The organism is Actinoplanes sp. NPDC026670, from assembly GCF_040638175.1.
GTDB lineage: Bacteria > Actinomycetota > Actinomycetes > Mycobacteriales > Micromonosporaceae > Actinoplanes.
Window position 1 is genome coordinate 56159 of record NZ_JBEZXU010000005.1, and the last position, 56857, is coordinate 113015.

Annotated in this window: 49 protein-coding genes and 1 tRNA gene (2 of these 50 cut by a window edge); 24 read left to right on the forward strand and 26 right to left on the reverse strand. The window is 69.5% G+C overall.

Annotated features, from left to right (window positions below):
* Window positions 1-953, forward strand: partial view of a DedA family protein gene (locus AB0E94_RS06790; protein ID WP_360323367.1) — the 3' portion only. The gene continues 10 nt to the left of window position 1, outside the view; 953 of the gene's 963 nt are visible here — the last part of the coding sequence; its start codon lies off the left edge, out of view; it ends in the stop codon at window positions 951-953.
* A 49-nt stretch (window positions 954-1002) separates the two neighbouring features.
* Here AB0E94_RS06790 and AB0E94_RS06795 read toward each other — a convergent pair whose 3' ends face one another.
* The 6 genes from AB0E94_RS06795 to clpB form a co-directional block, all read right to left on the reverse strand.
* Window positions 1003-1677, reverse strand: a complete 675-nt coding sequence (locus AB0E94_RS06795) for a class II aldolase/adducin family protein (RefSeq protein WP_360323369.1) — start codon at window positions 1675-1677, stop codon at window positions 1003-1005.
* 112 nt (window positions 1678-1789) lie between these two features.
* Window positions 1790-2167, reverse strand: a complete 378-nt coding sequence (locus AB0E94_RS06800; protein WP_317789256.1) for a metalloregulator ArsR/SmtB family transcription factor — start codon at window positions 2165-2167, stop codon at window positions 1790-1792.
* Window positions 2168-2224: 57 nt separating this feature from the next.
* Window positions 2225-2593 (reverse strand): hypothetical protein, encoded by a 369-nt coding sequence (locus AB0E94_RS06805; RefSeq protein ID WP_360323372.1) that lies wholly within the window; start codon window positions 2591-2593, stop codon window positions 2225-2227.
* 371 nt (window positions 2594-2964) lie between these two features.
* On the reverse strand, window positions 2965-3654 hold the full coding sequence (locus AB0E94_RS06810) for a hypothetical protein (RefSeq protein WP_360323374.1): 690 nt from the start codon (window positions 3652-3654) through the stop codon (window positions 2965-2967).
* 101 nt (window positions 3655-3755) lie between these two features.
* Window positions 3756-4643, reverse strand: a complete 888-nt coding sequence (locus AB0E94_RS06815) for a hypothetical protein (protein WP_360323376.1) — start codon at window positions 4641-4643, stop codon at window positions 3756-3758.
* A 732-nt stretch (window positions 4644-5375) separates the two neighbouring features.
* Entirely contained in the window at window positions 5376-7955 is a 2580-nt protein-coding gene (clpB, locus tag AB0E94_RS06820; RefSeq protein WP_360323378.1) for an ATP-dependent chaperone ClpB, read from the reverse strand.
* Between the two features lie 126 nt (window positions 7956-8081).
* Here clpB and AB0E94_RS06825 point away from each other — a divergent pair, with 126 nt between their 5' ends.
* The 4 genes from AB0E94_RS06825 to AB0E94_RS06840 all read left to right on the forward strand — a co-directional run bounded on the left by AB0E94_RS06825 (window position 8082) and on the right by AB0E94_RS06840 (window position 11730).
* Entirely contained in the window at window positions 8082-9287 is a 1206-nt protein-coding gene (locus AB0E94_RS06825; RefSeq protein WP_360323380.1) for a sugar efflux transporter, read from the forward strand.
* A 97-nt stretch (window positions 9288-9384) separates the two neighbouring features.
* Entirely contained in the window at window positions 9385-9882 is a 498-nt protein-coding gene (locus tag AB0E94_RS06830) for a cation:proton antiporter regulatory subunit (protein ID WP_093620717.1), read from the forward strand.
* Between the two features lie 5 nt (window positions 9883-9887).
* The gene (locus AB0E94_RS06835) at window positions 9888-11099 is read left to right on the forward strand and encodes a cation:proton antiporter (protein ID WP_360323382.1); all 1212 of its coding nucleotides are present in this window, start codon (window positions 9888-9890) and stop codon (window positions 11097-11099) included.
* A 184-nt stretch (window positions 11100-11283) separates the two neighbouring features.
* Complete coding sequence (locus AB0E94_RS06840; protein ID WP_360323384.1) at window positions 11284-11730, forward strand: hypothetical protein; 447 nt, start codon at window positions 11284-11286, stop codon at window positions 11728-11730.
* A 74-nt stretch (window positions 11731-11804) separates the two neighbouring features.
* Here the strand turns inward: AB0E94_RS06840 and AB0E94_RS06845 are convergent, their stop codons facing one another.
* From AB0E94_RS06845 to dnaK, 4 genes are all read right to left on the reverse strand, one after another.
* Window positions 11805-12248 carry a MerR family transcriptional regulator gene (locus tag AB0E94_RS06845; protein ID WP_360323386.1) on the reverse strand — a complete coding sequence of 148 codons (444 nt, stop codon included), beginning with the start codon at window positions 12246-12248 and terminating at the stop codon, window positions 11805-11807.
* A 21-nt stretch (window positions 12249-12269) separates the two neighbouring features.
* Window positions 12270-13469 (reverse strand): molecular chaperone DnaJ, encoded by a 1200-nt coding sequence (dnaJ, locus tag AB0E94_RS06850; RefSeq protein WP_360323388.1) that lies wholly within the window; start codon window positions 13467-13469, stop codon window positions 12270-12272.
* A 73-nt stretch (window positions 13470-13542) separates the two neighbouring features.
* On the reverse strand, window positions 13543-14175 hold the full coding sequence (grpE, locus tag AB0E94_RS06855; RefSeq protein ID WP_360323390.1) for a nucleotide exchange factor GrpE: 633 nt from the start codon (window positions 14173-14175) through the stop codon (window positions 13543-13545).
* Window positions 14172-16022, reverse strand: coding sequence for a molecular chaperone DnaK (gene dnaK / locus AB0E94_RS06860; RefSeq protein ID WP_360323392.1), 1851 nt, complete (start codon window positions 16020-16022; stop codon window positions 14172-14174). Before dnaK ends, grpE begins: the two co-directional genes overlap by 4 nt.
* Before the next feature lie 375 nt (window positions 16023-16397).
* Here dnaK and AB0E94_RS06865 point away from each other — a divergent pair, with 375 nt between their 5' ends.
* The 3 genes from AB0E94_RS06865 to AB0E94_RS06875 are packed head-to-tail and all read left to right on the forward strand — an operon-like array spanning window position 16398 to window position 20997.
* Window positions 16398-18107, forward strand: coding sequence for an ABC transporter (locus tag AB0E94_RS06865; protein WP_360323394.1), 1710 nt, complete (start codon window positions 16398-16400; stop codon window positions 18105-18107).
* The gene (locus AB0E94_RS06870; RefSeq protein WP_360323396.1) at window positions 18104-19768 is read left to right on the forward strand and encodes a GTPase; all 1665 of its coding nucleotides are present in this window, start codon (window positions 18104-18106) and stop codon (window positions 19766-19768) included. The genes AB0E94_RS06865 and AB0E94_RS06870 overlap by 4 nt, the downstream gene beginning before the upstream one ends.
* A gap of 32 nt (window positions 19769-19800) precedes the next feature.
* A complete protein-coding gene (locus AB0E94_RS06875) occupies window positions 19801-20997 on the forward strand; it encodes a hypothetical protein (protein WP_360323398.1) in 1197 nt (398 codons plus the stop codon).
* Window positions 20998-21066: 69 nt separating this feature from the next.
* On the opposite strand, the gene AB0E94_RS06880 is transcribed toward AB0E94_RS06875, so the two are convergent.
* A complete protein-coding gene (locus tag AB0E94_RS06880; RefSeq protein ID WP_360323400.1) occupies window positions 21067-21324 on the reverse strand; it encodes a hypothetical protein in 258 nt (85 codons plus the stop codon).
* Window positions 21325-22801: 1477 nt separating this feature from the next.
* On the opposite strand from AB0E94_RS06880, the gene pdhA reads away from it, so the two are divergent.
* From pdhA to AB0E94_RS06920, 8 genes are all read left to right on the forward strand, one after another.
* The gene (gene pdhA / locus AB0E94_RS06885) at window positions 22802-23941 is read left to right on the forward strand and encodes a pyruvate dehydrogenase (acetyl-transferring) E1 component subunit alpha (RefSeq protein WP_360323402.1); all 1140 of its coding nucleotides are present in this window, start codon (window positions 22802-22804) and stop codon (window positions 23939-23941) included.
* Window positions 23941-24918 (forward strand): alpha-ketoacid dehydrogenase subunit beta, encoded by a 978-nt coding sequence (locus tag AB0E94_RS06890; RefSeq protein ID WP_360323404.1) that lies wholly within the window; start codon window positions 23941-23943, stop codon window positions 24916-24918. The genes pdhA and AB0E94_RS06890 overlap by 1 nt, the downstream gene beginning before the upstream one ends.
* A 5-nt stretch (window positions 24919-24923) precedes the next feature.
* Window positions 24924-26429 carry a dihydrolipoamide acetyltransferase family protein gene (locus tag AB0E94_RS06895; RefSeq protein WP_360323720.1) on the forward strand — a complete coding sequence of 502 codons (1506 nt, stop codon included), beginning with the start codon at window positions 24924-24926 and terminating at the stop codon, window positions 26427-26429.
* 199 nt (window positions 26430-26628) lie between these two features.
* Window positions 26629-26769, forward strand: a complete 141-nt coding sequence (locus AB0E94_RS06900; protein WP_317789281.1) for a hypothetical protein — start codon at window positions 26629-26631, stop codon at window positions 26767-26769.
* Window positions 26770-27167: 398 nt separating this feature from the next.
* Window positions 27168-31127 (forward strand): hypothetical protein, encoded by a 3960-nt coding sequence (locus AB0E94_RS06905; protein ID WP_360323406.1) that lies wholly within the window; start codon window positions 27168-27170, stop codon window positions 31125-31127.
* Window positions 31128-31204: 77 nt separating this feature from the next.
* Window positions 31205-32998: an NHL domain-containing thioredoxin family protein gene (locus AB0E94_RS06910; protein ID WP_360323408.1), complete on the forward strand. Its 1794-nt coding sequence runs from the start codon at window positions 31205-31207 to the stop codon at window positions 32996-32998.
* A 32-nt stretch (window positions 32999-33030) separates the two neighbouring features.
* A complete protein-coding gene (locus AB0E94_RS06915; protein ID WP_360323410.1) occupies window positions 33031-33606 on the forward strand; it encodes an RNA polymerase sigma factor in 576 nt (191 codons plus the stop codon).
* Window positions 33599-34453 (forward strand): CU044_5270 family protein, encoded by an 855-nt coding sequence (locus tag AB0E94_RS06920; RefSeq protein ID WP_360323412.1) that lies wholly within the window; start codon window positions 33599-33601, stop codon window positions 34451-34453. Before AB0E94_RS06915 ends, AB0E94_RS06920 begins: the two co-directional genes overlap by 8 nt.
* A 24-nt stretch (window positions 34454-34477) precedes the next feature.
* Here AB0E94_RS06920 and AB0E94_RS06925 read toward each other — a convergent pair whose 3' ends face one another.
* Genes AB0E94_RS06925 through AB0E94_RS06935 form a run of 3 tightly spaced genes read right to left on the reverse strand, consistent with a single transcriptional unit; the run spans window position 34478 to window position 36658 of the window.
* On the reverse strand, window positions 34478-35221 hold the full coding sequence (locus tag AB0E94_RS06925) for a 5-oxoprolinase subunit PxpA (protein ID WP_360323722.1): 744 nt from the start codon (window positions 35219-35221) through the stop codon (window positions 34478-34480).
* Complete coding sequence (locus AB0E94_RS06930; RefSeq protein WP_360323414.1) at window positions 35217-36056, reverse strand: biotin-dependent carboxyltransferase family protein; 840 nt, start codon at window positions 36054-36056, stop codon at window positions 35217-35219. The genes AB0E94_RS06925 and AB0E94_RS06930 overlap by 5 nt, the downstream gene beginning before the upstream one ends.
* A complete protein-coding gene (locus AB0E94_RS06935) occupies window positions 36053-36658 on the reverse strand; it encodes an allophanate hydrolase subunit 1 (RefSeq protein WP_360323416.1) in 606 nt (201 codons plus the stop codon). The genes AB0E94_RS06930 and AB0E94_RS06935 overlap by 4 nt, the downstream gene beginning before the upstream one ends.
* Window positions 36659-36736: 78 nt before the next feature.
* Between AB0E94_RS06935 and AB0E94_RS06940 the strand changes: the two genes are divergently transcribed.
* Window positions 36737-37414 carry a hemolysin III family protein gene (locus AB0E94_RS06940; RefSeq protein ID WP_360323418.1) on the forward strand — a complete coding sequence of 226 codons (678 nt, stop codon included), beginning with the start codon at window positions 36737-36739 and terminating at the stop codon, window positions 37412-37414.
* 61 nt (window positions 37415-37475) lie between these two features.
* Here the strand turns inward: AB0E94_RS06940 and AB0E94_RS06945 are convergent, their stop codons facing one another.
* Window positions 37476-37754, reverse strand: a complete 279-nt coding sequence (locus tag AB0E94_RS06945; RefSeq protein ID WP_317789289.1) for a DUF6458 family protein — start codon at window positions 37752-37754, stop codon at window positions 37476-37478.
* Between the two features lie 111 nt (window positions 37755-37865).
* On the opposite strand from AB0E94_RS06945, the gene AB0E94_RS06950 reads away from it, so the two are divergent.
* Window positions 37866-38384, forward strand: coding sequence for a histidine phosphatase family protein (locus tag AB0E94_RS06950; protein ID WP_360323420.1), 519 nt, complete (start codon window positions 37866-37868; stop codon window positions 38382-38384).
* 3 nt (window positions 38385-38387) lie between these two features.
* Here AB0E94_RS06950 and AB0E94_RS06955 read toward each other — a convergent pair whose 3' ends face one another.
* Together AB0E94_RS06955 and AB0E94_RS06960 are read right to left on the reverse strand one after the other, a co-directional pair.
* Window positions 38388-40862, reverse strand: a complete 2475-nt coding sequence (locus AB0E94_RS06955) for a S8 family serine peptidase (protein ID WP_360323422.1) — start codon at window positions 40860-40862, stop codon at window positions 38388-38390.
* Between the two features lie 153 nt (window positions 40863-41015).
* Window positions 41016-42872: an acyl-CoA dehydrogenase gene (locus AB0E94_RS06960; protein ID WP_360323424.1), complete on the reverse strand. Its 1857-nt coding sequence runs from the start codon at window positions 42870-42872 to the stop codon at window positions 41016-41018.
* Between the two features lie 246 nt (window positions 42873-43118).
* Here AB0E94_RS06960 and AB0E94_RS06965 point away from each other — a divergent pair, with 246 nt between their 5' ends.
* Entirely contained in the window at window positions 43119-43274 is a 156-nt protein-coding gene (locus AB0E94_RS06965) for a hypothetical protein (protein WP_360323426.1), read from the forward strand.
* 2 nt (window positions 43275-43276) lie between these two features.
* Here the strand turns inward: AB0E94_RS06965 and AB0E94_RS06970 are convergent, their stop codons facing one another.
* On the reverse strand, window positions 43277-44404 hold the full coding sequence (locus AB0E94_RS06970; protein ID WP_360323428.1) for a PP2C family protein-serine/threonine phosphatase: 1128 nt from the start codon (window positions 44402-44404) through the stop codon (window positions 43277-43279).
* Window positions 44405-44527: 123 nt separating this feature from the next.
* Between AB0E94_RS06970 and AB0E94_RS06975 the strand changes: the two genes are divergently transcribed.
* Window positions 44528-45070, forward strand: a complete 543-nt coding sequence (locus AB0E94_RS06975; RefSeq protein ID WP_360323430.1) for a phosphoribosyltransferase — start codon at window positions 44528-44530, stop codon at window positions 45068-45070.
* A 10-nt stretch (window positions 45071-45080) separates the two neighbouring features.
* Here AB0E94_RS06975 and AB0E94_RS06980 read toward each other — a convergent pair whose 3' ends face one another.
* The gene (locus tag AB0E94_RS06980; RefSeq protein WP_360323724.1) at window positions 45081-45359 is read right to left on the reverse strand and encodes a YciI family protein; all 279 of its coding nucleotides are present in this window, start codon (window positions 45357-45359) and stop codon (window positions 45081-45083) included.
* Window positions 45360-45442: 83 nt separating this feature from the next.
* Between AB0E94_RS06980 and AB0E94_RS06985 the strand changes: the two genes are divergently transcribed.
* On the forward strand, window positions 45443-45922 hold the full coding sequence (locus AB0E94_RS06985) for a YcxB family protein (RefSeq protein ID WP_360323432.1): 480 nt from the start codon (window positions 45443-45445) through the stop codon (window positions 45920-45922).
* Between the two features lie 122 nt (window positions 45923-46044).
* Here AB0E94_RS06985 and dcd read toward each other — a convergent pair whose 3' ends face one another.
* Window positions 46045-46623 carry a dCTP deaminase gene (dcd, locus tag AB0E94_RS06990; RefSeq protein ID WP_360323434.1) on the reverse strand — a complete coding sequence of 193 codons (579 nt, stop codon included), beginning with the start codon at window positions 46621-46623 and terminating at the stop codon, window positions 46045-46047.
* Window positions 46624-46709: 86 nt separating this feature from the next.
* Here dcd and AB0E94_RS06995 point away from each other — a divergent pair, with 86 nt between their 5' ends.
* Both AB0E94_RS06995 and AB0E94_RS07000 read left to right on the forward strand, forming a co-directional pair.
* Window positions 46710-47216: a pyridoxamine 5'-phosphate oxidase family protein gene (locus tag AB0E94_RS06995; RefSeq protein WP_360323436.1), complete on the forward strand. Its 507-nt coding sequence runs from the start codon at window positions 46710-46712 to the stop codon at window positions 47214-47216.
* A 133-nt stretch (window positions 47217-47349) separates the two neighbouring features.
* Window positions 47350-47423: transfer RNA gene (locus tag AB0E94_RS07000), tRNA-Gly, on the forward strand.
* Between the two features lie 144 nt (window positions 47424-47567).
* On the opposite strand, the gene AB0E94_RS07005 is transcribed toward AB0E94_RS07000, so the two are convergent.
* The 6 genes from AB0E94_RS07005 to AB0E94_RS07030 all read right to left on the reverse strand — a co-directional run bounded on the left by AB0E94_RS07005 (window position 47568) and on the right by AB0E94_RS07030 (window position 55985).
* On the reverse strand, window positions 47568-48530 hold the full coding sequence (locus AB0E94_RS07005; protein WP_360323438.1) for a hypothetical protein: 963 nt from the start codon (window positions 48528-48530) through the stop codon (window positions 47568-47570).
* 1354 nt (window positions 48531-49884) lie between these two features.
* A complete protein-coding gene (locus AB0E94_RS07010) occupies window positions 49885-50799 on the reverse strand; it encodes a LamG-like jellyroll fold domain-containing protein (RefSeq protein WP_360323440.1) in 915 nt (304 codons plus the stop codon).
* A gap of 111 nt (window positions 50800-50910) precedes the next feature.
* On the reverse strand, window positions 50911-51951 hold the full coding sequence (locus AB0E94_RS07015; RefSeq protein WP_360323442.1) for a hemolysin family protein: 1041 nt from the start codon (window positions 51949-51951) through the stop codon (window positions 50911-50913).
* Entirely contained in the window at window positions 51944-53278 is a 1335-nt protein-coding gene (locus AB0E94_RS07020) for a hemolysin family protein (protein ID WP_360323444.1), read from the reverse strand. The genes AB0E94_RS07015 and AB0E94_RS07020 overlap by 8 nt, the downstream gene beginning before the upstream one ends.
* 124 nt (window positions 53279-53402) lie before the next feature.
* Window positions 53403-55544: a (Fe-S)-binding protein gene (locus tag AB0E94_RS07025; RefSeq protein WP_360323446.1), complete on the reverse strand. Its 2142-nt coding sequence runs from the start codon at window positions 55542-55544 to the stop codon at window positions 53403-53405.
* Window positions 55545-55721: 177 nt separating this feature from the next.
* A complete protein-coding gene (locus AB0E94_RS07030) occupies window positions 55722-55985 on the reverse strand; it encodes a cell division protein CrgA (RefSeq protein WP_317789305.1) in 264 nt (87 codons plus the stop codon).
* A gap of 234 nt (window positions 55986-56219) precedes the next feature.
* Between AB0E94_RS07030 and AB0E94_RS07035 the strand changes: the two genes are divergently transcribed.
* Window positions 56220-56857, forward strand: partial view of a DUF881 domain-containing protein gene (locus AB0E94_RS07035; RefSeq protein WP_360323448.1) — the 5' portion only. It continues 124 nt past the right edge of the window; only the first 638 of its 762 coding nucleotides appear in the window; the start codon lies at window positions 56220-56222; the stop codon falls past the right edge of the window.

The following is a 56857-nucleotide window of genomic DNA, read 5'->3' on the forward strand; positions in this document are numbered from 1 at the left end:
AAGCGCTCACCGAGCCGCTCGCCCTGAACCCGCTGGACCCGAAGGACCTGCTCAGCGCCTTCGGGCTCCCGGGTGTGCTCGCCATCCTCTTCGCGGAGACCGGCCTGCTGGTCGGCTTCTTCTTCCCGGGTGACTCTCTGCTGTTCCTGGCAGGTGTGGCCGCCTCCGAGGTGGCCAACTCGATCTTCGGGGATGGCGCGCAGCTGTCCATCGTCGGCCTGCTGATCGGCGCGCCCATCTGTGCCATCGTCGGCGCGCAACTGGGCCATTGGCTCGGCGCGAGATACGGGCGGCGGATGTTCGACAAGCCCGACTCGAAGCTCTTCAAGAAGGAGTACGTCGAGAAGGCGGAGTACTACTTCGAGAAGTTCGGCCCGGCCAAGGCGGTGGTGCTGGCCCGGTTCATCCCGATCGTCCGGACGTTCCTCAACCCGGTCGCCGGCACCCTGGGCATGCCGGCGAAGCAGTTCTTCGTGTGGAACGTGGTCGGCGCGATCCTCTGGACCGACGGCATCATCCTGATCGGCTACCTGCTGGCCGAGCAGATCTACGCCGCCATCGGCGACAAGATCGACCGCTACATCCTGCCGGTGGTCGTGCTGATCGTGCTGATCTCGGTGCTGCCGATCCTGATCGAGATCCTCCGCGAGCGGAAGGCCAAGAAGCACGGCCTGAAGACGGCGGACCCGGCCACCGCGATCGGCGTCGTGGCCGCCGCCAGCGTCGCCGGCCTGGCCGACGCCGCCCGCGAGGAGTACCACGAGCACTTCGATCACGAGCAGAACCAGCAGGGCCAGAGCTACGGCCACCAGCAGGGGTACGGGCAGCAGCCGCCCCAGTATCAGGACCCGCAGCAGCCCGCCTACCCGCAGCAGGGGCACTACCCGACCCCGCAGAGCTACCCGCCACAGCAGCAGTACCCGCCGCAGGACTACCCGCCGCGGAACTACTGACCCGACACGAAAGGCCGGCCCGATGGGCCGGCCTTTTTCGTGTTGCGGACTACACCCGAACGGTGGTCGACCCGGACAGCTTCTCCAGGAACTCCTCCGGGCACTCCCGCAGGTTCTCCAGCCGCCCGGCCGTCAGCGCCCGATAGGTGAGCGACGCGGCCTCCTCCAGGTTTCGGGCCCGCTTGTGCGCGAGCTCGACGGAGTCGCCCATCACCACGCACCCGTGCTGGCTGAGCACCAGGCAGTCGGTGCCGTCGGCGGCCATCGCGGCGGTCAGGGCGGCGAGTTCGGTGCCGCCCGGCAGCCGGAACGGCACGGTCGAAACCCGCCGCAGGTAGTACGCGTGATCGGTGGTCACGATCCGGATGTGCTCCCCGAGCGCGTCGAGCAGCAGCGCCGTCTGCGGGTGCAGGTGCACCACGGCGTTGACGTCCGGCCGGGCCCGGTAGAGGGCCAGGTGCAGTGCCAACTCGCTGGTCGGCTCGGTCCGTGACGGCGGGGCGGCGCCGACGGTGGCGGGGGCCCCGTCGGAGATCCGCACCGCGGTGAAGTCCTTGCGGCTGAGCCGTTCCAGCCACGTTCCGCTCGCGGTCACCCAGATGGCGTCCTCGTCGGGAATGCGGGCGGACAGATTGCCGCCCGATCCACACACGAGGCCCGCCTGCACCACGTCGTAACCCACGTGCGCGAGCTGATCACGCAGGTCACCGGGGACGTAGTTCACCCGTTCCTCCTCAGGTCCGCCGGCCCGTCCGTGGGCCGGGGTCCTCCGCCTGGCGTCACGCCCCCATAGTCAATGACGCCAGGCATTACCGCGTTTCCGAAGCCGTCAGACTTCAGCGGGCCTTCTTGGTGGCCCGCTTCCGCGGCGGGGTCAGCAGGTCGGCGATGGTGGCGATGGCCGTCGGCACCAGCCGGTAGTACGCCCACACACCCCGCTTCTCCCGCTCCAGCAGACCCGCCTCGGTCAGGATCCGCAGGTGGTGACTCACGGTCGGCTGCGAGAGGCCCAGAGGAGCCGTCAGGTCGCAGACACAGGCCTCACCGTCCGTCGCGGACTGAATGAGGCTCAACAGGCGTAGCCGGGCCGGGTCGGCGAGCGCCTTGAGCACTCCCGCCAGGCGCTCGGCGTCAGCGCGTTCAATAGGCTCACCGGCAAGCGGCGAGATTTGCGGCATGGACATTTCCGCCAACGCAGTTCCCACGATCTCCATCCTTCCACCAACTGCATCGATTCTCCTGCATGTGAGCAGGAACGAACCGGCTAACTTTCAGGCCGTAAGGCCGACATCGATCGCCGAGTCGGTCGACCGGACACCCTCATCCGGGTCGACCGTTCGCGCGACTACGACTTCGGTCTCTGCCTCCTGCAACGCCTCAGCCGCCATCTGGTCGCTACCCATCCGTGTCGAGGTCTCGATCCCCGCCGTCGGAGTGAGGCCGGCCACATTGTCAATTCGTCGATTTGTTCGCCACACAGATCCTCGACGATGACTCGGCACTGAACGCGTCGAGACCATCACGCCACACTGCGCGATCACCAGTTCGTCCACACCCCCACGACCCGATGAAAGCACGGCGCCACGCTGCGCGACGGACAATTCAGTGATGAATTTACCCAGGTCGTGCCGTGCTCTCATGACATCGAGCGTACTGGCTGTACGGAAACCGGAATCTTTCGCCCCGGCAGGGCGGAACGGAACTATTGACGCGGGACTTTGGACGCTTCTGTAAACAAGGTTTACCGATCGGCCATCCGATCTCGCTCCTTCCTCGGAGCATAGATGCTGCTCAAAGCAGTTACCGCCGGTACGCTACCCGCGTCACCCTCAGGATCACCTGGTGGTCGCGCTGTGAAGAGACTGTGAAGACGCCAAATCACGTTTGTCCGTACGGGCGAAAACACCCACCGTCCGGCCGATCTCGATCTATCCGGACAGCCGATCGAGTGACAGTGCCAGAAACCGACCGTACCCGTTCGAGTGACCCACAGTCGTCGATACGGAACCGCTCACTCGTGCGGTCGTGACCAGAACTCGTCTTCTGGGTTCGACGTGGACTTCGGCGACAAGGCCGGATCTGAGAACTGATCGGGTTCGGACCCGCCGGTAACAAAAGGGTTCGTTTGTGGTTTGGCCCACTCGGGTGACACAGAATGGCCGAAGAACTCACTCGGCGCCGTCAGCACCAGGATCCCGACCGTCAGGTAGGCCAACACCTGCGCGGCGGCCATGATGACGTTGAGAACGATCCACCCGTTGGGGTACGCCGAGTTGAGCGCGTCACTCAGCGTCCCCGGGGCCGCCTCACCGGCCCGCTGGGCGGCCAGGATCGCCAGCGTCCCGCATCCGGTGACCATGCCGAGCACACACGCCCCGAGAGTGACCCAGCGGCCGAGACGGCTACCCCGCCGCAGCGCGACACCCAGAACCACGAACAGAGCGGTCATCAGCAGGCTCAGCACCAGGGCCAGAGCGGCGACCAGCCACATCACGGCGACGAAGTTGTCCACCGCCTCGGAGGCGGGCGCGGCGTCACGGAGCCGGCCGGCCACACCTGGAGTCACCGCGATCATGCCGATCGCATAGGTCAGGCCGGCCGCCGCCATGGCCCAGAGCAGGGCGACCGCTGCGGCGACGGAGATCGGCCGGCGTGCGGCCGGCGGCACGGCGACGATCGGCGGCTGGACGGCGTAGGACATCGATGCTCCCGCTGGTTCGGCTGGCAAGAACCTATCGCGTGCGGGGCCCCGGAAGTGGCCGGACCGGTCCACCCCGTACGGGCGGACCGGTCCGAAAGCGATCAGGAGGGGTCAGTGGGCGGCCGGGGTGGCGGCGTGTCCCCGCCCGGCGCGGGCGGCACCGGTGGGGTGCCCCACGGGTCGGAGGACGGCGGAGGCGCCCACGGGTCGGGCTGAGCGGCCGGCGGGGCCGGCGGTGAACTGGGCGGCGGGGTGGGCGGCTCGCTCGCGCCCGGATACGGCGGCAGGCCCGGCGCCGGCTCACCCGGCTGGCCGTACTGCTGCGGCGATCCGAAGTGGCTGGGCGGTGGCGGGTACCCCGGCTGGCCGTAGGGCGCCTGCGGATAACCGGGCTGGGCCGGGTAACCAGGCTGGGCCGGATAGCCGGGCTGAGCCGGGTAACCGGGCTGAGCCGGATAGCCGGGCTGGCCCGGGTAGCCCGGGAAGGGCATCGCCGCGTTCCACGCCGGCGGCTTGCGGAACCACGCGTTCGAAGACGGCACCGCCAGCAGGATGATCGCCCCGAGCAGGCCGAGCACGGTCAGCACGGTGGAGATCATCAGCACCGGCTCGTACCAGCCCGGCATCGCCTCCGCGACCCGCAGGTCGATCTGGGTGGAGTCGATCCCGGTCTCGCCGGAGCCACCAGCCGCGATGCCACCGGCCGCGTTGCCGCCCAGGCTGAGCACGTTGCAACACAGACCCAGGCCGGCGAAGACCCAGGTGACGATCCGGGACGCGTTCTTGCCGTGGTTGTTGAGGATCGCCAGGACGGTGACACCACCCGCGAGCAGGAGGTAGATCACCGCCATGAAGATCAGCACGACGCGCATGACCGCCCCCAGGTCGGCGGTGGCCTGCCCCTGCCCGAGGGTGGCGGCGGCGTCCTGGGCGGCCTCGACGGCGGTGTTCATCGTCGACAGCAGCACGAGCGCGTTCAGGACCTGCATGGCTACGACTAGGTAGAGAAGACTCGATGAGACGGTCACCGATACCGGGCGACTCGGCGCCGCCGGGTTCGGAACCGGATATGCCGGTACGGTCACGCTGCCCTCCAATAGATCAATTCACGGTACTTGTCGGGGACCACATCGCGCGACCGGGCCTCACCGTTCGCGACGATGTGGCAACATCAGGCAACGATGACCCCAAATGACCGCAAACCGTCGCTCGTTCGGGGGGCGACACACCTGGACGAGGCCGCCTAGACTTCGATGTCGTGGCGTCCTCCTGGAAGCACAAGGCTCCAGCGGCACGCCGTGCCCGCACGAGTCGCCCGCCCCGCGCAAACCATCCCGGGGCCGAGGCAGACCGGCAGACGGCGCCACTCCGATTGCGCCGGCCGCGTGACCACACCGCGGCCGCCCCAGACCTGACAAGGACCGGTGAGTCCCATGCCCCACGCCGACACCCTGGACGTCGTTCACCATGACGACACTCGGACCCGATTCCGAGACGTCCGATATCAGCTCCATCGCAACGGCATACGGATCTGGTCCGCGGACGGCGAGCACGCCTTCACGGACGTACTGATGACACAGGCCTACCGGAGGCGGTCGGCCGACAGATGACGAAAGGGCCCCGGGGAGACCCGGGGCCCTTTCAGTGTCCGCTACCTGACGGCGTTCCGATATCTGAGCAAACTGCGGAGGCGTCACGGGAGAAACCCACTCCCGCGATGCCTACCTAATTGTCAGGCCGTCCTTCGCGTCGGCCAGGTCGATCAGGACCGTGGAGCCGTCCCGGACCCGGCCGGCCAACAGCGCCTTCGCCAACAGGTCGCCGATCGAGGACTGGATCAGCCGGCGCAGCGGGCGGGCGCCGTAGATCGGGTCGTAACCGTGCTCACCCAGCCAGTCGACCGCGGACTGGGTCACCTGGAGCGTGAGACGCCGCTCGGCGAGCCGGTCCCGCAGCCGGGCCAGCTGGATGTCGACGATCCTGGTCAGGTTCTCCTTGGTGAGCGCGTGGAAGACCACGATGTCGTCGAGCCGGTTCAGGAACTCCGGCTTGAAATGCCCCCGGACCGCGGCCAGCACCTCGTCGTGGCGCTCCTCGTCGCTCATCGTGAAGTCCGAGTTCGCCGAGCCCAGGTTCGACGTCAGGACCAGGATGGCGTTGCGGAAGTCGACCGTACGCCCCTGGCCGTCGGTGAGACGCCCGTCGTCGAGGACCTGGAGCAGCAGGTCGAAGACGTCCGGGTGGGCCTTCTCCACCTCGTCCAGCAACACCACGCTGTACGGCCGGCGCCGCACCGCCTCGGTGAGCTGGCCGCCCTCCTCGTAGCCGACGTAACCGGGCGGCGCACCGACCAGCCGGGCCACCGAGTGCTTCTCCGCATACTCACTCATGTCGATGCGGACCATCGCGCGCTCATCGTCGAAGAGGAACCCGGCAAGCGCCTTGACCAGCTCGGTCTTGCCGACGCCGGTGGGGCCGAGGAAGAGGAAGCTGCCGGTCGGCCGATCCGGGTCGGCGATCCCGGCCCGGGCCCGGCGCACCGCACCGGCGACCGCCTCGATCGCCTCACGCTGGCCGATCACCTTGTCGGCCAGTGAGTCCTCGATGCGCAGCAGCTTGGCGGTCTCGCCCTCCATCATCCGGCCGGCCGGGATGCCGGTCCACGAGGAGACCACCTCGGCGATGTCGTCGGCGCCGACGTCCTCCTTGACCATGGGCGGCTCGGTGTTCTCCTCCTCGGACTCGACGGCGCTCCGGATCTCCCGCTCCAGGGTCGGGATCACCTCGTAGAGCAGGCGGGAAGCCTCCAGCAGCTCACCGTCGCGCTGCGCCCGCTCCTGGGCCGCCCGCGCCTCGTCGAGCTGCTTCTTCAGCTCGCCGACCAGGTTGAGGCCGCCGCGCTCGCGCTCCCAGCGGGCGGTCAGCGCGGTCAGCTCCTCCTCCCGGTCGGCCAGGTCGGCGATCAGTTTCTCCAGGCGGGCCATCGACGCCGGGTCGGTCTCCTTCTCCAGCGCCAGGCGCTCCACCCGCATCCGGTCGACCTGGCGGTGCAGCTGGTCCAGCGCGACCGGGCGGGAGTCGATCTCCATCCGCAGCCGGGAGGCGGCCTCGTCGATCAGGTCGATCGCCTTGTCCGGCAGGAACCGGTCGCTGATGTAGCGGTCGGAGAGGCTGGCCGCCGCCACGAGCGCCGCATCGGTGATCTGGACCCGGTGGTGCGCCTCGTAACGGCCCTTGAGCCCGCGCAGGATGCCGATGGTGTCCTCGACCGTCGGCTCGCCGACCACGACCGGCTGGAACCGGCGCTCCAGAGCCGGGTCCTTCTCGATGTGCTCCCGGTACTCGTCGAGGGTGGTGGCGCCGACCATCCGCAGCTCGCCGCGGGCCAGCATCGGCTTGAGCATGTTGCCGGCGTCCATCGAGCCCTCGCCCTTGCCGGCGCCGACGACCGTGTGCAGCTCGTCGAGGAACGTGACGACCTGCCCGTTGGACCCGCGGATCTCCTCCAGGACGCTCTTCAGGCGCTCCTCGAACTGGCCCCGGTACTGTGCGCCGGCGACCATCGCCCCGAGGTCGAGGGAGACCAGTTTCTTGTCGCGCAGAGACTCGGGCACGTCACCGGCGACGATGCGCTGGGCCAGGCCCTCGACGATGGCGGTCTTGCCGACACCCGGCTCGCCGATCAGGACCGGATTGTTCTTGGTGCGCCGGGAGAGCACCTGCACGACCCGGCGGATCTCGGCGTCCCGGCCGATCACCGGGTCGATCCTGCCGTCCCGGGCCAGGGCGGTGAGGTCCACCCCGTACTTCTCCAGCGATTTGTAGGTCTGCTCCGGATCGGCCGTGGTGACCCGCCGCTCCCCGCCCCGGACCTGCGGGAACGCGCCGACCAGCGCCTCCTCGGTGGCGCCGGCGTCCTTGAGGACCGCCGAGACCGCGCCGCCGACCCGGGCCAGGCCGGCCAGCAGGTGCTCGGTCGACACATACTCGTCGCCGAGCGGTTTCGCGATCAGGTCGGCCGAGCCGATCGCGTTGACGAACTCGCGGGACAGGCTGGGCTCGACGGTGCTGGCCCCGCGCGCGGACGGCAGCTGCTCGATCGCGCGGACCGCGGCCCGGCGGATGTCGGCCGGATTGGCCCCGACCGCACGCAGCAGAGCGGTGGCCGTGGAACCGCCGGTATCGAGCAGCGACTGAAGCATGTGCCACGGCTCGACGGTGGCGTGGCCGCGGCGCCCGGCGTCGGCGACCGCGGCGGTGATCACTTCGCGGCTCTTGGTGGTCAAGCGTTCGGTGTTCATGAGCTCCCCTGAAGCCAACCCAGCAGACTTGAGCGTAGCGCGCTCAACTCTAGCGCGTCGAAACCACGGTGACAGTCACCACCGAACATGGTCGCTAATCGGAAAGAACCCGTAACGTCGGCAGTCGTGCCACTGTTCCGCCGGCTCCTCCCTCTCGGTCTCGTCTTCCTCACTGTCGGCATCGCCACCGCGGTGGTCGGCCCGTTCCTAGGCCTCTTCCTCAGCACCTCCGTCGGGGCCAGTCCGATCAAAGTCACGTTCTTCCTGGTCACCGCGTCGCTCTCGGGCGTGGCCATGTCGTGGGCGATCGGCCGCATCTCGGACCGCCGGCCGATGCGGCGCACGATCCTGATCGTCGCCGCCGTCGCCGGCTGCGCCGGCACCGGCATCACCGCGGTGGTCCGCGACTACTGGGTGCTCCTCGCCCTCACCGCGACGGCCACCGCGATTGCCGGGTCACTCTTCCCCCAATCCTTCGCGTACGCCCGTCAGGTGCTCCAACAGCAGGATCCGAGCCGGGCCGCGATGGGCATCAGCACCCTGCGCACCGTCTTCTCGATCGCCTGGGTCGGCGGCCCGTCACTCGCCGCGCTCCTCCTGGAGGTGGGCGACTTCCAGTACGTCTACGGCACCGCCTCCGTGATGTACCTGGTGGCGGCCCTGCTCGCGGCACGCTGGCTGCCCGAGGTGGAGGCGCCGGCGGCACCCCGGGAGGGCGAGACCGTCTCGGCCCGGGCCCCCTGGCAGGTCTACCCCATCCTGGGCGGGTTCATCCTGATCCAGACCTCCATGGTGCTCAACGTCCAGGCGATGCCGCTGTTCATCAGCACCGAACTGGACGGCACGGTCGGCGACGCCGGCATGATCCTCGGCATCTGCGCCGCCCTGGAGATCCCGCTGATGCTCGCCTTCGGCAAGCTCTCCACCCGGATGCCGCTGCGCCGGATCATCCTGTTCGGCGCGGTCTGCGGGGTCGCGTACCAGGCACTGGCGGCATCGGCCACGTCGGTCTGGATGCTGGCCGGCGCCCAGCTTCTGAACGCGATCCTCATCGCCGCCGCCTCCGGCCTGGGCATCTCCTTCTTCCAGGACCTGATGCCGCGCTTCCCGGGTCGCGCGTCCACGATGTTCTCCAACACCTTCCCGGTCGGCCAGATCCTGTCGGCCCCGCTCTTCGGGGTGGCCCAGGAGTTCGGCTTCCGCTGGGCCTACGGCCTGAACCTGGGCCTCAGCACCCTCGGCCTGCTCATCCTGCTGGCCGTCCGGCCACCGGCACACGAGAACGAGACAGCCCGGATGGCGACGGACGCGACCGCCGCCGACCCGGGCTGACCGAACGCAGAGACGAACCCGTAGCGTCGTGACGAGCAGCGCGTCCTTTGCGCCGTAGTGCCGGGCGAAGGATCAATCACCCAACTACTGTGAGATCGTGCGCGTACGGGTGGAACAGACTCCGCTGCCGGGAATCGGCGTCCGCCATGACCTGGTGACCTCATCAGGCCGGACGGTCGGGGTGGTGTCGCATCGCAACGGGCGGCGCGACCTCGTCCTGTACGACGTGGACGATCCGGATTCCAGCCTGGCGTCGATCCCGCTCACCGACGACGAGGCGGAGGCCCTGGCCGACGTGCTGGGCGCCTCGCTGATGCTGGGGCAGCTCGCCGGCCTGCGACAGCAGGCAGCCGGTCTGCTGACCGAGCAGATCGCGCTCCCGGCCGGCTCCCCGTTCGTGGGCCGGCGGCTGGGTGACACCCAGGCCCGTAGCCGTACCACCTCGTCCATCGTGGCCGTGCTCCGCGACCGTGAGGTGATCGCCTCGCCGGGCCCGGAGTTCCGCTTCGAGGCCAACGATGTGGTGGTCGCGGTCGGCACCCGGCACGGCCTGGACGGCGTCACCGCCATCCTGGCCGGCGACGACGACGGCTGAGCGCGGTGGAGCACCACACGACGATCCTGCTCATCGAGATCGGCGCGCTCCTGTTCGGCCTCGGGATGCTCGGTCGCCTGGGTCGTCGCTTCGGTCTCTCCCCGATTCCGCTCTATCTCCTGGCCGGCCTGGCGTTCGGTCAGGGCGGTCTGGTCTCGCTCCGGGCCAGCACCGAGTTCACCGCGGTCGGCGCCCAGATCGGCGTGGTCCTGCTGCTGGTGATGCTGGGCCTGGAGTATTCAGCCGACGAGTTGGTCGGCAACCTCCGCTCGGCGGCCCCGGCCGGCCTGATCGACATGCTGCTCAACGCCCTGCCGGGGGCGGCGTTCGCGCTGCTGCTCGGCTGGGACTGGAAGGCCGCGCTGGTGCTGGCCGGCATCACCTGGGTGTCGTCGTCGGGCGTGATCGCCAAGGTGCTCGGCGACCTGGGCCGGGTCGGTAACCGGGAGACCCCGGTGATCCTCTCGGTGCTGGTCATCGAGGACCTGGCGATGGCCTTCTACCTGCCGGTGGTCACCGCGGTGCTGGCCGGTCTCGGTCTGGCGAGCGGCCTGAGCACGTTGAGCGTCGCGGTGGTCACGGTGGTCGCGGTCCTCGTCGTCGCCATTCGGTACGGCGGGGAGATCAGCCGATTCATGTCGGTGAAGGATCCCGAGGCCCTGCTGCTGAGCGTGCTCGGGTTGACGCTGTTCATCGCCGGGGTGGCCGGGGAGTTGAAGGTCTCCGAGGCGGTGGGGGCGTTCCTGGTCGGTATCGCCATCTCCGGTCCGGTCGCGCACCACGCCACCCAGATGCTCACGCCGCTGAGGGATCTGTTCGCCGCGGTGTTCTTCGTCTTCTTCGGGCTCTCCACGAACCCGTCGGACATCCCGCCGGTGCTGCTGCCGGCTCTCGGACTGGCCGTGCTGACCATGCTGACGAAGGTCCTGACCGGATATCTGGCGGCCCGCCGGGTGGGGATTGCGCTGCCCGGCCGGATTCGGGCCGGTCTGGCCCTGATGCCCCGCGGCGAGTTCTCCGTCGTGATCGCCGGACTCGCGGTGGTGTACGGCGGAAACGCCAAGCTTGCCGCGCTCGCCACGGCATATGTGCTGATCACCGTGGTGACCGGTCCGCTGCTGGCGCGGCTGCCCGACTACCCCTGGTTCAAGGAGATCATCCGGAAGCGGATGGCGGCCCAGCGAGCGGCCCAGAAGCCCCTGCCATCCATGGAGTGACCTGCGTCTCCATTCAGGAAGCCCAAAGTTACTGTCCAGTATCTGAATGTGAAGCCTTGACACTTCCGTCTGCGGACTTCGCACGCTACCGTTGCGCGGCGACGACTCTGTGTATTGGGACGTTCGCCACTATGGCCAGCGCGTGACGCTTGCCGTAATGCGAACGGTTGAGTGAGGCGGCGACGTGAGCGTGCGTGAAGCTACATTCCTCGGTTTCGGCAACCCGGTCGACCCCCGACCTGACGAGTTGCAGACCTGGGCATACAACCCCGAGTCGGTACCCCTGAGCACCATGCCGAAGGACTGGGATCTCCTGATCTCCGGCGACGTGCTCGGCCCGACATTGTTCGAACTGGCCATGGACCGGCAGTGCCCGGCCCGGCGGTTCGCGCAGCACTGCATGTACATCTACGCGGCGGACGGGCTGCGGCAGAACGCGAGCGGGCAGCGCAAGCGCCGGCTCAAGAAGTTCGTGGAGCGCGCGGAGGAGGTCGGCGACGAGCCGATGCAGATCTGGGCGCACAACTGCCGGGTCCTGATGACCCGGCCCGAGCTCTTCGACCACCACGACTGGATGGAGGGCGGCCTGGTCCGCTACCCCCGCCGGCTGGGCCTGTTCAACAGGCGATGAGCACGGAAAGTAGCTAGGCGGTTACTACACGCAGTAACGGCGGCCCTTCTGGGCCGCCGTTACTCGTTTGTCGCTCATTTGTCCGGGGACCGCCGCGGCCGCCAGACCACCAGCGCCGTCGAATGCCGCTCCTGACGAACCAGGTCACGGCTCCCGTACGGATTGGTCATCGCTTCCATCTGGGCCATCCGGTTGTACGCCGACTCGAGCTCCTGCTCCAGCTCGGCCACCCGGTGCTGGAGGTCGGTGACCAACTGCTCCAGCCCGATGATCCGCTTGATGCCGGCCAGGTTGACGCCGTCCTCCTGGCTCAGCCGCTGCACCTCGCGGAGCAGTGCCACATCCCGCTCGCTGTAACGCCGGCCGCCACCACCGGCCCGGCCCGGCTGCACCAGACCGAGCCTGTCGTACTGCCGGAGAGTCTGCGGGTGCATCCCGGCCAGCCGCGCCGCCACCGAGATGATCAAAACCTTCGCGTCGGAGGCCTGTTCAATCGAGATGCTGATCTCTTCATACATGTGCCACCTCCCGAGAGGGTCCTAACCGGCAGCCCGACGTAGGCGGGCCTCGATCCGATCCCGCGCCGGCGGCGGGGTCAACTTGCCGAACTTCTCCAGAAGATCCCGGGCCTCGCCGGTCACCCCCGCCGGAATCTGCACGTCCACAGTGACGATCAGGTCGCCGGCCTGGCCCTCCTTGCGGACCACGCCCTTGCCCCGAGCCCGCAGTTTCCGGCCGCCCGGGGTGCCGGGTGGCACCCGCAGCGTGACCGGGCCGTCCAGGGTGGGCACCTTCAGGTCGGCGCCGAGCACGGCCTCCGCGATGCTGATCGGAACGGTCAGCGTCAGGTCGTCGCCACTGCGCCCGAACAGGTCGTCGGGCCGCACCTTGACCTGCACGTACAGGTCGCCGGCCGGACCGCCGCGGTCACCCGGCTCGCCCCGGCCGCTGAGCCGGATCCGCTGGCCGTCGGCCACACCCGCCGGGAACCGGACGTTGATCGTGCGGGTCTTGGTGACCCCGCCGCTGCCCCGGCACTCCGGGCACTTCTCGTCCACGATGCTGCCCGAGCCCTGACAGTCACGGCACGGCTCGGAGAAGCTGAACGAACCCTGGTTGCTGGAGATCAGACCGGTGCCGTGGCATTTCGGGCAGGACCGGGGAGTGGTGCCCGGCTTGGCGCCGCTGCCATGGCAGGTGTCGCAGGCCCCCGGCGTACGCAAGGTCAGCGGCAGAGTCGTGCCGCGAACCGCCTGGGCGAAGTCGAGGGTGACCTCGGTCTCCACGTCACGCCCACGCTGCGGGCCACGCCGGGCCGTCGCCGGGCCACCCGCCGCCTGCCCGCCGGAGAAGATCGAGCTGAAGATGTCGGAGAAGCCGCTCCCACCGAACCGGCGATCGGCGCCCGGCGCACCACCGGCGCCGGAGAAGCCGCCGAACAGGTCGGACGGATCGAACTGGGTGCCACCGCCGCCCCGCGCCCCACGCCGGAACGCGCCCGAGCCGAACAGCGAGCGCATCTCGTCATACTCTTTGCGCTTCTTGTCGTCGGCCAGTACGTCGTACGCCTCGGAAGCGGCCTTGAACTTCTCCTCCGCCTCCTTGTTGTCCGGATTACGGTCGGGGTGAAGATCGCGGGCGAGCTTTCGGTACGCCTTCTTGATCTCGTCGGGGGAGGCGGACCGGTTCACGCCGAGCACGGCGTAGAAGTCCTTCTCGAGCCAGTCCTTCGAGCTCATTCAGTCCACCTCCTCGACGTTGCGGCGACGTCCCGCCCACCGGAGACCGGCGGGCGGGACACAGTCACTGATTTCACTCCGGATCGGCGACGGCGACCAGAGCCGGGCGCAGCAGTCGCTCGCCCAGTGTGTAACCCCGGCGCATCACCTCGACGCAGGTCGGCTCGTCGACGTCCGCGGACGTCTGGTGCGCGACCGCCTCGTGCCGGTTCGGGTCGAAGGGGTCACCCTTCTCACCGAAAGCCACCAGCCCGAGTTTCCCGGTCACCGCGGTGAGCTGCTCCGCCACCGAGGCGAACGGACCGACCAGGTCACCGTGCTCACGGGCCCGGTCGATGTCGTCCAGGACCGGGAGGAGGTCGGTGAGGACCTTTCCGGTGGTCTGCTCGGCCGCGGCGCCCCGGTCGCGGTCGACCCGCTTGCGGTAGTTGGCGTACTCCGCCGACACGCGCTGGAGGTCGTGGGTCCGCTCCTCCAGCTCGCCCCGCAGGGCCTCCAGTTCGGCGCCGAGCGCGGGCTTGGCGGCCTCCTCGGCCACCGGAGCCGCGTCCTCCTCCTCGCGGGCGCGGTGCGCGCCGACCGGCTTCTGCGACTTCTTCTTCGCCGGTTCCTCAGCGGAGGTCTCCTCGGGCGCCGAGTCGACCTCGTCCTGGATGACGTCCCGCTCGGCCGCCGGACCGTCGATCTCGTCGTCCTTGGCACTCACTTCTTGTCGTCCTCCACGATCTCGGCGTCGACCACGTCGTCACCGCCGGCCGCCGGGCCGGTCGAACCCGGACCCGCGCCCGGCGCGCCACCGGCGGCGGCCTGCGGGGCCTCGCCCTGCGAGTAGAGCAGCGAGCCGGCCTCCTGGGAGACCTGCGACAGCCGCTCGTGGGCCGACTTGATCTTCTCGATGTCGGTGCCGCCGAGCGCGCCACGCAGCTCGCCGAGCGCCTCGCCGATCTTGTTCTTGCTGTCCTCGGGGAGCTTGTCGCCGCTCTCCGCCAGGAACTTCTCGGTCTGCCACTGGAGCTGCTCGGCCAGGTTGCGGGTCTCCGCGTCCTCGCGGCGCTTCTTGTCGTCGTCCGCGTGGTCCTGGGCGTCGCGCATCATGCGCTCGATGTCGTCCTTCGGCAGCGCGGAGCCACCGGTGATCGTCATCTTCTGCTCCTTGCCCGTGCCCAGGTCCTTGGCGGACACGTGCACGATGCCGTTCGCGTCGATGTCGAAGGAGACCTCGATCTGCGGAACGCCGCGGGGCGCCGGGGCGATGCCGCTGAGCTCGAAGGTGCCGAGCTTCTTGTTGTTCGCGGCCATCTCGCGCTCACCCTGGTAGACCTGGATCAGCACGGAGGGCTGGTTGTCGTCAGCCGTGGTGTAGACCTCGGAGCGGTGCGCCGGGATGGTGGTGTTGCGCTCCACCAGCTTGTGCATGATGCCGCCCTTGGTCTCGATGCCCAGGGACAGCGGGGTGACGTCGAGGAGCAGAACGTCCTTGACCTCGCCCTTGAGCACACCGGCCTGGAGCGCGGCGCCGACGGCGACGACCTCGTCCGGGTTCACGCCCTTGTTCGGCTCGCGGCCGATCAGGCTCTGCACCAGCTCGGTCACGGCCGGCATCCGGGTCGAGCCGCCGACCAGGATCACGTGGTCGATGGCGGCGAGCTTGACGTCGGCGTCCTTGATGGCCGCCTCGAACGGGCCCTTGCAACGGTCCAGCAGGTCCTGCGTCATCCGCTGGAACTCGGCGCGGCTCAGCGACGTGTCCAGGTGCAGCGGGCCGTTCGCCCCCGCGGTGATGTAGGGCAGGTTGATGCTGGTCGTGGTCGCGGCGGACAGCTCGATCTTGGCCTTCTCGGCCGCCTCACGCAGACGCTGGAGCGCCATCTTGTCCTGGGAGAGGTCGATGCCGTGCTCACCACGGAAGCTCTTCACCAGGTGGTCGATGATCCGCTGGTCCCAGTCGTCGCCGCCCAGGTGGTTGTCACCGGAGGTCGACTTGACCTCGATGACACCGTCACCCAGCTCCAGCAGCGAGACGTCGAAGGTGCCGCCGCCGAGGTCGAAGACCAGAACGGTCTGCTCCTTGGAGCCCTTGTCCAGACCGTACGCCAGAGCGGCGGCGGTCGGCTCGTTCACGATCCGCAGGACGTTGAGGCCCGCGATCTCGCCCGCCTCCTTGGTGGCGGTGCGCTGCGCGTCGTTGAAGTACGCCGGGACGGTGATCACCGCGTCGGTGATCTGCTCGCCCAGGTACGCCTCGGCGTCGCGCTTCAGTTTCATCAGCACCCGCGCCGAGATCTCCTGCGGGGTGTACTGCTTACCGTCGATGTCCATCGACCAGTTGGTGCCGATCTCCCGCTTGACCGAGCGGATGGTCCGGTCGGGGTTCGTCACCGCCTGACGCTTGGCGACCTCGCCGACGAGCACCTCGCCGTTGCGGGCGAAGGCGACGATCGACGGAGTCGTCCGGGAGCCCTCCGCGTTGGCGATGACGGTGGGCTCGCCTCCTTCCAGAACGCTGACGCAGGAGTTCGTGGTGCCGAGGTCGATGCCGACCGCACGTGCCATGGTGTTCCTCGCTTTAGGGTTCGCGTACGAAGGTTGAGTGGAACCGACTCAATGATGCCACGGCCCCGCACATCGTCAAATCGAAGTTGAGCCCCTCGGGCGCAAGCCGGTCGTCACAGGGAAGCACCGGCACATACCTGTCAGGTCACGGCATACCGGGACCCTGTTGTCCTGGATGCATAGATCGTGCACGCTTTACCCGTGACGACGCACGGAGACGCGGTCGGTCCGTCGGCCCTATCCGCCGTCCCCGCCCAATCGGATGAAAAGAACCAGGTCAGCGTGGCCACAGGTGGCCCACCAGAGCGTACGGGGGCGAGCCCGATCCGTCCGGAAAACCACGGAAACCGCCCGGAACCGGTCGAAGCACCTCCGGTGGTCGGCCGGCTGGCGACGGCCCTGAGCCGGTTACGGGCGGCGCTCGGCGCGGTCTCGTACCCCCTGGTTCTCCCGTCCGCGGACGAGGCCAGGCGAGTCGGCTCGGCTCTCGCCGCACAGCTCGACGACTACCTGCTCCCACGCCTGGCCCGCCTGGACGCGCCGCTGCTGGTGGTCGTCGGCGGGTCCACCGGGGCCGGCAAGTCGACCCTGGTGAACAGTCTGGTCCAGGCGCCGGTCAGCAACGCCGGTGTGCTCCGGCCCACCACCAAGTCGCCGGTGCTGGTGACCCACCCGGACGACGTGCAGTGGTTCGGGCGCGGCGGGCTGCTGCCCGGTCTGACCCGTACCGGTCAGGCCAGCACCGCGCCGGACGCGCTCCAGGTGGTGGCCGCCCCGACGATCGGTCCCGGACTGGCCCTGCTGGACGCGCCGGACGTCGACTCGGTGGTCGACGAGAACCGCAAACTCGCCGCCCAACTGCTGGCCGCGGCCGACCTGTGGCTCTTCGTCACCACCGCGGCTCGGTACGCCGACGCCGTCCCCTGGGAGCTGCTCAACACCGCCCGGCTGCGCGGCACCGTGATCGCCCTGGTCCTGGACCGGGTGCCGGTCGACGCCGCCGCCGAGATCGCGGCACACCTGGGCGAGATGCTGACCGCCAACGAGCTCGGCTCGGCGCCCCTGTTCGTGCTCCCCGAGACCGAACTGGATCAGCGCGGGCTGCTCCCGGACGCGGCCATCGGGCCGATGCGGATCTGGTTCGCGCAACTGGCCGGGGACGCCGGCGCCCGCGGCACGGTGGTCCGGCAGACCCTGGACGGCGCGCTCGGCGCACTGGCCCCGGCCCTCAACGGGCTGGCCGAGGCGGCCGACGACCAGGTCCGTACCGCGCAGGCACTGGACGAGCGGGTCGAGGCCGCCTACCGCAACGCCCACCACGTGACCGAAGAGGGTCTGCGCGACGGCCAGCTGCTCCGCGGCGAGGTGCTGGCCCGCTGGCAGGAGTACGTGGGCACCGGCGACCTGGTCCGCAACCTGGAGTCCCGGGTCGGCCACCTGCGTGATCGTCTGGTGGCCGCCCTCAGCGGCCGGACCACCCCGGCACAGAACCTGCGGGTGGCACTCGAATCCCAGCTGGTCACCCTGCTGCGCGGGGTGGCGACGGATGCGGCCGAGCAGGCGTACGCCGCCTGGCACGCCCACCCTGCCGGGGCCGCCCTGCTCGCCCCGGAACTCCAGCACGCCTCGGCCGATCTGGCGGAACGCGCCGACCGCCTGGTCCGTGACTGGCAACACTGGGTGCTCGACCTGGTCCGTACCGAAGCCTCGGACAAACGCGCGGTGGCCCGCGGCGCGGCCTTCGCGGTGAACGGCGCCGGACTGGCCGTCATGATCGCGGTCTTCACCGCGACCGCCTTCATCCCCACCGGTCTGGAGGTCGCCGCCGGCGCGGGCAGCGCGGTCGCCGCGCAGAAGGTGCTCGAAGCCGTCTTCGGCGACCAGGCCATCCGCACCCTCGCCGGCCGGGCCCGCACCGAACTGCTCGACCAGGTCGAGAAACTGCTCGCCGCCGAGGCCGCCCGATTCACCGAGCGCACCTCGACGGCACGCCTCGAAACGACACATGGCACGCTTCTGCGCCAGACCGCCACCGAGGTGGAGAACGCCAGGAAGGAACTCGCTTTGACCGGGTCCGGGTCATGAACTTGGTGCAGAAGACGCGCGACGAATCAGTCGACGCGGAGTCCCTGGCACGACGGCTGGAAGCACTCGCCCGATTCCTGCGGGTGGCCGACCCGTACCTGCCGGACGGTGAGCTCGTAGCCGCGCACACCCTGGTCGAACGGGCCAGCGGGCGGCTCACGCTCTCCCTCGACCACACCGTGGTCGCGCTCGCCGGCAGCACCGGCAGCGGCAAGTCCAGCCTGTTCAACGCGCTGGCCCGGTTCAAGCTGTCGCCGGTCGGAGTCCGCCGGCCGACCACCGGCACCGCGCACGCCGTGGTCTGGGGCCCGCTGGAACCGGCCAACCGGCTGCTCGACTGGGTCGGCGTGCTGCCCCGGCAGCGGTTCGTCCGGGAGAGCGCTCTGGACGGCGACGACGAGGCCACCCTGCGCGGGCTGATCCTGCTCGACCTGCCCGACTTCGACTCGATCGAGCGCGCCCACCAGCTCGAGGTGGACCGCCTGCTCGGCCTGGTCGACCAGATCGTCTGGGTGGTCGACCCGCAGAAGTACGGCGACCGCGTCCTGCACCAGGCCTACCTGTCCCAGTTCAGCACGCACGCCGGCGTCACCATCGTGGTCCTCAACCAGGCCGACCGGCTCACCCCGGCCGACACCGAACTGGTCCGCAGCGACCTGGCGCGGCTCCTCGAAGAGGACGGGCTCACCGGCGCCCCGGTCATCGCCACCTCGGCGAAACAGCCGGGCATGCTGAGCGACCTGCGGTCGGCGCTGGAGTCCACGGTCGCCAACCGGAAGGCCGCGCTGCGCCGGCTCGCCGCCGACCTGGACGCGGTCGGTGAGGAGCTGGGCGCCATGATCGGGCCGCCGGCCGCCGAGGACGAGGTGGACCGGACGACCGTACGGCAGCTGTGCGACGCGCTGGCGGAGTCGGCCGGGGTGCCCGGGGTGGCCGACTCCACCGCTGCGGCATACCGGCACCGGGCCGCCGCCGCCACCGGCTGGCCGCTCGTCCGCGGGCTGCGCAAGCTCCGGCCGGACCCACTGCGCAAGCTGCACCTCGCGGAACCGGTCAAGACCGACTCGGTGTCCACGGATGTCGTGCCGCGTACCTCCGTGCCGGAGGCCGACGCCGCGCAGAAGTCGGCGGTCGGCCTGACCGTCCGCGCGGTCGCGGCCCGCGCCGCGGCGCCGCTGCCCGAGGTGTGGTCGCCGTCGCTGAACAGCGCCGCCCGTTCGAAAGCGGCCGACCTGCCGGACGCGCTGGACCGGGCGGTGGCACAGACCGACCTCGGCCTGGAGCAACCACCCGCCTGGTGGCGGGCCGTCGGCGTGCTCCAGTGGGTGCTGCTGGCGACCGCGGCGGCCGGCCTCGGCTGGCTGATCCTGGGGTACGCGCTGACCGCTCTCGGCCTTCCGGAGATCGACGGGCCGGAGGTCGGTGTCGTCCCGCTGCCGACGCTGCTGCTGCTCAGCGGCCTGGCCGGCGGGTTGCTCCTGTGGCTGGTGTTGCGGCCGATCATCGAGGCCGGCGCCCGCCGCGCCCGGCGCCGCGCCGAGTTGCGCCTACGCGCGGCGATCACCGAGGTGGGCCGTAGCTACGTGGTCGCGCCGGTCCGTGAGGTCCTGAACGCCTACGCCCAGGCGAGAGAAGCCCTCAGCGTCGTACGAGCGGAGTAGTTCCGGGGCATGTCGCGGCGTAGGCTCGCGGCATGCCCGCACCCCGGACGGTCTACGACGCCGTGCTGCAAGCAGCCCGTGACGTCACGAAACTGGGCTGCGCGCTCGATGCCGAAATGCTCGGCACCGCCCTGCTCGGCAGCGTCTACACGGTCGCCACCGACGATCGGGCCGCAGCCGTCCGTGACTTCGTGGGCCGGTTCCTGACCGCCACCACCGATCCGGACACCCCGGCCACCGCGACGATCCGCGAGGTCTTCGCCACCCTGGTGCCCGACGCCGACGGCGCGACCGAGGTCGGCCACGCCGCCGAGGCACCGCCGTGGGCCACGCAGCTCGGGCGGGTCCGGCCCACCGGCTGCTGGGCGTATGGGGATGTGTACGGCGATCAGACCTCCTACCTGGTCACGTTCGCCTACGAGGACAGCTCCGACGGCGGGCCGGAGCACGCCGTGGTGGCCCTCGTCGACCACAACATCGGCATCACCAAGGACGTCTTCGTCGCCACGTCGGCCGCGCCGCTGCTCGACCAGGTGCGGGAGATCTGCGACGCCGACGAGCTGACCTGGTTCCGCAGCGAGGATCCGGGCCGCCTGCGTGACGAGGTGGGCCGGCACCTGCGGGTCACCGACGAACTGGGCGACCTGCCGTCGGACGGTTCGCTCTCCACCGACCGGGCGCTCGCCGCGGCCCGGCTCGCCCTGCTCCCGGCAGTGACCACACCGCCGCTCACCGAGCCGGCCGGCCCGACCGGGCAGAAACTGATCCGTGACTTCCTGGCCTCACCGGAGGCAGCCCGGTATGACCTGACCGGCGGCGCCGCGGCCGATGTGGCGTCCATGGACTTCTGCCTCAGCTTGGTGCTCGACCACGCGGCGAGCCTGCCCGGCGCCGACCCGCTGCGTTGGAGCCCGGCCGTCGCGGGGCTGTTCCTGCTCGACTGGGTCCACCGGCGGGCCGTCCTCGACCTGGACGACGCCGCCATGATGCCGCGCGTGGTGCGGGCCTGGTCGGCGTATTCGACCGGGCGGCGCAACCTGCCGGCGGCGGCGGTCCAGGAGACCGAGGACGCGTTGGAGGAGCTGATCCCGGAGTTCGCCCGGCTCTACACGACGGGCGAGCGGCGCAGCCCGGCGACCGCGGCGGTGGCGCAGCTCATCTCCGAGGGCGTGGACCCCAACGACTCCGCAGCCATCGACGCCTGGCTGGAAGCCAACCGGGACGAGTGACCGCCCGGCTGGACGCCACCGCTGCCGAAAGGCGTGCGAGACAGCGGTGGGGCCGGCTGCAGGGTTGGGTCAGCGGCGGTTCATGTAGTGGGCGTCCGGGTCGGCGTGGTGGCGGCCCACACGGGTGCTGCGGTCGTAGGAGGCGCTGCGCTCCTCCGGGTAGTTGGTGTGTTCGGCGCGGTGCATTCCGCGGTAGGGGCGGTTTGCGCGCCGGTTCTCCTCGGAGTTCGAGTCGGTCAACAGACGGCGGACCACGTTCAGATTTCCGTCGGAGGGGTTCTGTTCGAGGATCCGGGACGGACGGATGTTGTACGGACGTTCGGCCACCGCTGACCTCCGGCTGTGTCGGAGCCGATCCGTGGACCGGCGATCGTGAACTGTGGAACGGTCGTCACGCCGGGGCGGGTCGCCGGCCGGGCGCTGGGTCGTGGCAGCACGGTCGGAGATCCGCCGGCTGGAGCGTTCGGGCGCGAAACAGGGAGAATTCCCCGGAGCGTCCGGTTCATGCGAGTTTCCGGGATCGTAGTGATCGTCGTCCGCTGATCGCACCGGTTCGTCGTGGATGTCCGGTAGGTCGGGGACCTCCGGGAAGTCGTCGGGCAGCGCCGGCTCCGGAAGCCCGTCCTCCACCGGAACCGTCGGCAGGTCAGGCACCGCCGGAATCGCACTCCGGGCGAACGGCATCCCGGCCCGCGACAGGGACCCGCCCTTCCGAGGCGAGCGCCCGTCCGACGCCGAAGACGGCCTCCCGGCACCATCACGCGACGGACCCGGGTCACTGCTCCCAGGCGAGTGCTGCGCCTTCCCGCCGGGAGCCGGCACGGAGCCGGTCGAATCACGAGACGACCTCCCAGTCTTCTGCCCGCCAGACGCCGCCGGCCCGGCGGAAGGAGAGCGGTCGCCAGGCACGGACGAGCCGGACGAGGAAGAACCGGACGCAGAAGAGGCAGGCGGCGAAGTAGCGGAAGGGGACGGGGCGGGAGTGGGTGAACCGCCCCGCGACCCGGCCGGTTGCGGCTCCAGGGGCGGGCCGGAGGTTGCGGGGGCGGACGGTTGCGGGCTTTCGCCGTACCCCTGCGTGGTCTGTGCAGGAACCGCGCCGGAAGGCATGCCGGGAGCCGGCGGCAACGGCGCCGGACGAACCGGCCCGGTCCCGGCCGGCGGCAGGAACGGCACGTCGATGGCGCCGGTTCGGCCGTCTCCGGTGATCTCGCTGGATCCGGTGGTGAGGATGGCGAGGGTGGGCAGCGACGCGAGCCCGACGAGCATCACCACCATGAGCACATAACGCCTGGTCGTGCCGGAGAAGCCATGGTCTTCGCGGTACACGCCGTCGATCCGCTTGCGCAGCACCTTGAAGGGCCGCGCGAAGTCGTCGTCATCGGGCACGTGCGGCACGCGAGGTCCTCCCAACGAGGTTCAAGACCGAAGCCAAAGATCAACTTGAATCCGTCCCGGTCATTGGGGATGAACGACCGCGCGCACGGGAAGCATCGGCATGAACGGGCTATTAGTACCGAAGTGACTAGACAAAATGGAATAAAAGCGACAAATGGTGGAGCAAGAATTCTGGATTCGTGATCCACGCAGCCTGTAACGGCGGTCACTCTCTCTGTCAGGATGGGGACGACGGCATCGCCGCTGTCGCCATCCGCCGACCAGCGGGGCCACGGCGTCCGTCCCGGCTATCAGCCGGTGTTCGCCGCGCGGCAACCCACACCCGGGCCAGGCGCGGCACCTGAAAGGTCCGCCGCGTGGCCGGGAGACACCCGCCGCGGGCGCAACGAGGAAACAGGAGACACGGATGGCGAAAGGCGAGAGCGTGGCCGGGACCGACATCCCGCCCGGCGGCTTCGTCCAACTGCTGACCCCCGACGGCGAGCGCATCGACAGCGTGACGGCCGCCGACGGGACGACGTATTCCGTCGACTTCACCGACGAGGAGTACCGCGAGCTCTACCGGGACCTGGTCACCGTCCGTCGCCTCGACACCGAGGCGGTCGCCCTGCAACGGCAGGGTGAGCTGGGCATCTGGGCCAGCCTGCTGGGCCAGGAAGCGGCGCAGGTCGGCTCCGGCCGGGCGCTGCGGCCGCAGGACATGGCCTTCCCGACCTACCGGGAGCACGGCGTCCTCTACTGCCGGGGGATCGACCCGATCATGCCGTTCGGCCTGTTCCGGGGAGTCGACCAGGGCGGCTGGGACGCCAACGAGTTCAAGTTCAACCAGTACACGATCGTCATCGGCTCGCAGACGCTGCACGCGACCGGCTACGCCATGGGCGTCACCATGGACGGCAAGACCGGTTCCTCCGACGGTGAGGCCGTGATCGCCTACTTCGGCGACGGCGCGACCAGCCAGGGCGAGGTCAACGAGGCGTTCGTGTGGTCCGGGGTGTTCAACTCCCCGATCGTCTTCTTCTGCCAGAACAACCAGTACGCGATCTCCGAGCCCCTGGAGCGCCAGACCCGGGTCCCGCTCTACCAGCGGGCCGGCGGTTACGGCTTCCCCGGCATCCGGGTGGACGGCAACGACGTGCTGGCCACCTACGCGGTGACCCGGGCGGCGCTGGACAACGCGCGCAACGGCCAGGGCCCGACGCTGATCGAGGCGTACACGTACCGGATGGGCGCGCACACCAGCTCGGACGACCCGACCCGCTACCGCATCTCGAGCGAGGTCGAGTCGTGGAAGGCGAAGGACCCGATCAGCCGGCTGCGGGCCTTCCTCACCAAGCAGAAGGTCGCCAAGAAGGACTTCTTCGCCCAGGTCGACGCGGACGCCAACAAGAAGGCACTGGACCTGCGGGAGCGGGTGCTGGCGATGCCCGACCCGGAACCCGTGGCGCTTTTCGATCACGTCTATCCCAACGGCTCGCCCGAGATCGACGCGCAGCGTGACGCGTTCACCCGGTACCAGGCGTCGTTCGAGGGGAGTGGGCACTGATGATCACACTGGGCAAAGCTCTCAACCACGGCCTGCGCCGCGCACTGGAGGACGACCCCAAGGTCGTGATCATGGGAGAGGACGTCGGCAAGCTCGGCGGCGTCTTCCGGATCACCGACGCCCTGCAGAAGGACTTCGGCGAGAACCGGGTCATTGACACCCCGCTGGCCGAGGCCGGCATCGTCGGGACCGCGGTCGGCCTGGCCATCCGCGGGTTCCGGCCGGTCTGCGAGATCCAGTTCGACGGGTTCGTCTTCCCGGCGTACAACCAGATCGTCGCCCAGGTGGCGAAGATGCACTACCGGTCCAAGGGCAAGCTGCGCCTGCCGATCACCATCCGGATCCCCTACGGCGGTGGCATCGGCGCGGTCGAGCACCACTCCGAGTCGCCCGAGGCGTACTTCGCGCACACCCCCGGCCTCAAGGTCGTGACCTGCTCGAACCCGGCCGACGCGTACACGATGATCCAGCAGGCGATCGCCTCCGACGACCCGGTGGTCTTCTTCGAGCCGAAGCGGCGGTACTGGGAGAAGGGCGAGGTCGACCTCGACGCCGCCCTGCACACCGCGTTCCCGCTGCACTCGGCACAGGTGGCCCGGCCGGGTAGCGACGCGACGCTGCTCGCGTACGGCCCGATGGTCCGGGTGGCGCTCGACGCCGCCTCCGCCGCGGCCGAGGACGGCCGCGAGCTCGAAGTGATCGACCTGCGCTCGCTCTCCCCGATCGACTACCCGGTGATCTTCGAGTCGGTCCGCCGGACCGGCCGCGCCGTCGTCGTCCACGAGGCGCCAGGCAACGTGGGCCTCGGCGCCGAGATCGCCGCCCGGATCACCGAGGAGTGCTTCTACTCACTCGAGGCGCCGGTGCTGCGGGTGACCGGATACGACATCCCCTACCCGGCCGCGCGGATCGAGGAGGAATACCTCCCCGACCTCGACCGGGTGCTGGACGCCGTCGACCGTTCGTTCGGCTGGTGACCGCGATGTCCCGGATCAAGGAGTTCAACCTGCCCGACCTCGGTGAAGGCCTCACCGAGGGCGAGATCCTGTCCTGGCTGGTCAAGGTGGGCGACACCATCGAGCTCAACCAGCCGATCGTCGAGGTCGAGACCGCGAAGGCAGCGGTCGAGATCCCGGCGAAGTGGGGCGGCGTCGTCACCCGGATCTTCCACGAGGCCGGGGTGGTGGTCGAGGTCGGCAAGCCGATCATCGCCATCGACACCGACCCGACCGCCGGTCCGGCCACACCCTCGCCGGACGAGGGCGAGACCGAAGCCGGCCTCATCGGTGGTCCGGCGCCCGGCGGCCGCACCGCGGTGCTCGTCGGTTACGGCCCGAAAACGACAACTGCCAAACGACGGCCCCGCAGCGGTACGGCCACCGCTCCGGCAACCGCAACCACACCTCCCCCGCCTCCGGCGGCTACCGCTGCGGTCGTGGCCGCACCGGAGATGCCGGCTCCCGTGGCTCCGGCTCCCGTGGTCCAGCCCGCCGCTCCGGCGGCCGTCCCCCCGGCGGCCGTCCCCCCGGCGGCCGTCTCTCCAGCGGCCGGCTCCCCGGCTGCCGGCTCCCCGACTGCCGGACGGACCGGGCCGGTGCTGGCCAAGCCGCCGGTTCGGAAGCTCGCCCGTGATCTCGGCGTCGACCTCGCCGGAGTCAACGGGACCGGCCCGCTGGGTTCGGTGACGCGGGACGACGTACAGCTGGCGGCGTCTCGCCCGGAACCGCAGACCGAGACCGCCCCGGCCACCGTGCCGGCCGCACCGGCCGCGGTCTTCGACGCCTCTCGCGAGCAGCGCATCCCGATCAAGGGGGTGCGGAAGCTGACCGCGGAGAACATGGTCGCGTCGGCGTTCTCAGCGCCGCACGTCACCGAGTTCCTCACCGTCGACGTGACGCGCTCGATGAAGGCGCTGGAGAAGCTGAAGTCCCGGCCCGAGTTCGCCGAGACCCGGGTGTCGCCGCTGCTGCTGGTGGCGAAGGCGGTGCTGCTCGCGGCGAAACGGCATCCGATGGTCAACTCGACCTGGTCCGGGGCGACCGGGGAGATCATCGTCAAGGACTACGTGAACCTCGGCATCGCCGCGGCGACCGAACGTGGCCTGATCGTCCCGAACGTCAAGGACGCCGGCCGGCTCACCCTCGGCGAACTGGCCGAGGCCTTGAACACGCTGGTACGGGTGGCCAAGTCGGGTAGGACTCCGCCGTCCGACATGACCGGCGGCACACTCTCGATCACCAACGTGGGTGTGTTCGGCATCGACACCGGTACGCCGATCCTGCCTCCGGGCGAGTCGGCGATCCTGGCGTTCGGCGCGATCCGGCCGATGCCCTGGGTGCACAAGGACAAGATCAAGGTGCGCCAGGTCACCACGCTCGGGCTCTCCTTCGACCACCGGATCATCGACGGCGAACTGGGCTCGAAGTTCCTGCGGGACGTGGGCGCCTTCCTGACCGACCCGGAGGCTGCACTACTGAGCTGGACCTAAGGACCATCGGTCCCAGATGGCAGTGGACCTTCGATCCTTAGGTACATGACCGAGCTCACCCCCTAATTCCCTGGCGGCGCACCCGTTGTCGGCCGATAATTAAGTCGACAACGGGACGCGCGCCGAGGGGGTCCGCCACAAGCGGTCCGGCGACGCTCGTCAAGCCAGACCCGCCACCGCGGGAGAAGTGAGCACTGCCATGAACATGATCGACCGCATTCGCCGCAACCGGATGATCAGCCGCCAGAACCGTGCCATCGAGCGCGCGATGCAGGCGGCGCCCACGCAGGCCATGCGCGACGAGATCGCCGTCATCGCCCAGCGTCGCTGGACCAACTGAGGTTCCAGGCGTTTCGCACACGACGTTCCAGCCCGTCCGGGTCACCTGGGCGGGCTGTTTCGTGCCCGCATGATCCCGGCTCCGGCGTTACCAGAATCACGCCCTCCTCGTTTCCGGGATCGCACCCTGTTCGTGTCTGATGTCAGCCTCGAAGATCGGTAAGAGGTCCCCAAGGGGCGTACACCGGGATTCCTCCCGCCGCGCCCGCCCGGTACCGTGGGCACGGTCCCCGAACCGGCACGGCCGATCGGCGAGGGAGACCGGGGCCACCCGGGCAGCGACAACGCCCCGGCCCCAGCACGGCCAGGCCGGAAAGCTGGCACGACCCCTGGCGGAAGGTCGTCGGTGGAGTCGCGTCCGTGCAAAGCTGGCACGGCCGCATCGATGAGGAGGCGCGTATGACGTCCGAGGGGCAGCACGCCGGTCAGCCGGCCGAGGCCACGTCGGGCGGACCCACGTCGGGCGGGTTCCCGCCCGACCCCGACGCACAGCGGATCGCCGGCCGGGCATCGGCCCAGCCACCCGCTGAGGGCTTCCCCAACTCGTATGGTCCGCCGCCGACCACCACTCCGGGCGGGGGCTCGCCGTTCGTCGTGCCCGCCGTCTCCACCTTCGGCGCCGGCTCCGGCCAGGGCGGCACCTCCTACGGTTCGGCCCGGGTGCCACAGCCCGAGGCGTCGCCGTATGGTTCGGTCTCCCCCGAGGCCGCGGGCACCGCGTCGCCGTACGGTTCGTCCCCCGGTCAGTACGGCCCGCCCGGCACTCCGCCGTCGCCGTATGGTTCCGCGCCCTCCTCCGGCGCCGCGTCCGTCCCGGCGCCCGCGCCGTTCGACGCCGGCCAGCCACAGTCGTCCTGGACCCCGCCCAGCGCCGCCACCCCGCCGCCCCCGGCTGCCGACCCCGGCGCCCCGGCGTCGTTCGGTGCCGGTTTCCCGCCGCCCGCCGCACCGGATCCGTCAGGTGGCCGGCTCACGTCGAGTGGGCTCCCCGCCCGCACTCCGGGCGCCACCGCGCCCGAGGACGGCGGTCTCGGCCGTTCCTTCTCCGCGTTCGGTGACCAGCCGGTCCGGGTGCCGGGCGCCAGCCTCTCCGACCTTCCGGACAATTCCGCCCCCGGCGCGTTCAGCACCGGCCCGGCACAGAACAGCTGGATGCAGAACGTCCGCGGCCCGGAGACCCCGGATGCTGCTCCGCCGCCTCCGGCCAGCACCACGTTCCCGTCCCGGCGCGGCGAGGGCGGTGGCTTCCCGCTGCGCGCTCCGGCCGGTCCGGGCACGGAGTCGCCGTCCGGCAGCCAGCCCAGCCTGGACCTGCCGGTTCGTGGCCAGCAGCCGTTCGGCAGCCCGCCCAGCGGCAACCCCTCCAGCGGCAGTCCTTTCCCGCCGCCGGCCGAGGCACCCGCTTTTGGTGGCAGCGCGGCCCAGCCCTTCAGCGGTGGCGCCTTCCCGCCGCCGTCGGATGCTCCGCCGTTCGGTAACCCGCCCGCGGATACTTCCCGCGACCCACTCGGCGGCGGTTCCTTCTCGCCGTCCGGCGAGACTCCCGGTTTCGGCAGCTCATTCGCCCCGTCCGGCGACGCTCCCGCGTTCGGCGGGTCGGCCGCGCCGTCGAGCGGCAGCTCTTTCGCCCCTTCCGGGGACGCTTCCGCGTTCGGCGGGTCGGCCGCGCCTTCGGGCGACGGCTCCTCGTTCGGCGGCTCCTTCCCGCCGCCCGGGGACGCCCCTGCGTTCGGCGGCTCGGCTCCGGGGGACGGTTCCACGTTCGGCGGCGGTTCGTTCCCGCGTTCGGGAGACGCTCCGGCGTTCGGCGGATCGTTCCCGGCCGACAACTCCGCGGCCCCGCGTGACGGTGGCGAGCCGCCGCTGTCCGCTGCCGGATATCCGCAGCGTGTGCCGGGTGCGGCGCTCTCCACAGGTGGCGCTCTCCCGCAGTCCGCTTCGGGCGACGACCAGCAGGGTGGCTCCTCGGTTCCGCAGCCACGTGACCCGGCGAAGAAGCCCGCGGTCGGCTCGGCCCGCCCGGTGACCGCCAGCGCGTCGGTTCCCGGTGTCCGGGTCACCCCGGCCGAGGCCGCCGAGCTTCCCCCGCCGTCCAGCGCCGCGCCGCAGGCTCGTGTCTACGGCCGCCCGGCACCGGCACCGGAGTCCGCGGACGAGACCCCGGCCAAGGACGAGTCGCCGTCCGGTGGTTTCGCGGCGTCACCCGCCACCGCGTCGCCGTCCGGTGGTTTCGCCGCGTCGCCATATGGTGGCCAGCCCAGCGGCCTGCCCCAGCGCGGCGAGGGTGGTGGCCCGGCCACCCCGTACCCGCCGGGCAAGCCGAGCGGCCTGCCGGAGCGCGACGAGAGCCCGTCCGGCGGTTTCGCCCCGGCACCGACTTCGCCCTTCGGCGGACCGCAGCAGGGCGAGAGTCCGTCCGGTGGCTTCCCGTCGGCGCCCACCTCGCCTTTCGGCGGCCAGCCGTCGCGGAGTGACAGCCCCTACGGCAGCCCCGCCCAACAGGGCAGCTCCTTCGGTGCACCCGCCCAGCAGAACGACCCGTTCGGCGCGCCGTCCCAGAACGACCCCTTCGGCGGACCGTCCCCGAGCGACCCACTCGGCGGCGGTGCCCAGAGCAGCCCGTTCGGTGGCGGCTCCCAGAACGACCCGCTCGGCGGGCCGCAGCAGGGCAACGACCCCTTCGGCGGACCGTCCCAGAGCGATCCGTTCGGTAGGCCCGCCCAGCAGGGCTCTCCGTTCGGCGGACCGTCTCGCCAGGGTGAGAACGGGCCGGCACAGCAGGGCGACAACCCGCTCGGCGGTTTCCCGCCCGCGCCGACCTCACCCTTCAGCGGGTCCGCCCGCCCGGCGGATCCGTTCGGTGGGCCGCAGCAGGGCGACAGCGCTTCCGGTGGCTTCCCGGCCGCTCCCACCTCGCCGTTCGGCGGCCCCCAGCAGGGCGACAGCCAATCCGGCGGCTTCCCGTCCGCACCGACCTCACCGTTCGGCGGTCCTCAGCAGGGCGACAAGCCGTTCGGCGGACCGCAACAGGGCAACGACCCGTTCGGCGGACCGCAACAGGGCAACGATCCCTTTGGCGGACCGCAACAGGGCAACGACCCGTTCGGCCGCGCCCAACAGGGAAATGATCCGTTCGGCGGCACTCAGCCGAGCAACGACCCGTTCGGCAGCGCTCAGCAGGGCAACGATCCGTTCGGTGGCCCGCAGCAGCGTGGTGAGAACCCGTCCGGCGGGTTCGGCCTGCCGCAGCGGGGTGCCGACGACCGCGGTGGCGCCGGGCCGTTCCCGGGTTCTCCGGCGGGTGAGCAGCCGGGCGGTTACCCGCCGCCCGCGTTCGGCGCCGCAGCCGCGCCCCTCGGCGGCCCGCAGGACGGGGATCGCTTCCAGCCCCCCTCGAACGATGATCGTTTCCAGCCACCGTCCGGTGACGGCCTCGGCGGTCCGGGCGGCCTGAACGCCCTGGGCGGCCCCGGCGACCCCAATGCTTCGGGTGGTCCAGGTGGCTTCGGTGCTCCGGGTGGCTTCGGTGCCCCCGGCGACCCGGGTGCCCCCGGTGTCGCCCCGCAGTCACCGGCCCGCGCCACCGCCCGTGCCACGGCGAGCGCCCGAGTCACCCCGCCGGAGACTCCGCCGGGTGGCGGTTCACCGTTCGCGATGCCGGGTTCGCCGCAGTTCCCGGCTGGTGGCGGTCAGCCCTTCCCGGGCGGTGGTCCGGCCGGCCAGCCGCCGTTCCCCGGCCAGTTCGGCGCTCCGGGTGACCAGTCCGGTCCGCCGTACAGCGAGTTCACCTCGGGCCCCGGTGGCTACCCGGATCAGTACAACGAGCACACCACGGATGTGTCCGGCCGGGGCAACTCGCCGTACGTGCCGGCGCCCGCCCTGCCGCCGATGCCCGGTGAGCAGCCCGGTGGCGCCTACTCGGGTGGCCCGGCCGCCCGTGCCACGGTGACCCCGCCGGGTCCGGAGGACACCACGAGCTGGCCCGGTCCGGCTGACGAGCAGGGCCGCTTCGACCAGTTCAAGGCCGATCCGCCCGCGCCGCCGCCGGCCCCGTCGGGCAAGGTGAACGTCCGCACGATTCCGGTGGCACTGGCAGTCGTGCTGGGTGCGGCGCTGCTGCTGAGCCTGGTGTTCGGCCTGGTGTACCTGATCTCGGGCGACGACTTCAGCGTGTCCCAGGGCGAGTGTGTCAAGCGTGACGGCAACACTCCGGTGGCGGCGGCGTGCACCGAGCCGGAGACGTTCACGGTGGTGTCGATCGTGACGGCCAAGGAGCAGTGCGGTGACGCGTCCCAGCCGTACATCGTGATCCCGAAGGACGACGGTGACCAGGTGCTCTGCCTGAAGAAGAACGGCTGACCAAGAGCGGTTCCACGGGAACGGCCTCACCGCAGGGTGAGGCCGTTCGCTGTTGGCAGGTGAGGCACCATGGCGGGATGGAATTTCGCGTGCGTGCGCCCGAACTCAAGGGTCGCGGTTGGCTGAACACCGGCGGTAAGGCCCTCACCCTGGCCGATCTGCGCGGAAAAATCCTAATATTGGATTTCTGGACCTTCTGCTGCATTAATTGCCTGCACGTCCTGGACGAGCTGCGGCCGATCGAGGAGAAGTACGGCGACGCGATCGTCGTGATCGGCGTGCACTCGCCGAAGTTCGAGCACGAGCGTGACCCGGTGGCGCTGGCCGCGGCCGTGGAGCGGTACGGCGTACACCACCCGGTCGTCGACGACGGCGACATGCACGTGTGGCAGCAGTATGCGGCGAAGGCGTGGCCGACCCTGGCCGTGGTGGACCCGGAGGGTTACCTGGTCGCGTCGATGGCCGGCGAGGGTCACGCCGAGGGCCTGTCCCGCCTGATCGACGAGCTGATCACGAAGCACGAGGCGAGCGGCACGCTGCACCGCGGTGACGGGCCGTATGTTCCGCCGCCCGCCCCGGAGGGCCTGCTCCGTTTCCCCGGCAAGGTCGTCGAGCTGCCGGGTGGCAACCTGCTGGTCTCCGACTCGGCCCGGCATTCGCTGGTGGAGCTGACCCCGGACGGCGAGTCGCTGGTCCGCCGGATCGGCAGTGGTGTCCGGGGTGAGCCGTTCAGCGAGCCGCAGGGCCTGGTGCTGCTGCCGCCGGCGGTGGCCGAGGTGGCCGGTTATGACGTGGTGGTCGCCGACACGGTCCATCACCAGCTGCGCGGGTTCAGCACGGCGACCGGCGAGGTGACGCTGGTGGCCGGTTCGGGGCGGCCGTGGCGGTCCGCGGTCGACGATCACGCGCACGACGCGCTGGCCGCCGACCTGTCGTCGCCGTGGGACCTGGCCTGGTTCGACGACAAGGTGATCATTGCGATGGCCGGCATCCACCAGCTGTGGTGGTTCGACCCGATCAAGCGCACGGTCGGCGTCTACGCGGGCACGACCGTGGAGGCGCTGCGGGACGGCCCGATCCCCGATGTGTGGATGGCCCAGCCGTCCGGTCTGTCGGTCAGCCCGGATCAGAAACGGCTGTGGATCGCGGACAGTGAGACGTCGGCGCTGCGCTACGTCGAGGCGGGCGTGATGCACACCGCGGTCGGCCAGGGACTGTTCGATTTCGGTCACGTGGACGGCCCCGCGGCTGAGGCGCTGTTCCAGCATCCGCTCGGTGTGGCGGCTCTGGCTGACGGTTCGGTGCTGGTGGCGGACACGTACAACGGCGCGGTCCGGAGGTTCGACCAGGTGTCGGACGAGGTGTCCACGGTGGATTCGGGTCTGGCCGAGCCGAGTGACGTGCTGGCTCTCGCCGACGGCACGGTGGTCGTGGTGGAGTCGGCCGCGCACCGGCTGACCAGGCTGGCGCCGGGTGTGGTCAAGCGGGTCGACGGGGAGCGGCACAAGACCGAGCGGCCGCCGTCGCATCTGGCGCCAGGCGAGGTGACGCTCGATGTGATCTTCACGCCGGCGCCGGGGCAGAAGCTGGACAGCCAGTTCGGTTCGCCGGTGCGGCTGGTGGTGTCGGCGTCGCCCGCGGAATTGCTCCTGGCGGGTGAAGGCACTACTACTGACTTGTCGCGAAAAATCGTACTCAACCCTGATGTTGCAAAGGGTGTTCTGCAGGTCGTGGCGCAAGCCGCTACGTGCGATGTGGACGCCGAGTTCGGCGCCTGTCACCTGACCCGGCAGGACTGGGGTGTGCCGATCGTGATCGACCCGGCCGGCCCGGACCGGCTCCCGTTGATCCTGCGTGGCCTGGATGCGTGAACTCATCTCCGCCGAATGACGGATAACGGGGCATGAGAAGCGACAGCGAGCCGGACGACGCCGCGTTGCTCCGCGAGGACTTCGCGGCGTTGTTCGACCGACATGCCCCACACATCCACCGTTACCTGGCTCGACGTCTCGGCGATCAGGCGGCCGACGATCTGGTCGCCGAGACGTTCCTGACCGCGTTCCGCCGTCGTGACACGTTCCGGGCGGATCAGCGTGACGCCCGCCCGTGGCTCTACGGGATCGCCACCCTCCTGGTCGCCCAGCATCGCCGTGACGAGGTCCGGCGGCTGCGCCTGCATCAGGCCGTCCCGGCCGAGCCGGACGCCTCCTGCCACGCCGACCGGGTGGCCGCCGACGTCACCGCGGCCGCACTGCGCGACGTCCTCACCTCGGCTCTGGCCGATCTGGCCGACGGCGACCGCGATGTCCTGCTGCTGATCGTGCAGGAGGAGTTGACCTACGAGCAGGTCGCGGCCGCGCTCGACATCCCGGTGGGCACGGTCCGTTCGCGACTGCACCGGGCCCGGAACATCCTGCGTGCCGCGCTGGGCGGCAGCAATCCGTTGCACAGCACCGAGGAGGGGGTTCGTCATGGATGAGATCACGCTGGTCCGGGAACTGGGCGAGGAGACTCCACTGCCGTCGGCGGACCGTCTGGCCGCGACGCGTACCCGGTTGATGTCCGAGATCGCCCCGCCGAGGCGGACCCGCCGATGGGCGTCTCTCCTGGCCGCCGCGGCTGCCGCGGCCATCGCGGCGGTCACCGTCCCGCAGATCGTGACGCCGAACGCACAGCCGCCCACACCGGTGCCGACCGCTGCGCAGGCGCCGAAGCTGACTCCGGTGGCCGCGTTCCTGGATCAGGCGGCGGGCGCGGTGGAGAACGAAGCGGATGTCGTTCCGCGTGACGACCAGTTCCTCTACCTGCGGTTCATCGAGTGGGGCGGAACGACGAACGAGGCGTGGCTGTCGATCGACGGCCGACACGACGGGTGGGGCCGTGACCAGGACGGGAAGTACGCGACGATCCCGGGTTGCCGAGCCGGCGACGACTGCGAGGTGATCGTGCGCTACCGGGCTGACATGCCGACCGACCCGGCGGCGATGGTCACGTGGCTCCGCAAGACGGCGCGGGCTGATTTCGGCTCGGACAGCCTCGACGCCGTGACCAAGTTCCTCGGCACCGCCTCCACCAGGTACTGGATGCGTCCGGCGCAGCGGGCGGCACTGTACCGGGCGATCGGCCTGATCGACGGGGTCAGCCTGGTCGAGGGTGTGAAGGACTCACGGGGCCGCGAGGGTGTCGGCGTGGCCTGGGTGCCCACCGGCCAGACCGAGCAGCACGTGGTCTGGGTCTTCGACCCGAAGACCTTCCGGATGCTGGGCACACCGGAGTCGAGCATCGACGAGATCGCGCTGGTCGACCGGATCCGCCAAAAAGCCTGAACCCGCAAGAAAGCCTGAACTCCGTCAAAAGGCCTGAACCGTCAGGCGGCCGGCGAGCCCGTCCCGGACCGCACGGGCCAGACGCACTGCCCCGGGGGTGTCCCCGTGCAGGCAGATCGATCGCACCCGGCACTCCACGACGGAACCGTCGACCGCTGTGACGGAGCTCTCCACGGCCATCTGCACGACCCGGGCGACCACCTCGTCCGGGTCGTGCACCAGCGCATCCGGCCGGGACCGGGGCACGAGCCGGCCGTCCGGCAGGTAGCCACGGTCGGCGAAGCCCTCACCGACCACGGTCAGGCCGGCCTCGGCAGCCCGGATCGCGAGCACCGAACCGGGCTGGCAGAGGACCGGCAGCGCAGGGTCGTAGGTGACGACGGCCGCCACCACCGCGGACGCCTGGAGTTCGTCGACGGCGGCGGTGTTGTAGAGGGCGCCGTGCGGTTTCACATAGCGCACCCGGTCACCGGCGATCCGGCAGAACGCCTCCAGCGCCCCGATCTGGTAGACGATGTCGTCGCGCAGCTCGTCGTGGGCGTAGTCGATCCGCCGGCGCCCGAATCCGGCCAGATCGCGATAACCGACCTGCGCGCCGATCGCGACACCCTTCTCGACCGCCCGGCGGCACACCGTGGCCATCGTGGACGGATCACCGGCGTGGAAGCCGCAGGCCACGTTGGCCGAGGTCACCACGTCGAGCAGGGCGTCGTCGTCGCCGAGCCGCCAGGCCCCGAAGCCCTCACCCAGGTCAGCGTTCAGATCAATCGAGCTCACGGAACCTCACGGTAGTGCCCGGGCGCGCCTGCGCGAGGGGTGTGACGTCGTCGACGACACCGATCACCGGATATCCGCCGGTCGTCGGATGGTCGGCGAGGAAGATGATCGGCTGCCCGTCGGCCGGCACCTGCACGGCACCGAGGGCGACCCCCTCGGAGGGCAATTCGCCGACGTTTCTGCGGGTCAAGGCCTTGCCGGCGAGCCGCGCGCCGACCCGGTTGCTCAACGGGCTGATCTGGTACGCGGAACCGAACAGCCCATGTGACTCGAACCAGTCGTCACGCGGCCCGAGCCGGATCCCGAGCACCAGTTCACCGCCGATCCGGGCCGGCTCCCCGACCAGCGACGGGGCCCCGCTGGGCACGCCGACGGGCAGGGTGACGCCGTCGGTGAGGCGGGCCGGCCCGAGTCCGGAGAGGGTGTCGGTGGAGCGGCTGCCGAGCACCGGTTCGACCTCGATGCCACCCGCCACCGCGATGTAGGACCGCACGCCACGACTGGCCCGCTTGATGTCGAGCACACCACCGGCCGGCACCTCGAACAACTGGTGGCCGTGTGGCCGTTCGACCGGGCGCCCGTTCACGTCGACCTGGGCGATCGCGCCGGTGACCGCCACCAGCGCGGCCTCGGCGAACCGCAGGGCACAGCCGAGCAGCGTGGTCTCCAGGGCGGCGGCGTCGTCCGGGTTGCCGACGAAGCGGTTGGCGAGCCGCAGGGCCGGTTCGTCGAGCGCGCCGGAGCGGGGCACACCCAGGTGCGCGTATCCCGGGCGGCCCAGGTCCTGCACGGTGGTCAGCGGCCCGGCCCGCAACACGGTGATCATGCCGCCACCAGCCGCACGCGAGTCCCGGGGGTGAGGAGGGCGGGCTGCTTCCGCCGTACGTCGAAGAGGTTTTGATCGGTGTGACCGACGAGCCGCCACCCGCCCGGCGACGCCGTCGGATAGATGCCCGCGTAGCCGCCGGCCAGCGCGACGGCGCCGGCCGGGACGCGAGGCCGCGGAGCGGCGAGCCGGGGAACCGCCCACGCGTCCGGGAGTCCCCGCAGATAGGCGAAACCGGGTGCGAATCCGGAGAAGGCGACGTTGAGTGTCGTGTCGGTCAGGCGCTGGACCGCCTCGCCGGTGGTGACACCCCAGAGTTCGGCGACGGGTCCGAGATCCTCGCCGTCGAAGACCGTCCGGATCTCCACGAGGGGTCCTTCAGACTGAATTCCGCCGGGTGCCGGCTCCCACTGCGGCAGCAGTTCCTCGGTGCCGGGGGCCACTCCGTCGAGCAGGATCGTGCGTGCGCCGGGCACGATCTCGACCGCTCGCAGTTCACCGTTTTCGCGGCGTCGCCACAGCTCAGCCCGCCAGTCCTCGACCCGGTCGGCATCATCGCACTCGATCAGTAGCCCGGACGCTCCCACCCGTCGTATCTTCATGTGGAAATCATCCGGCAGCGTCAACCGTATCCGGCATCACTACCCCCCAGTAACCTACGGTGCCGTAACCTGGAACGCGTGACGACCTCAGCCCCGTTCCGGATGAAGCCGACCGACCTCGGCAAGCCGCGACTACGCGGCCGGTTGCATCAGTACGCGTTCTTCGTCGCACTCGTCTGCGGCATCGTGCTCAGCTCGATAGCGCTGAGCCGCCCCGGCATCTCGCCGTTCATCAGCTGCCTGATCTACAGCGTCACGGTGTGCGGCCTGTTCGGCATCAGCGCGCTCTACCACCGCCGGGTGTGGAGCGAGCGCGGCTACCAGATCATGCGACGCGCCGACCATTCGATGATCTTCATCTTCATCGCCGGCAGCTACACGCCGTTCTGCGTCCTGCTGCTCGAGGGCACTCAGCAGATCGTCCTGCTCAGCCTGGTCTGGGGCGGCGCGCTCGGCGGCGTCGCGCTGAAGATGGTGTGGCCGCACCTGCCCCGCTGGGCCGGCGCACCCCTCTACGTGGCGCTCGGCTGGGTCGCGGTCGCGATCATCCCCGAGGTGCTGCACGTCGGCGGTGTCACCTGCCTGGTGCTGCTGCTCGTCGGCGGCGCCATCTACACGGTCGGTGCGGTCTTCTACGCGCTGCGCCGACCCAACCCGTGGCCCACCGTCTTCGGGCACCACGAGTTCTTCCACGCCTGCACGCTGGTCGCGGCGATCTGCCACCACATCGCCGTCTACTTCGCTCTGTACGCCTGATCTCTTGGTAAAAATCTCTTGGTAAAAGATGCCCCGGGCAGGTTGCCCGGGGCATCTTTCGTCAGGAGTACGCCGGGGGAGGCGGCGGCGGGACGTCGTCGCGGCGGACCTCGCGGTACTCGGAGGTGTAGCCCGCCCCGGCGACCGGCGCCTGCGTGCGGGTCACCACGGTACGGCGACGGCTGCTCCAGAACGACAGCGTGATGACCAGGCCGACCAGGCCGGCCAACATCAGGATCCAGCCGATCACGCCGATGTCCAGTCCACTGATGTCCGCCTCCACGGCGAACGCCAGGATCGCCCCCAGAGCGAGCAGGAAAATGCTTGCACCGATGCCCATCGGACCCTCCTCGGGTGTCCGCCCGGCCGTGCGAGCCCGCTCGACCGTGATGAATGCGTTGATCGAGCGTTTACCCGCACGCACCGAATCCCAATCAGGCAAGCTGTACCGATGACCACGCGGACGCTCATCCTGCTGCGCCACGCCAAGGCGGAGATCCCCGGCGACTTCGACGATTTCGACCGTGCCCTGTCCGACCGGGGCGGCCTCGACGCCGACGCGGCCGGCGCGTGGCTGGTCGACGAGCGGCTGCATCCCGATCTGGTGATCTGTTCGCCGGCCAAGCGCACCCGGCAGACCTGGCAGAACGCGGCGATCGCGCTGGCGCAGGGCCGCAACGGGCAGCCGTCGCCCGAGGTCCACTACCCGGATTCGCTCTACCTGGGCCGCAGCGGCGAGGTCTTCGACCTGCTGCACGAGGTCGCGGAGACGGTCCGGACAGTCCTGATCATCGGTCACAACCCGACGATGTCCGAAGTGTCCGCTCTGCTGCTGCCTGATGATCAGTACACCGGCACGGTCGTCGAAATGAAGACGTCCGGCCTGGCCGTGCACACCGGCGAGAAGCCGTGGCCCTCAGTGGAACCGGGCGCGATGCGCCTGACCCGGTCCCACACCGCTCGGGGCTGAGCCCTACCTCCGGTACCAGGTCCGGGTGCTCGTGTACTTCACGTTGCCGAGCTTGTCGTACGCCCGGACCTGGACCTTCATGGTCTTCTTCTGCTTGCTCGCGTTGAAGGCGAGCACGTAACCCGCGGTGCTGTCCCGGGCCACGACCTTCCCGTTCACGATCAGCTCGACCCGCGCGACACCGCTGGCGTCGGACGCCTTCACGTACACCTTGGTCGTGCCCTTGATCTTCGCCTTGTTCTTCGGCGCCTTGCTGATCGACACGGTCGGCCCGGCGTTGTCGGCGATCACCTGGCGGTTGTAGACGCGGGTGTTGCCGAGCTTGTCGGTCAGTGTCCAGCTGAGGTTGACCGGGCCGGAGTAGGTGCCGGTCGGCACGGTGAAGGCGAACGGCGCCGTGGTGTCGACGCCGTAGGAACGCCCGTTCACCTTGAGCTCGGCCCGGACCGAGCCGGCGGTGTCGGTCACCCCACCGATCGTTGCGGTGAAGATGCCCCGGACCCGCGCGCCGGGTGCCGGGGAGGCCGAGGTGGCCACCGGCCCGTCCCGGTCGATCTGAACCGTCCGCCGGATCTCGGTGACATTGCCCACCCGGTCGGTCAGCAGCCAGCGCAGCACCTTGGAGCCGGACCCCGCCGTCACGGTGAGCGAGTAGGGCGCGGCGGTGACCGACCCGACCGACAGGTCGTTGACCAGGAGTTCCGCCGTGGCCACACCGCTGAGATCGGTGACACCGAGGACCGACGTCGTGAAGGTGCCACCGACGACGGCATCCGCGCTCGGCTCCACCGTCGAGTACTCCGGGCCCGCGGCGTCGATCCGCACCTTGCGGACGATCGTCGACTCGTTGCCGGCGCGGTCCCGGATCACGATGCGGACCTCGCCGTCAGCGGCCGTGACAAAGCCGGTCCACTGATTGGTCCCGTAGGTCCGGGCCAGCGAACCACCTAGTGGGCTGTACACCCTGACCGCGTCGTCCGAAGTGGCTACCGTGACCTTCGCCTGGTCCGCTACCCAGGCGTCCTCCTCGGCCGGTGTGACGAACGATCCGGTGGGTACGACGGCGTCGACCTGGATCGTCACCGTCTTCCCGGTGGCGACGTTGCCGGCGTAGTCGTAAGCCTTCACGGTGATCGGCAGCGTGCCGTTGTAGTCGGGCTCCGGCTTGATCAGGACCGCCGCCCCGCTCTTGTAGAGCGTGCCCAGGACGCGGTCCCCGGTCAGGAACTCGATGCGCTCGATGCCGTGATCGTCGGTCGCGGTCGCGACGAACTGGAGTCCAGCGGCCGAGATGACCATGCCGTCCATCAGGGTGGTCATTTTGATGACCGGGCTGACAGTGTCAGCCGCCCCTGACTCGGAGACCAGTCGGGCCGCATCGGCCAGCGGGGCGTGGTAGGCGGGAAGGGACGGATGCCGCAGGGCAGTCCGCTCGATCGATGACCGCACCTCGGCCGCGGTGGTGTCCGGCTTGATCGAGAAGGCCAGGGCGGCCACCCCGGCCACGATCGCGGCCGATGCCGAACTGCCCTCGAACACGACAGTCGTGCCGTCCGGCTGGACAGCGTTTGTCGAGTTGATGGCCGACACGTCGACCCAGTGGTCAGTCGCGGTGTTCTTCGAAAATCTCGAAGTCAGCGCGGTCACTGCCAGTGCCGGCTCGTAGGCCGCGGGGTAGTGACGGATGGTCGAGATGTCGTTGCCCGCCGATGCGACGACAAGCGACCCGGCCGACGCGGCATGCTCCACCGCGTCCTGCAGCAGCCGGCTCGCGGTGGTGGTGCTGAACGAGACGTTGACGACTTCGGCGCCGTGATCCGCGGCCCACGCGATTCCGGCGGCGGCATCCGCGATCGAGCCGACTGCCGTCTTCGTACCATCCGAGCGCAGCACCCGCACCGGCATGATCTCGCAGACCCCGCAGACGCCGGCCACCCCGACGGCGTTGCCTCTCGTCGACGCGATGACCGAGGCGACCTTGGTCCCGTGGCTCTCGCTGTCGGTGGCATCCGTGTCGTCGTCGACGAAGTCGTAGCCGGCAGTGATCCGGCTGGCGGGAAGGTCCGTGTTCGCGGTGACTCCGGAGTCGACCACCGCAACCGTGACGTCGGCACGCCCTGCCGTCCAGGTCCAGGCTTCCGGAACCTTGGCCCAGGTCAGCGCGTTACTGGGGACCAGTTCGCTGGTCGCGTGCACGGTGCCGTCCGGTTCGGCGTACCGCACGTGAGCGGCATCCGCCGTCAGGGTCGTGATCACATCGTCCGCCTCAGCGGCCGGAACCTCGACGGTCAGCGCCGGCAGGCCGGCGACCGGCGCACTGCTCAGGACGCGCTCGCCAAGGCCGGCCAGCACGGCTGTGGCATCCGCCGGATCGGTCAGGCCGACGTTGACCCGCACCGACTGCACGGCGGCGGTCGCCGGGACGGCCGTCAGGCCAACTAGGAGAAGGGAAACGAGACTGGCAGAAGTGATGCGCACCGATGGCCCCCGCGCCCAGTGATCCACATGAAACGATGATCATCGTAGCGCACGTCGATACGGTGGCGTCACCCCGCAAAAGACTCAGGCCCGGCGGACGTCGTTGTCCGCCGGGCCTTCGCCTTTTTCAGGAGAGTGGGAAAAGCTTGTGGATCAGAACGCGTCCTCGTCCAGGTCCATCAGGTCGAGGGTGGTGTTCTCGATGATCCGGCGGTCGGCGCCGATCCGGGGCAGGATCTCCGCGACGAAGAACCGGGCCGCGGCCACCTTGCCGGTGTAGAACTTCTTGTCCGCCGCGGAGACCTCGCCGTTCAGCGCGGTCAGGGCGACCTCGGCCTGGCGCAGCAGCAGCCACGCGAGGACCACGTCGCCGAGGGCGAGCAGGATCCGACGCGAGCTCAGGCCGATCTTGTACAGCTCGCGGGGCTCGCCGTTCTGCACGGCCTGGAGCCAGCCCAGGGTCACGCCCAGGATGTTCTGCATCTCGGTGAGCGCCTTGCCGAGGGCGAGCCGCTCGGTCTTGAGCTGACCGTTGCCGGCCTCACTCTCGATGAAGCCCTGGATCTCGGCGGCGATCGTGCCGAGCGTACGCCCGCCGTCCTTGACGATCTTGCGGAAGATCAGGTCGAGGCTCTGGATCGCGGTGGTGCCCTCGTAGAGGGTGTCGATCTTCGCGTCCCGGACGTACTGCTCCAGCGGGTAGTCCTGGAGGAAGCCGGAACCACCGAAGGTCTGCAACGACTCGGCACCGAGCAGTTCGTACGCCCGCTCCGAGCCGACGCCCTTGACCAGCGGCAGCAGGAAGTCGTTGACGTGGCTGGCGATCTTCGCGGCCTTCTCGTCGCCGGCGGCCTGCGCGATGGCGACCTTGTCCTGCCAGGTCGCGGTGTAGATGACCAGGGCGCGGAGGGCCTCGGCGTACGACTTCTGGAGCATCAGCGAACGGCGTACGTCCGGGTGGTGGGTGATGGTCACCCGCGGCGCGGCCTTGTCGGTGTTCTGCACCAGGTCGGCGCCCTGTACGCGGTTCTTCGCGTACTCCAGCGCGTTGAGGTAACCGGTGGACAGGGTGGCGATCGCCTTGGTGCCGACCATCATCCGGGCGTTCTCAATGATCATGAACATCTGCCGGATGCCCTGGTGCACCTCGCCGAGCAGCCAGCCCTTGGCCGGGGTGCCGTGCTCACCGAAGGTCATCTCGCACGTGTTGGAGACCTTGAGGCCCATCTTGTGCTCGACGTTGGTGGCGTAGACGCCGTTGCGCTCACCGAGCTCGCCGGTGGCCGGGTCGAAGTGGTACTTCGGCACGATGAAGAGCGAGAGGCCCTTGGTGCCGGGACCGCCCACGCCCTCGACGCCCACCGGGCGGGCCAGGACGTAGTGGATGATGTTGTCGGTCAGGTCGTGCTCACCCGAGGTGATGAAGCGCTTGACGCCCTCGATGTGCCACGAGCCGTCCGGCTGCGGGATGGCGCGGGCACGGCCGGCGCCGACGTCCGAGCCGGCGTCCGGCTCGGTGAGGACCATGGTGGAGCCCCACTGCTTCTCGACGAAGAGCTTGGCCCACTCCTTCTGCTCCTCGGTGCCCTCGGTCCACACCACGTGGGCGAAGGACGGACCGGACGAGTACATCCAGATGGGGGCGTTGGCCCCGAGGATCTGCTCGGCCACGGCCCAGACGAGGCTCCGCGGCGCCGGGGTGCCACCGAGGCCGGTCGGCAGGTCGAGCCGCCAGAACTCGGACGCCATGAACGTCTCGTAGGACTTCTTGAACGACTCCGGCAGCGGCGCGGTGTTCGTCGCGGGGTCGAAGACCGGTGGGTTGCGGTCCGCCTCGGTGTAGCTGGCGGCCAGGTCCTCGCGGGCCAGCCGGTCGACTTCCACGAGCACGTCGCGCGCGGACTCCAGGTCGAACTCGTCGAACGGCGCCTGGCCGAGCGACTTCTCTGCTCCGAAGACCTCGAACAGGTTGAACTGGAGGTCACGAAGATTGCTCTTGTAGTGCGTCATGGTGCTTGGCCCCGCTCTCCGGACGCGAGTTACCCGTCAGTAACCCCACTCTATTACTCATCGGTAGCCAGCGACAACCCGGCCAGGGTTTCCGGGCAGACCCACCAGGAAGGGGCGGTAGTCCGTCCGATCGGGTGGCTGTCGATACAACCGTTCGGCCATTTGCCTACTTCGACACGCTGATCACGTATCGCGTGCACGGACGGCTCGTTCTAAGGGATAGACAGCTACGAACAGGGGGACGCCATGTTCGCCACGCTCAAGAACCTGATCCCGGAGCCGCGCCAGGCCAACCAGCCGCGCAACTACGTCGGGCGGCACCGCCAACCCGACCAGGCTCCACCAGTTCCAGCGCCGACCTCACCGGCCACCACGGCCGACACCGAGGACAGCGCGGCCTGACATCAGCTGCCCGCGGCTCCGACTTCCCAGCTCGGCACCGAGACGGCAGCGCCGCCGTCCGGACCGGCGTACTCCAGCAGAACCAACGCGATGTCGTCCTCGAGACGCCCGTGGACCCAGTCGACCAGGGCCGTCTCCAGCGACGCGAGACCGTCCCCGACCGTGCCGTGGCCCAGCAGGCGCCACGCACGGTCGGCGGTCGGGAAGAACTCACCGTCCCGCCGCGCCTCGCCCAGCCCGTCGGTGAACAGCAGCAGCCGGTCACCCGGCTCCAGACGCTCCACCCGCGCCTTGACCTCCGGCACGAAGCCCAGGGGCGGCGCCGGGGCGGGCGGCTCCAGCGGAATCACCTGACCACGACGCAGCAGCAGCGGCGCCGGATGTCCACAGTTGACGATCGTCAGGGTGCCACCGCGCTCCTCGACCAGAGCCGCTGTGACGAAGTCCTCATCGCCGACGCTCCGGGCCACCGCCCGGTCCAGGTCCTGCACGATCGACTTCAGGTCGGCCCGCTCGTACGCGACATGCCGATACGAACCCAGCACGATGCTCGCCAGGCGGACTGCGTCGAGGCCCTTACCCCGTACATCCCCGATGATGATCCGAACGCCGTAAGGCGTGTTGAGGGCCTCGTAGAGGTCTCCTCCGATGTCCGCCGCGGCAGTCGCCGAGATGTACCGGCCGGCCACCGCGAGCGCACCCACCTGCGGGCCGATCGGCCGCAGCACCGCCTGCTGGGCCACCGCCGCCAGCCGCAGCAGCTCGGCGATCCGTTCGGCCTGCCGCTGGCGGATCGTCGCCCCGGCGGCCGCCACACCCGTCGCCAGCACGATGCCCATCAGGTTGACCAGACCGGCCATGCCGACGGCCGGACCGGCCAGCCCGACGAAGACCGCCCCGACCACCGTGGCGATCACACCGGCCCCCAGGACCAGCTGCCAGACGGCGAAGACCGCGGCCAGGAACGGCACCGCCGCCAGCAGACCGACATAGTCCACGCCGGGCTCGGTCAGCTCCACGGCGGACACGACGGCGAGCAGCACGAGGGCCGCGCCGATGCCGGCGCGGTTCCCTGGGCTCAGCGGGCGTCGTCCCGCCATGAAAGTAGGCATGGTTCCGCCGAACAGCATGCCCGATCGACCTGACGTCGGGCATCAACTTGACCCGTAGGCTGAGTCGGTTCTGACCCGTCGTAGGTACCGCAGTCATTCGGTCGGTCCAACAAGAACGGCGCCCGGTGACAGGATGTCTGCGTGACCGACGATCTCCGTGATCTTCTCCGATCCGCCTTCCGCTGGACCGACCTGGGCCCCGGCCACGACTACATGGTCAGCGACCGGTCCGGATGGTGGCGTGACCCGCGCATCCTGGACGGTCTCGGGCCGGCCCTCGCCGACCTGTTCCGGGCCGACCAGCCGACCGTCGTGGTCTCGCCGGAGGTGACCGGATTCATGGTCGGGCCCCTGGTGGCACGGGCGCTCGGAGTGGGGTTCGTGGAGGCGTACCGGGCCGGGGCACGCCGGGCCATCGCCGAGCCGATGATTTGGGCCGACGTGCCCACCGACCACCGCGGCGACGTCCAGCGCCTGGGCGTGCGGGAGAAACTGATCAGCCCCGGCGACCGCGCCCTCGTCGTCGACGACTGGGCGGCCACCGGGGCTCAGGCTCGTGGCCTGCGCGAACTCCTCGGGTCGAGGTACCTGGGCACGGCCGTGATCGTCGACGAGTGCCCGCCCGCGGTGTCGGCCGAGCTGACGATCAGGACCCTGCTGACCGGAATGGACCTGGACCCGTAAACAAAATGGACTAACGGGCCCGCTTGTAGCCGGCGAGGGCGCCCCGGGTCGGGTGCCAGCCGGTCGCGGTGTAAGCGGCCAGGCCCCGCACCACATACGGGTCGGTGGCCATCAGCTCCTGCGCCTCGGCCTCAGTGTCCACGTCCAGCAGGATGATGCCGCCGGTCGGCGGGTCCATCCGGCCCGCGGTGACCGCGTAGCCCGTCTTCTCCAACTCGTCGACGAAGGCCAGGTGATCGGCACGGGCCGCGTCGACCTCGTCGAGCGGCTTCAGGTACGTCGAAATCATGAGATACACGCCGCCAATCGTAGATCCCGTTACAGCCGCCCGGAGGGTGCCGATCGGCGGTGGGCAAAAGGTACTTTTCGGGGGTGCAGATCCAGATCACCGCGGTTGCCGACCCGGCGCTGATCGCCGCCGCCACCAGGCACGGCCTTCGCCGCCCGGTACTCGCCGCCCGCCTCGCCGGGTGGGCTTTCCTGCTGGTCGCGGTGCTTCTCCTGGGCGTCACCGGAGACCTCAGCCCGGGCCTTCTGGCCGGTGGAGCGGCACTTGCCGTGATCGTTCCGGTGGTCCTGCTGAACCACACCGCGCGCGGGCTGCGCACCGGGCGGCTCACCACCTACGAGATCAGCGAGGGCGGGGTCGCCAGCTCGGACGCGGAGGCCCGGCACGCGTACGCCTGGCGGGCGGTCCGCTCGGTCGAACAGCTCTCCGGGCAGCTGCTCTTCCGGTTGCGTGGCACGCGGTTCCTGCCGGTTCCGACGGCCGGGCTGAGCCCGGCCGAGATCGAACAGGTCCTCGGCGCGGCGTCGGCGCATGGGCTTCAGGTCCGACGAAACACCCATTAGGGGTACGGCTACCGAGCTCTCCCCTACGCCGAGCGGGTCGTGGTCCCGCCTATCACCTTCAGCGCCCTCGGCTTCTGTCAGCGCGCCGGCCCGGCACCGTCAGCGCGTTCGGCCCGGCACCGTCAGCGCGTCGGCCAGGTCCGGAAATTGAGCGCCGAACGGCTCGCGGTAGGGCCGCGTTGCCCTTGGTACCGGGATCCGTAGACGGCCGACCCGTATGGGTGCTCAGCCGGGCTGGACAGCCGGAAGATGCACAGCTGCCCGATCTTCATCCCCGGCCAGAGCTTGATCGGCAGGTTGGCCACGTTGGAGAGTTCCAGCGTCACGTGCCCCGAGAACCCCGGGTCGATGAACCCCGCGGTCGAGTGGGTGAGCAGCCCGAGACGCCCGAGACTGCTCTTGCCCTCGAGACGGGCGGCCAACTCCTGCCCGAGAGTGATCACCTCGAGCGTGGACGCCAGCACGAACTCACCCGGATGCAACACGAACGGCTGACCGTCCTCCACCTCGACCGGGGCGGTCAGCTCATCCTGCTGCTCGGCTGGGTCGATGTGGGTGTACAGGTGATTGTTGAACACCCGGAAGAACCGATCCAGCCGAACGTCGACGCTGGACGGCTGCATGAGCGACGGCTCGAACGGCTCCAGCGAGAGCCCACCCGACTTGATCTCGGCGACCAGGTCACGGTCAGAGAGAAGCATCGCAACACCATACCGACCACGTTCGGACCTGCCCGAATCGGCGTGTTCAGTGGCCACCTCGAACATATGTTCGATAGAATGCCGGCATGGCTTCCTGGTCCGATTTCGCCGCCGCCGAGCCGGCGCTCGCCGACGGCATCCGTGCGCTCCTGCAGCAGTACGGCCCCGGCATGGGCTACCTGGCGACCATCCGCCCAGACGGCGGCCCACGCGTCCACCCGGTCTCCCCGGTCTTCACAGCCGACGGTCTCTACTGCTTCATAGTCGACTCCCCGAAACGCCGAGACCTGGAGCGCGACGGGCGTTACGCCCTGCACGCCTACCCACCGGAGGACAACGACGACGAGGCCACCCTGACCGGCCGGGCAACCCCGGTCCGAGACCCACGGACGATCGCTCACCTGGCCGGCACCCTGCACGCCTCCCCAGACGTCGACTGGCGCTTGTTCGAGCTGACGATCGAGACGGCCATGCTCCGCCGCCACGGTCCGGCCGGGGCCCTGCCGCTGGCCGCCACCCCGTTCGTGCCGGCCTACGCCCAGACGTGGCGGGCCCCTCGCCCCAAACCCAACCTGTTAGCCGTGGCCAGCTGACCGCCCTTCACCCTCACTCGGCAGGCCCGTTTCTCGCTGAACAGCTGTTCGTGTCATCGCCTACCGCAGCGCGTCACGTTTCCGGGCCCGGTGCCATCGCAGACTCGGATAATCAGGTACAGTGGGGCAGCTTGCGGGTGTAGTTCAATGGCAGAACATCAGCTTCCCAAGCTGACAGTGCGGGTTCGATTCCCGTCACCCGCTCCAGGACGAAACGCCTGGTCACGGTTAATATCGTGGCCAGGCGTTCGGCTTTTGACGCACTGTCAGCCGCTCTCGTACCATTAGGCCAGCGCAGCAGCACTCGACAGCTGACCTGGCAGCAGTCCCGGTCCGCAGGTCCTCATCGCGTCAGATGTCGGTGGAACCAGCAACCGCGCTGAGGGCATCCAAGTCGGTGCGGTACCACCGCCCTCGGATGAAGGCATGCAGGTCACCGCCTCGGCATGTATAACGAAGTCGCTGCGCTTCGATGCCATCGGGTAGCACGATGCGGCACTGCCCGCCGATTTGGCGCACACCTTCCCGGCCGATCCGCAGCAGTGTCACGACGTCGTAGTCGGAGCCCCAGCCCGCCAGCAGCGCACGATCCGCGCCACTGACCAGCATGCTGTGCGCAGACCGATAGGGAGACGGTCCCCAGTCCGTGACAGCGTCGTCCGAGACCGACTGGATGTGGAAATCCGTGTACGGGCAGAAATGGGCCGTTTCACCCTGAAGGTTGAGCGTGTAGCAGTCGGAGATGTAGGGAAGCCCGGCATCGTGCGGGTAGAGCCAGTCGACGGTCAGGTCTTGGTTGAAACGGGCAAGGCCATGTCCCTCCGGCCCGCCTTCACCCAGCGCTCCTTCATCGAAGTAGCCAGCCCACACCTTCCCCGACGCGGTCGTCTGGAGTTCCTCGATGGCGTCGCCGAGGTGGCCCTGGTGCTCCAAATCGCCGTCGCGGGTCCATACCTCACCGTTGAACTCGCCACGTCTCGCACGGGCCGCCGCCAGCAGCACCCGTCCCTCCGTCAGCGGCTGTACGAACCGCACACGAAGGTCTGTCTCCATATCAACGGAGCCGAGGATCCGGTTCCCCTTGCCACCGAGATGCCACGTGACCTGCTTGCGCCGGGAGCTCTTCCGATGTGACCAAACGGCGAACGCCGTACCGACGGGACCGACGCCGACCGCGTCTGGCTCGACTTTCATTTCCGTGCGGTCCGAGGGCGCCAGAAAGCCATGTTGCTCGAGCGGTACCACTGGCAGCTTCAGGACCTCCAGCCGCCGCAGAAGACTGGCGTGGTCGCGTTCACCTTGTGTTGTCGTCATCGTGACCATCATCAGCCACCCGGCAACCCCATTCGGGAACGCTCGATCGTGCCACAAGCGTGCCAGTACGGCAGGCCGCCTGAGGTCACTCCAAGCCACTCGGCATCGCTCTGAGCTGGCGGTTCCAGACTCATACTGGCGATCTTGTACGGTTCCCAAGCTGACAGTGCGGGTTCGATTCCCCGTCACCCGCTCCACATACGGAAGCCCTGGTCAGGACCAATGGTCCACCAGGGCTTCCGTCGTTCCGGTCCGTTTTCGGGAAACAGGTCCGGGCCATTGGCGGCCAAACGCCCGACACCGGCGCTCGGCCGCTGGATGGCATGTCCGGCAGGGTCGGATAGTCCTCCACGGGCATCGTGAAGCCGAAGGGCTTTCCCAATGTGGTGCCGCGAGCAACAGGACTGCCGAGCAGACCCCTCTTCAGTCCGGTGTTCTCCCGCCCAGCCTTCGGGCTGTCGCACCGGTCGCGCATGCGACTAGACACCGACCCGAGGCCGGGAATGTCGCATTCACGGGAGATTTCGTCCCCGGCCAGTCTTGTAGATCTTGCACGGTTCTCCTCGCTCGACTTTCGCACTTTGTGAACCACTGCCCGGCCCCGCCTCCGCAGATCACACCGGTCGCGGACTTCAGCCCCGCAGTATTGCTACTGCATGCCGGCCGACAGTGACGCAAGATCCATCGCTGCGGCAGGATCCGCCGGCGACGACTCGTCCGCGTTCCCTGTTCCGGCGATGGCGGTGGCGGTGGCGGTGGTCAGCGCACACGTTGGCCGATCGCGATCGCTCATCGTCGCCCCGACAAAGGCAGGCGCACACGCTGGGCCGATCGCGTGCGTTCATCCACGTCCCAGCGAAGACGTCGGCACACGTAACGCCAACGTGTGCTCCCGTCGTCGCAGCAACCTCCACGAGCCCGGCCGCGCAACCCCATGGAGACCGCGCCGTCGCACCCGGCCCGGCACCCGAAAGTAGATCTTGTGGTGCGCGGTTCAGGTCTGCCCCAGCCGGTGGATGAGATGCGGGATGACGGGTCTCGCCGACGCCGGAACACCGCGTGCGGCGAAGGGGAACCAGAAAGTACGAAAGTCGAGTCCTCGCTGGCCGCGATCTTGCACGTTCTCCATGTTGGCCGCGATCTTGCGTGGTTCTTCACCTCTGGATGTGATTTGTCGTGCAAGGTCTACTGCGCCGGGGCGACCTTGCAGCCTTCTTCCCGCCGGGACGCGGAAAGGGCTGCAAGATCGGCGCGAGGTTGAAGATTCGTGCAAGATCCCGAGGCCCCGCGAGGGGAAACACGTAGGGCCTCAAGGATCCCGCCTACCTGCGGAAACGTGGCAGGGGCCGCCTGGTCAGTCGCCGATGGTGATGAAGACGTCGTCTATGGCGCCGGCGAACTGGTCGTTTCCGGGGGCCGGGCCCTTGCCTCCGATGCGAAGGGGCTCGGCGTTCGCGATCGACAGCTGGGGTGGCAGGGGAACCCAGGCTCGCGGGACGCCGTCGACGAGCATGATCAGGCGGCTCAGGGTTCGGCGGCATTCCAGGTCGTGCCACTGGCCGTCGGCGACGTTGATCCACGGTTCGGCCCGGTAGATGCCTCCTCGGGAACCGGCGACCACGCAACTGGGGTGGCCCTGCCTGTGGTCGACCTGGAGTTTGTACTGGCTGACCCGGCCCACCGAGTAGCCCTTCTGCAACACGTTGGCCCCGTCGGCGAGGTCCGTGTAGGTCATGCGCACCGATGCCCCGTACCGCATGGATCGCCGTCCGGGGTTGAGGCTGTCGTCTCGGAGGCCTTCCAGGATCGCGCGGGGGCAATCCCGTTCTCTCGGCAGCGTGCATCGGTCCGGGTAGGCGACGGCAAGACCGGATCCTTGGGGTACGAGCCGGAGCGCGCCCCCGTTCTGCCCGAGGGGCCGCAGTTCGTGCCCGCCTTCGACGTCGGCGATGGGCCGGCCGACTCCGCCGTTGAAGTCGTACCGGACTTCGAACGGCGCCCCGGCGATGCGGATCCGGCCAGGCGTGACCGGCGCGGAAAAGGCACTCACGTTGTCGAGGAAGCCGGGTATCGCCCGGTTCGGAGTGACGGCCGGCACCTGTGTGGTGCGCGGCGGCGGTCCGGATGTCGGTGGAGCTGGGCTGTGCCCGGATGTGGGTGGCGGCCCGGCTGCAGACGGGGTGCGCTGGAGGATCACGGACACCCCGGCCAGGACGAGAGCCGCCGACAGGACACCGATCGGGACTGCGCGCCGCCGGAAGTGAAGCATGCACTTATTGTCCGGAATGAGGACTAAGTCGCGAACCGGCGCACCGAAACGCCGAAGAACCACCCGAACGCGGTAGACCGAACCACCGAATCCGAATCGGGGTAACGCAGATCACCGCATCCGTGAGGCCGGATGTGCGGCGGCCGACGATTCGCCGATCACCGCGTGCAGCACGTCGTCCAGGGTGATCACGCCGAGCGGGCGGCTGCCGTCACTGACCAGCACGATGTGCAGGCGGTCCCGGCGCATGGTGAGCAGCAGGTCGGCGAGACTCCGGTCCGGCGGCACCACGGCCAGCGGACGGATCACCTCGGCCGGCACCGGAAGGCGGCGCTGGGCTCCCCCGTACCCGAGAATGTCTTTGACGTGCACGAATCCGAGAACCCGGCGCGTGTCGCGCTGGACCACCGGAAACCGTGAGCGGCCGCTGCGGGTGGCGACCGCCTCGAGCGTCGCCGGTGACACGTCGGCGGCCACCGTGGTGACCCGCGACCAGGGCAGCAGGGTGTCGGCGGCGGTGCGGTTGCTGAGGCCGAGCGCGGCGTGGATGCGGGCGTACTGTTCCGAGCCGAGCAGGCCCTCGCTACGGGCCTGGGTGACCATGCCGGCCAGCTCCTCGGCGGTGAAGACCGTCTTGACCGCGTCGGTCGTCTCGATCTTCCACAGTTTCAGGATGTTGCGGGACGCCCAGCGCATCGCGTTGAGCAGTGGCTTGGTGGCGGTGCAGAAGGCCAGCATGAACGGGCCGAGAATGAGCGCGGACCGCTCCGGCCCGGCCAGGGTGATGTTCTTCGGCACCATCTCGCCGACGACCGTGTGCAGGAACGTCACGATCATCAGGGCGAGCACGAACGCGATCGGGTGCACCGCGTTGTCCGGCAGCCCGATCGCGTGGAACGGGCCCTCCAGCAGGTGCGCCACGGTCGGCTCGGCGATCGCGCCGAGAACCAGGGTGCAGATGGTGATGCCGAGCTGCGCCCCGGCGATCATCAGCGGGATCTGGCTCATCGCCGACAGCGCCCAGCGGGCCGCCTGCGAGGTCTCGGCGAGCGGCTCCAGTGCGGTCCGCCGCGAGGCGATCAGTGCGAATTCACCGCCGACGAAAAGGCCGTTCCCGATCAGCAGCACGGCGACGAACAGCAATTCAGTCATCGGACGGCTCCGGCGGCGCGACCACGCGCACCTGCTCGATGCGGTGCCGGTCGACCTCCATCACGGTGAACTCCCACCCGTGTTCTTCAAGCGATTCCCCGGCGACCGGGATGTGCCCGAGGCGGGCGAGCAGGAATCCGGCCAGCGTCTCGTACGGCCCCTCGGGCAGCCGGAACCCGGTCTGCTCGTGCACCTCGTCCTCCCGGAGCAGCCCGTCGACCAGGAACGTCTTCTCCCCGCCGGGGGCGGTCAGTTCCTGGGTGCCGGTCTCGCCGAGGTCGGTGTCGTACTCGTCGGCGATCTCCCCGACCAGTTCCTCGATCAGGTCCTCGATGGTGACGACACCGTCGGTGCCGCCGTACTCGTCGACCACGATGGCCAGGTCGGCGCCCGCGGTACGCAGCACTTCGAGCACCTTGTCGAGGTTGAGGCTCTCCGGCACGAGGACCGGTTCCCGGGCGAGGGTGGAGACGCGTGTCGCGGCCCGTCGCTCGGGTGGCACGCCCAGGGCGTCGTTCACCCCGACCACTCCGGTGACCACGTCGAGCGTGCTCTCGTACACCGGAAATCGGGTGTGTCCGGTCTCGCGCGCCACCGTGATGAGGTCCGCCGCGGTCGCGGTGGTCTTGAGCCCGACGACGTCGACGCGTGGCGTCATCGCCTTGGCCGCCCGTTTCTCGCCGAACCGGATGGTCCGGCGCAGCAGGGTGGCGGTCTCGGTGGGCAGCGCGCCGGCCGAGGCGCTGATCGCGGCGAGCAGGCCGAGCTCCTCGGGGGAGCGGGCACTGGCCAGCTCCTCCTGCGGCTCGATGCCGAGGCGGCGGACCAGCCAGTTCGCGGTGCCGTTGAGCGCCGCGATCAGCCATTTGAAGACGATCGAGAAGGTACGCAAGGGTGCGGCCGTGCGCAGCGCGATGCCCATCGGACGGGCCAGCGCCGCGTTCTTGGGCACCAGCTCGCCGAAGAGCATGGAGAGCAGGGTGGCCACGACCAGGGCGATCACGTGGGTGACGGTGTCGGTGGAGTCGCCGGCGACCGGTTCCACCAGGGGGATGAAGAGCTCGGACAGGGCCGGCTCGGCGAGGTATCCGGTGAGCAGCGCGGTGAGCGTGATGCCCAGCTGCGCGCCGGAGAGCTGGAAGGAGAGCTCCCGCAGAGCGGTCTGGACCCGGCGGGCCTGGCGATCACCCGCGGTGGCCCGGGTGTCGATCTCCACCCGATCGACGGTGACCAACCCGAACTCGGCCGCCACGAAAAACGCGTTGCCCGCCGTGAGCAGCGCAAACGCCACCAACGGGAGCACCGCGGTCAGGAACAGGCCGTCCATGATCGCTTCACCTCGGACCTCATTGTGCCGGACTGGGGCCATTCGCCACCAACCGTGCCGTCACCGGTCCGGCGGAAACGGGTGTGGCCGGCAGCTGGGCTGCCGGCCACGGACGAGGGAACGATCAGGCTTCCTGTTTCAGCGAGCGGAGCAGGACGGTGGCCACGTCGACCACCTCGACCTCTTCCTGCTTGCCCTTACCGGTGACGCCGTCGCCGATCATCGTGTAGCAGAACGGGCAGCCGACCGCGATCGTCTTCGCCCCGGTGGCCAGGGCCTCCTCGGTGCGCTCGACGTTGATCCGCTTACCGATCCGCTCCTCCATCCACATCCGGGCGCCGCCGGCGCCGCAGCAGAAGGAGCGCTCCTGGTTGCGCGGCATCTCGACCACGTCGCCGCCGATGGCGGTGCCGAGCAGTTCACGCGGCGCGTCGAAGACCCGGTTGTGCCGGCCCAGGTAGCAGGGGTCGTGGTAGGTGACCCCGCCGTCGACCGGCTGGACCGGCGTGAGCTTGCCGGTGGCGACCAGGTGAGCCAGCAGCTGGGTGTGGTGAACCACCTCGACCTTGAGTCCGAGCTGCTCGTACTCGTTGCCCAGGGTGTTGAAGCAGTGCGGGCAGGTGGCGACGATCCGCTTGACGCCGGCTTCCTGAAGCGTCTCGACGTTCTGCTGGGCGAGCATCTGGAAGATGAACTCGTTGCCGATCCGGCGGGCCGGGTCGCCGGTGCAGGTCTCACCCTCACCGAGGATGGCGTATTTCACACCCGCCTCGTTGAGCAGCGTCGCCACCGCGCGGGTGGTCTTCTTGGCCCGGTCCTCGAAGGCGCCGGCGCAACCCACCCAGAAGAGGTAGTCGAAGTCCTCGACCTCGCCGACCCGCGGCACCTCGAAGTCCAGACCCTTGGTCCAGTCCTCACGGGTGTTCTGCGGGGCGCCCCACGGATTGCCCTTGTTCTCCAGGTTGCGCAGCATGACGCCGGCCTCGGAGGGGAAGCTCGACTCGATCAGCACCTGGTACCGCCGCATGTCGACGATGTGGTCGATGTGCTCGATGTCGACCGGGCACTGCTCGACGCAGGCGCCGCAGGTGGTGCAGGACCAGAGCACGTCCGGGTCGATGACGCCCTGGTCCTCGGCGGTGCCGATCAGCGGACGGTTGCCTTCGGCAAGGGCGAGGACGTCCATGTGGGCGAGCTGGGCCTCGGTGGCCTTCTCCTCACCCATCAGATCTTTCCCGCCTCCGGCGAGGAGATAAGGGGCTTTGGCGTACGCGTGATCGCGCAACGACAGCACGAGAAGCTTGGGCGACAGCGGCTTGGCGGTGTTCCAGGCCGGGCATTGCGACTGGCAACGACCGCACTCGGTGCAGGTGGAGAAGTCGAGCAGACCCTTCCAGGTGAACTGCTCGACCTGGTTGACGCCGAAGAGGTCCTTCTCCGGGTCGGCCTCCTCGAAGTCGAGGGGCTTGCCCTCGCTCATCATCGGCTTCAGCGCGCCCAGACCGGATCCGGCCGGCTTCTCCGGGCTGCGCTTGAAGTAGATGTTGAAGAACGCCAGGAAGCGGTGCCAGGCGACGCCCATCGTCGGGTTCAGCGAGATGGTGATCAGCCAGCTCATCGAGATCAGGATCTTGATGAGCGCCATCCACGTGGCGCCGTCCTCCCAGGCCGGGAGGATCGAGCCGATGGCGTGGCTGAGCGGGGTGGCCCACAGCGGGTACTCGAAGTGATCGTTGGCGACCTTGAAGCCCCGGATCAGGAAGCCGAAGATCAAGACCCCGACGATGATCGCCTCGACGAAGTACGCCTGCCACATGGTCGAGCCGAGGAACCGGCTGCGCTTCACCGCGCCCGGCTTCTGTCGCTGGCGGACGAACACCAGGTAGAGAATGCCGATCGTGCCGAGAATGCCGATCCACTCGGTGACCAGGCCGAAGACCACCCAGTGGCCGATGATCGGCAGGCCCAGATCCGGGTCGACGACCTCGAAATACGCCTCGAGCACGAGCGAGGACAGGATGACGAACGAGACCATCACGAACCAGTGGGCCGCGCCGATCGCGGACCACTTCAGCATCCTGGTGTGACCGACGGTCTCCACCAGCATGGTCTTGGTCCGGACCTTCGGCTCGGCGAAGCGGGCCGGATCGGGCTGGCCCTGCCGGATCACCGCGGTGATCGTCATGACGGCACGTACCGCCAGGTAGACGGCCACCACCGTGATTGCCCCCGCTAAGACGGTGGCGACTATCTGCGCGTAGCCCATCTGCGTTGTGCCTCCTCGGTCGGCGGTGCGCCCGCCCATGTTACCCACGAGTAATAGACGGGCGCGCGCCACAGGTCAAGGGAGTGCGCCCCACGCCGAAAGCGCACCCCACGCCAGGCGGGGGTGCGCTAACTTTCGAGGATTTTCACGTATACGCGGTAGAAAGGAAACAGCGTTTCAGCGCCAGCGCGACAGCAGGCCCAGCGACGCCACCATGCAGCCGAAGCCGACCGCAAGATTCCAGTATTCCCAGCTCGCTACCGGCCACTGCTGCTCGGACAGGTAGTAGACGACGAGCCAGGCGATGCCGACCACGATCAGGGTCACCGCACTGACGGGCACCCAAACCGGACTCGGCTTGTTGGACGCACCCTTCACCGCCGGGTTGATGTCCGACGGCGGGGTGTAGACCTTCTTCTTGCGAACCACTGACTTGGGCACGGCGATCTCCTGAGGGCAACAAGTGGTGAACAACCCACCGCTGAGCGGCTCCGGAACTCCCGAATGCTGCCCGTGGCGAATACTGTTCGACCGCTAGCGTAGTCAAGGCGGTACGCAGACAGGCACCCGCCGGGGCGAGAAAATACCCCGAGCGTCTGTTCTTGAGGGGGCTGGGTGGCTTTTCGAGGGGTTGGCGGCGTTCCGAGCGACGCCGGTGGAGCCTCCTGGCAGCTCGTGCTCCGGCGCGTCGCCCGCGGCCTCCGGCCTCGGCGCGACCGCCGCCGATCGGTCTGGTCCGCGGGGGTCCCGCTGATCGCGGTGGCGGCGGGTCTGCTGTTCACGACGTCGGCGACCACCGCAGACGGTACGGCACTACGCGACGACCGCCGTCCGCAACTGACACAACTGATCGCCGAGAAACGGACCCGGCTGGCAGCCAACGAGAAGAAGGCCGCCCGTCTGTTGTCCGAGGTCGACCAGCAGACCGGCCGGCTGGCCGAACTGGATCCACCGGCACAGAGTCAGGCCAACGCGCTACGCCAGTCGGCCGGCTTCACCGAACTTCAGGGTTCCGGCATGACCGTGACACTCAACGACTCCCCGCGCCGCGGCACCGACTTCGGCGACAACGCCCCGGACAACGACGATCTGGTCGTCCACCAGGGTGACGTCCAAGCCGTGGTGAACGCGTTGTGGGCCGGTGGCGCCGAAGCCATGACGATCATGGATCTCCGTGTGATCTCCACGAGCGCGGTACGCTGTGTCGGCAACACGCTGCTCCTTCACGGCCAGGTCTTCTCACCGCCTTTCAAGATCACCGCGATCGGCGAACCCACAGCGCTCACTCGCGCGTTGGACTCGTCAGAGGGAGT

What these genes read in the sequence shown, in the direction of transcription:
- AB0E94_RS06995 (WP_360323436.1), top strand. Translation starts at nt 46,710, where the DNA reads ATGGCTTCCTGGTCCGATTTCGCCGCCGCCGAGCCGGCGCTCGCCGAC.
- AB0E94_RS06875 (WP_360323398.1), top strand. Translation starts at nt 19,801, where the DNA reads ATGCCCGCACCCCGGACGGTCTACGACGCCGTGCTGCAAGCAGCCCGT.
- pdhA (WP_360323402.1), top strand. Translation starts at nt 22,802, where the DNA reads ATGGCGAAAGGCGAGAGCGTGGCCGGGACCGACATCCCGCCCGGCGGC.
- clpB (WP_360323378.1), bottom strand. Translation starts at nt 7,955, where the DNA reads ATGAACACCGAACGCTTGACCACCAAGAGCCGCGAAGTGATCACCGCC.
- AB0E94_RS06965 (WP_360323426.1), top strand. Translation starts at nt 43,119, where the DNA reads ATGTTCGCCACGCTCAAGAACCTGATCCCGGAGCCGCGCCAGGCCAAC.
- AB0E94_RS06890 (WP_360323404.1), top strand. Translation starts at nt 23,941, where the DNA reads ATGATCACACTGGGCAAAGCTCTCAACCACGGCCTGCGCCGCGCACTG.
- AB0E94_RS06870 (WP_360323396.1), top strand. Translation starts at nt 18,104, where the DNA reads ATGAACTTGGTGCAGAAGACGCGCGACGAATCAGTCGACGCGGAGTCC.
- AB0E94_RS07005 (WP_360323438.1), bottom strand. Translation starts at nt 48,530, where the DNA reads ATGACGACAACACAAGGTGAACGCGACCACGCCAGTCTTCTGCGGCGG.
- AB0E94_RS07010 (WP_360323440.1), bottom strand. Translation starts at nt 50,799, where the DNA reads ATGCTTCACTTCCGGCGGCGCGCAGTCCCGATCGGTGTCCTGTCGGCG.
- AB0E94_RS07025 (WP_360323446.1), bottom strand. Translation starts at nt 55,544, where the DNA reads ATGGGCTACGCGCAGATAGTCGCCACCGTCTTAGCGGGGGCAATCACG.
- AB0E94_RS06805 (WP_360323372.1), bottom strand. Translation starts at nt 2,593, where the DNA reads ATGAGAGCACGGCACGACCTGGGTAAATTCATCACTGAATTGTCCGTC.
- AB0E94_RS06800 (WP_317789256.1), bottom strand. Translation starts at nt 2,167, where the DNA reads ATGGAGATCGTGGGAACTGCGTTGGCGGAAATGTCCATGCCGCAAATC.
- AB0E94_RS06980 (WP_360323724.1), bottom strand. Translation starts at nt 45,359, where the DNA reads ATGATTTCGACGTACCTGAAGCCGCTCGACGAGGTCGACGCGGCCCGT.
- AB0E94_RS07015 (WP_360323442.1), bottom strand. Translation starts at nt 51,951, where the DNA reads ATGACTGAATTGCTGTTCGTCGCCGTGCTGCTGATCGGGAACGGCCTT.
- AB0E94_RS06920 (WP_360323412.1), top strand. Translation starts at nt 33,599, where the DNA reads ATGGATGAGATCACGCTGGTCCGGGAACTGGGCGAGGAGACTCCACTG.
- AB0E94_RS06945 (WP_317789289.1), bottom strand. Translation starts at nt 37,754, where the DNA reads ATGGGCATCGGTGCAAGCATTTTCCTGCTCGCTCTGGGGGCGATCCTG.
- dcd (WP_360323434.1), bottom strand. Translation starts at nt 46,623, where the DNA reads ATGCTTCTCTCTGACCGTGACCTGGTCGCCGAGATCAAGTCGGGTGGG.
- AB0E94_RS06930 (WP_360323414.1), bottom strand. Translation starts at nt 36,056, where the DNA reads ATGATCACCGTGTTGCGGGCCGGGCCGCTGACCACCGTGCAGGACCTG.
- AB0E94_RS06815 (WP_360323376.1), bottom strand. Translation starts at nt 4,643, where the DNA reads ATGCAGGTCCTGAACGCGCTCGTGCTGCTGTCGACGATGAACACCGCC.
- AB0E94_RS06910 (WP_360323408.1), top strand. Translation starts at nt 31,205, where the DNA reads ATGGAATTTCGCGTGCGTGCGCCCGAACTCAAGGGTCGCGGTTGGCTG.
- dnaJ (WP_360323388.1), bottom strand. Translation starts at nt 13,469, where the DNA reads ATGAGCTCGAAGGACTGGCTCGAGAAGGACTTCTACGCCGTGCTCGGC.
- AB0E94_RS06915 (WP_360323410.1), top strand. Translation starts at nt 33,031, where the DNA reads ATGAGAAGCGACAGCGAGCCGGACGACGCCGCGTTGCTCCGCGAGGAC.
- AB0E94_RS06810 (WP_360323374.1), bottom strand. Translation starts at nt 3,654, where the DNA reads ATGTCCTACGCCGTCCAGCCGCCGATCGTCGCCGTGCCGCCGGCCGCA.
- AB0E94_RS06905 (WP_360323406.1), top strand. Translation starts at nt 27,168, where the DNA reads ATGACGTCCGAGGGGCAGCACGCCGGTCAGCCGGCCGAGGCCACGTCG.
- AB0E94_RS06970 (WP_360323428.1), bottom strand. Translation starts at nt 44,404, where the DNA reads ATGCTGTTCGGCGGAACCATGCCTACTTTCATGGCGGGACGACGCCCG.
- AB0E94_RS06935 (WP_360323416.1), bottom strand. Translation starts at nt 36,658, where the DNA reads ATGAAGATACGACGGGTGGGAGCGTCCGGGCTACTGATCGAGTGCGAT.
- AB0E94_RS06960 (WP_360323424.1), bottom strand. Translation starts at nt 42,872, where the DNA reads ATGACGCACTACAAGAGCAATCTTCGTGACCTCCAGTTCAACCTGTTC.
- AB0E94_RS07020 (WP_360323444.1), bottom strand. Translation starts at nt 53,278, where the DNA reads ATGGACGGCCTGTTCCTGACCGCGGTGCTCCCGTTGGTGGCGTTTGCG.
- dnaK (WP_360323392.1), bottom strand. Translation starts at nt 16,022, where the DNA reads ATGGCACGTGCGGTCGGCATCGACCTCGGCACCACGAACTCCTGCGTC.
- AB0E94_RS06900 (WP_317789281.1), top strand. Translation starts at nt 26,629, where the DNA reads ATGAACATGATCGACCGCATTCGCCGCAACCGGATGATCAGCCGCCAG.
- AB0E94_RS06950 (WP_360323420.1), top strand. Translation starts at nt 37,866, where the DNA reads ATGACCACGCGGACGCTCATCCTGCTGCGCCACGCCAAGGCGGAGATC.
- AB0E94_RS06845 (WP_360323386.1), bottom strand. Translation starts at nt 12,248, where the DNA reads ATGTATGAAGAGATCAGCATCTCGATTGAACAGGCCTCCGACGCGAAG.
- AB0E94_RS06895 (WP_360323720.1), top strand. Translation starts at nt 24,924, where the DNA reads ATGTCCCGGATCAAGGAGTTCAACCTGCCCGACCTCGGTGAAGGCCTC.